Below are 44,645 nucleotides of genomic sequence, written 5' to 3' on the forward strand. Positions count from 1 at the left end.
ATTGGATTCTACGCCACACCATTTCTTGGACCTATTAACCAGACAGTAATCACTGAACAGCGCGCAACCGAGATTGAGCTTCCAGTGAAAATCGAAAAGGTGGATGATGTGGAAGCTGTAGTTGGAGAAGAATAAAGCACACCCTTTGCCTGGGATTAATCCCCAGGCAAAGAAGATTTAATCAAATCCCCCACAAGCTCAGCCTGTTTATAAACCATAAAATGCCCACCACCCTTAATGACGTGGACAGGCTGCTGTATCCGTTTTATGGGGAATGTGCGGTCACCCTCGCCATGTATATGCACGAGCTCCGTCCCCTCCCGCATCGGAGGCGTTTGCCAGCCTGAAAGCTGCGTGAGCGCCCAGCGTAGGTCTGAACTTGAATGCCTGTCTACCATATCCTTAAAGAGCGTTTGCTCCTCTTTGCTCACATAATCATGATATTTTCCCCACAATGGCAAGGAAGCCAGAGTAACGCTCTTGGACATAACATGTTGAATCCCTAATTTCTTGATTATGCTAAAATGAGGCGGAAGCTCCTTTCGGCTTTTGATACTGGAAATGATTAGCACTTTCCTGATCGGCATGATCGCGGCTATTTCCTGACTCATCATCCCACCAAATGAATGCCCAATGCCCACCACAGGACCTTTATTTTCGACATCCATTTTTTTACGAATAGATTCCGCTAAAGCATCTGCCATTTCCAACCAATTAGGTGCTCGATCTTCATTCCACGTCGAACCTCCATGTCCAGGAATATTGCTGATATAGCAATCCCAGGATTCTGGCATAAGGTGCATCAAGGGAATTAAAGTACCTGCCGAAAACCCTGTGCCGTGTAAAAAGTGTACGCGCTGCTCAGGATTTTCAACCTGTCGATGGAAGCCCTGTATGGCATGCCCAAATGAGGTTTGCTGTTGCCAGGATTCTATATTGGTTGACTCTAATAGTGTATTCATACTGTTTTTATATTGTATGTTGTCTTTAATAATAAAAATTTAAGTTCGCCAAATATAATCATTAGCCCTATAAACTTATTATACGTTGCGAATATCAAAACTGATCACTTCAGCAATATCATTTGGCCTTCCCACTCGACCGATAGGATGAAAATCGTTGAAACCACCGGTGAGTGTGTCTTCAATTTGATCTGGCTCGATAAAAGATCCAAAAATCGGGGTCACAACAACAGCTGGTGAAACAGCATTTACCCGGATGTTGAATTCGGCAAGCTCCATGGCCAGATGCTGTGTTAATGAATGTAAGCCAGCTTTTGCCATAGAGTAAGCGGACGAAGGGGTCGCTTTAATGGCTTGCTTTGCCCACATAGATCCGATGTTTACAATTGCGCCCCCTTTATGTTCTTTCATATTGTTTGCAACGGCTTGTGTTATGAAAAATAGGCTTTTGTTTAAGTCGTGATAGCTATCGAAATCGCGATGAGTATGATCCAGAAAAGCGACAGGTTTGAACGTTCCTGCAGCATTGATTAACTTGGAAATATGGCGCTTCTCTGTTTCGATTACTGAAATGAATCGTTCAACTTGCCCCGAGTTTTGAAGATCAACGGCATGTATGTCGATCTGCCCTGATCCATTTTGCTGTAATTCAGATTTGACCGTTTCAAGTTTTGTAGGGTCTCGACCAACAAGAACCAAGTTCTGCCCTTTGTCTCTCAAAATTTGTGCAACTGCTTTGCCCATGCCGCTTGAGCCGCCAATAATTAGTGATGCAGTATTCGTCATTCATTTATCCAATCTATCTATAGGTAGGCAATGTATTTTTATAAAATGGGAGTATTAAAAGGTTTGTCAATTTATTTATCTACTAGTAGATAGATTAGGTGAGGTTTTAAAGGAAACCCGTTCTTAATTATTGCAATTTAAGGGCGTGGGGAATGGTTACTCAAAAAAAGGAATAAGGTGTTCTGTAACTGCTCGGGGGTTTTCTTCTTGGGCAAAATGCCCGCAATCAATAGCATGACCTTGGACATTTTCAGCCCAGCTTTGCCACAAACCAAGCGGATTTCCTGTTTTGGCAGGAAATCCCTTATGTGCCCAAAGAAAGAAGAGAGGGGCTTTTATTTTGTCACCATTTTTTCTGCTCTCTTCGTCGTGCTGCCGGTCAAGGGTAGCCCCTGCGCGGTAATCCTCACAGAGGGCGTGCAGGTGATTGGGATCTCTAAATTGTTCCCTATAGCTCTCTAGGGCTTCCGGGGTGAACACATTGAGTGAATTTTCCTGGGTCCAACTTTTAAGTGTCCACTCGAGATAGGTGATAGGATCTGCTTTTATCATGTTTTCTGGTAGCGGTGCTGGTTGCGCAAGGAAAGTCCAATGATAAGCCTTAAGTGCCATCTCAGCATTGAAACGACCCCACATCTCGGCAGTAGGAACGACTTCAATGATAGCCATTTTTTCTATTTCTTCAGGATGATCCAACGCCATACGATAGGAAACTCTTGCTCCTCTGTCGTGACCAATGACTGAAAAGCGTTTATAACCAAAATGGTTCATAAGCTCGATCATGTCTTGAGCCATGGTACGTTTGGAATAGGGGCTGTGCTCGCTATCCGTTACGGGAATGCTACTTTCCCCATAGCCGCGCAGATCGGGAATAATACACTGGAATTTTTGTGCGAAGACCGGGGCGACTTTTCCCCAGGTTGCATGGGTTTGCGGATAGCCGTGGAGTAAGAGCAAAGGCTTACCAGTACCTGCAGTGTGAACGCTTAACTTCACTCCATTTACTTGTACAAAGGATTGGGTGAACCCGGATAAGGTTTTGGACTGCATTGCTCTCTTACTCTTTGCTCGTTTTAAACGGAAGGTTGTTTAGATAAAGGGTGTTTAGTGCAAAATGCAATGATGTCTTTATTTTACGGTTAGACTTTTGTTGAAGAATTTGATCACTTTTTCATTAAACGCTTCGTGAAATTCTTCTCTGTTTAAGGTGGGGACATCGACACAAACTGTGTTCCAAACTCTTGGGTTATGTTCTTTCAGTAAAGGATTGCAGGGAGAGAGAAACGCAAAGTGCCCGGCATCTTTAACCAGATGATACTCTGGCGTTTTGGGTAAGAATTTAAAGATTAGACCTGCATTGGTCTCTGTTGGAACATTTAAATCTTGTGTCCCCGACCAAAGTTGAAGAGGCAAAGTCACCTTTTCTAATGAAGATTGATCAAAGGCAAAGCCAAGTCCCGGAGCAATCACGACGGCAGCAGATATTCTTGGGTCGTGGTTCCAGTCACCCGCTGATCGCTGTGCAAGGTCAGTGATTGCGGCGGCGTTGTGATCGCCAAGTATACAGGCAACTTCATTTGGACTTTTTTTTGCAATGCGAGAGAAGGTTATGAATATTGGGCACAGCTCCGCTTGAAACCAGGGCTGTGTATTCTCCGGCAGAAAAACCGAAAATGCCAATTCTGGCTGGATCAATATTAGTCTTGCCAATCCAGTTGTTGAGCAAGTGGTCAATCGTCAGCTTTATATGGCGCGGGCGATCCAGCATCCAGCGTTGCGGAGGATAGCTCTCGTTTTCATAGCTATTTCCGGTGTGGGTTGGTGCAGCAGCAATATAGCCTGCTTCAGCAAGAGCTTTGGCCAAATTCGGGGGTGTGTAAAAACGGCAACAGTATGTGTTGCTATTACGCAACTGTCATCTGGTAATTATTTTTGCAAGCTATTTTGAACTTGGCAAAAAAAGCTCGGACGGGTATTTGTTTTTTGTGAACTACTTTAAGCTTTAACAAGGAACGATTTATGACCCGTATTATCACCTCTGCATATATCCGCACGAGCGTGTTCGGGAATCGTTCTCTCCGAGCTTATGTTACTCGTGTTTTTCGATCAGCATTTCGTGGATGCACACAATTATAAATCCACTGAGTGTCACACCTTTTCGGCACTGACTGTCTGAAAAATAGTATTTCACCTATTCACCTATAATTTGTTTAATTCTTAACGTTTGGCCTTCATAGGCATGGGATCTGTGTTTTTACACCCATGAACTATGTGCTGTTTGTCTGACTGCTCTGAAATATCTTCTCCAATATTTGGCGAAGATATGTGGGGGCTGGTCTTACAGTGTCTTTTGCCGACAGAGTCATGTTCAAATTTGGGGTGTTACACGAGTAACTATTAAATACCGACAGTCGTGCTTACAATTATGGAGTAAGTCATGGCTAGAGTTATCAAGCTATTCAATCGTATTCTTTCTCGCCTTAAGGCAAGAGTTACAGCTGTTGATATTGAGGATCTTCCCGCGTCAATTCGTGAAGACATTGGATTACCTGCAGACCCCGATCCACCAAAGTGGCCATTTCGGCAAGAGCACTTTTGGTAGGAGGCTAGGGGTAACAAACTAAAGTATTGGGCGTTTAAAAATGGATAGAAGGCATATTAAATTTGTAATCTGGCTTCTGTCCATTTTGCTTGTGGTGCATTTTTGATGAAAATCTTGGGTAATAAAATTACAAATTCAATAAAGTTTGTGAAGTTGAAAGGGGTAATCTTTGTTGGTTTTAATAGGTTTATACTGAGTTTTTATTCATAAATAAAACTTGTATCTGCTATTTTGCAGATCATGGATGCGAAATTATTCATTTATCTGCAAATAAGCAGATGTCATTATCTTGGTATGGTAACGAGATACTGCCGTTGGGATTAGACATTTTTTTGTATTATCAAGTGTTTATGTTGATTGCGTCGAAGATGATGACGTAAGGATATCTGTTTCGATCTTTGAAAATGCATTTGATAAATAAAAAAATTAATTGACCTTTACGTAAGATGTTACAAAGATGAAGTATGAATGAACAGGGCTTGTATAGCATTACGGAACTTACACATGAGTTTGGGATTACAACCCGAACCTTGAGGTTCTACGAAGGCAAGAATTTACTCAACCCACACCGGGAGGGGCGGAAAAGGTTATACACTTCGCGTGACAGGGCAAGATTAGTACTAATCTTGCGTGGTAAACGCTTAGGGTTTTCCTTGGCCGAAATTCGCGAAATCATCGAAATGTATGATTTGGAACCCGGTGAAAGTGGTCAAATTCAACGTTTGCTCGAGTGTATTGCTAGACATCGTTCCAAGCTTGTTGAGAAGAGAGAAGATATCGATGAGATTCTCTCTGAAATGGCAAGAGTAACCGCTGTGGCATCGCAACGCTTGGATGAAATAAAAAAATAAACCTGTTCAGTAGGATGAGACGTGATCCTTTGTGATCATAGAGAGGGCGCATCAATGAGTTCCCATTCACGGGATGAATGGGTGTCTCGGTTGGTGCCAACAGGATAGTGGCATTTTTTGTCGCGGACAGGGAGAAGTTGTTTGGTTCAATCGGGCGACATGTTGCTCGAGGCGAATGGTATTAACCTTCGCTTTGGCGGAATTCGGGCTTTAACAGATGTGAGTTTTTCTGTCCGCAAGGGAGAGGTCTTCTCAATAATTGGCCCGAATGGAGCTGGTAAAACCTCTATGCTTAACTGCATTTCTGGACGGTATAAGCCCCAGGAAGGTGAGATTATATATAGAGGGAAGAACCTGATTGGCCGGTCAATTAATGATCGTGCCGCTATGGGGATTGGCCGTACCTTTCAGAATTTGGCACTTTTTAGCCATATGTCTGTTCTCGATAATATCATGGTGGGGCGTCATCACCTTCTTAAGAACAACTTCTTTACAGGTATGCTCTATTGGATTGGCGGGGCGCGAAAAGAAGAGCTGAGCCATCGTCGTGATGTTGAAGATATAATTGATTTCCTAGAAATTCAGCATGTGAGAAATGAGCCCGCGGGTACTTTGTCTTATGGCTTGCGAAAGCGCGTAGAGCTTGCGCGGGCGATTGCGATTAATCCAGACCTTATTCTTCTGGATGAACCCATGGCGGGTATGAACCTTGAAGAAAAAGAGGATATGGCCCGCTATATTCTTGATCTTAACGAAGAGCTAGGTGTGACCGTTGTCATGATTGAACATGATATGGGGGTGGTCATGGACATATCAAACCGTGTGATGGTGCTGGATTTCGGCAAGAAGATTGCTGAGGGCTTGCCAGATGAAGTCATGGAAAATGAACATGTTAAGCATGCTTATTTAGGAGAAGAAGATGATTTGCTCCATGATGAAGAGGCAGAGGCGGTCGCATTATGAGTAACAACGAGAAAAAGCCAAACCTAAGTGTTGTCGGCAATGCGCACGTTATTGCCGGAAATGATATTGCCTGGAACACAACGGCTTCTGGTCAGGTTGATGTCGAGCTTTACGACACACTTCCTAAAATTCTTGCCTATAATGCTGCTCATTATCCGAATGAAGTCGCGCAACGAGAAAAAGAATTTGGAATTTGGAACCGTTTCACTTGGAAAGAGTTTAATGATCATGTCGGGCGTATGGCTCTTGGCATGGCCGAATTGGGGGTAGGGCAAGGAGACACCGTTGTCCTGATAGGCGATAACAGGGTCGAGTGGGTCTGGGGTGAAATTTCTGCACATGCTTGTCGTGCGATGAGCATGGGTATTTACCGGGATGCGCTGGAAGATGAAATTGCTTATCTAACTGACTATACTGAGCCCAAGGTTGTTATCGCTGAAGATGAGGAACAGGTTGATAAGTTTCTTAATCTTGAAGACCGCATTCCTTCTATCAAACATATCATCTACACAGATCCGAGAGGAATGCGTAAGTACGATGATCCCCGGTTGATATCATTGGACGACCTTGAAAAACTTGGGCAAGCATCGCTGGATAAAGACAGCAATGCCTATGATCATTTAATTAACGCCACAGACCAAGACGATGTTGCGATACTCTGCACAACATCGGGAACAACATCCAACCCTAAACTGTCAATGTGGCCGCACAAGGCATTTATTGGGCATGCTGCGTCTTATCTGCGCGCAGATCCTAAGACTTCCGAAGATGAATACCTAGCTGTTCTTCCTTTGAGTTGGGTGATGGAGCAAATGTATTCAGTGGCTTGGAATCTAATCTCTCGTATGAAAGTTAACTTCCCGGAAGAGCAATCGACAGTGATGGCGGACTTGCGGGAAGTGGGGCCAAGTTTTGTTCTTTTGGCTCCCCGGGTTTGGGAAACGATTGCGGCGGATGTCCGGGCAAGGATGATGGATTCAAGTCCTTGGAAACAAAAAATGTACGACTGGGGCACGAAAAAAGCTTTGGAAGCATTTGAAAAAGGACAAGAATCTTCTGCTGCGGAATGGTTGTTGATGCGTGCCTTGCGGGATCGTCTCGGCTTTAAAAATCTGAAATCGGCCGCGACAGGTGGCGCAGCGATGGGGCCGGATACTTTCAAGTTCTTCCTCTCGATGGGAATTCCTTTGCGCCAGCTTTACGGGCAGACTGAAGCACTGGGGGCGCACACTATTCATAAGGCCGATGATGTAAATCACGAGTCAGTTGGCTCACCAATGCCTGGGGTGGAGCTCCGGATTGATAATCCGGATAAAGAGGGTCTAGGTGAAATATGTGTTAATCACGGCAATATGATGAGTGGCTATTACAAGAATGAAGCGGCCAGTAAAGAAACATTCGGAGACGATGGTTGGTTCCTAACAGGGGATGCTGGTTACTTTAATGATGACGGGCATTTGGTTGTTATTGACCGAATTAAAGATTTGGCAAGTACAACATCTGGTGTGAAGTTTTCGCCACAATATATTGAAAATAAACTGAAATTTTCAACGTATGTTGCTGAAGCTGTTATTCTTGGTGCGGATAAACCCTATCTGACTGCGATAATTTGTATTCGTTATCCTATCGTTTCAAAATGGGCTGAAAAGCGACGCCTTCGCTTTACGACTTATACAGATCTATCTGCACAATCAGCTGTTTATGAACAGCTGCGTAAAGAAGTTGAGATGGTAAATGCCACTCTGCCGCCTGCGCAACAGATCAAAAAATTCTTGCTGTTGTACAAAGAACTGGATGCGGACGATGGCGAACTCACACGGACAAGAAAAGTACGCCGCGGTGTGATTGCTGATAAATACGGCGATATTATAGACCGTCTCTATTCTGATGATGATCATGTTGATATTGATACGGTTATTCATTTTCAGGATGGAACGAAGCAGCGAATTGTTACCACGCTTAACATTGAAAATTTAGGGTCGGATGATGCAAATCCTCGCCCGGAAAAACAGCTGGCTGGGGGGCGTTAAGATGAACTGGGATCTTTTATTCCAACTGATGATCAATGGTATCATTGTCGGCCTGTTATATGGCGTTGTCGCCATGTGTTTTGTTCTGATTTACAAGTCCACACAGGTTGTTAATTTTGCCCAAGGTGAGTTTCTTGTTCTCGGCGCATGGGTTTGTTGGTTTTTTGTCATGAAATGGCAATTACCCTTTGTTTTGGCCTTCTTATTTGCCATGGCCTTTATGACGGTCTTTGGTATTCTGGTTCAGATGGTAATTCTACGACCATTGATCGGAGAGCCGATTATCTCTGTGATCATGGTAACTATTGGATTGTCCATTTTCATGCAGGCGCTTATGAACTGGGTCTTTGGTAATTCAGCTGAGCGCTTTCCTTCTGTCTTTGGCGATGAAACCATATCGATAGGCGGGCTTCAGGTTGAGACAGCTTATCTCATGTCGCTGGTGCTTTCTCTCGTCGTCATGGGATTATTCTACTACTTCTTCAAGTTCTCTCGCTATGGACTGGCCATGCGCGCAACGGCCTATAATCAGCAGGTTGCCCAATCATTAGGTATATCAGTTAAACAGGTTTTTGCTATGGCTTGGGCTATCTCTGCGCTGGTGTCCTGTATCGCCGGAGTTGTTCTGGGGCTTGTGAATGCTGTTTCAAACTCATTGGCGATTATTGGCATTAAGGTTTTCCCGGCAGTCATCGTTGGCGGGCTTGATTCAATTGTTGGTGCCGTTATTGGTGGTGTCATCATTGGGCTTTTGGAAAACTTGGCAGAGTTTTTTGATGGCCAATTCTTACACATCGGCAACATGTATACCGTTGCTCCGTTTTATGTGCTGATCATTATCTTAATGATAAGGCCCTATGGTCTTTTCGGCACCAAAGATATCGAACGCATCTAAGAAAGGGAGCGGTTAAGTTATGTCACATGTTCCTCATCCGCGCCCTTGTGGTGATTTCAGAACCACATACAGCGACGATACATCGTTATTTCGTACTAAAGTAGAAGGCTATGCCGTTTACCTCGGGATTTTTGCTCTGCTGTTTGCACCGTTGGTGTTTAATGATTTTTATATCAGCCAGATGATTCTAATCGGCATTTATGCAATAGCAGCTCTTGGTTTGAATGTTCTTGTTGGTTTTACCGGGCAAATTTCCCTTGGGCATTCAGCCTTCTTTGGGTTTGGTGCTTTTGCTTCAGCTTGGTTGAATAATACAACAGGGATACCTGTGTTTATTTGTATTCCGCTCGCGGGGTTAATGACGACCGCGATTGGGATGATATTTGGTATCCCTGCTGCTCGTCTCAAGGGGCTTTATCTGGCCATTGCAACCTTGGCATCCCAGTTCATTCTGCAAGATTTCTTTTCTCGTGCAGATTGGTTCTCTGGCGGGGCGTACGGTTCTGCTGCCGAGGTTGTGAATTTTCTGGGTATCGACCTTGATACCGATCAGAAATATTTTTACCTGGTCCTTTTCTGGGTTGTTGTTTCTTTTCTCGCAGTCAGTAACCTTCGTCGTTCCAGAGATGGTCGCGCACTGGTCGCGGTTCGGGATCATTATCTGTCTGCTGAAATTATGGGCATTAACCTGACCCGTTATCGGATTATGTCATTTGGTGTTTCCAGTTTCTTTGCCGGCCTTGGCGGTGCTCTTTACGCGCATTATCTGCAATATGTTTCGGTTGAAGGCTTTACTATTCTGTTATCCATTCAGTTCTTGGCCATGATCATTATCGGTGGCTTGGGATCGGTTTCAGGATCGCTGCTTGGGGCTATTTTCATTCTGCTGCTGCCACAATTTATGGAAGAGATCGCCAGTAGCGCAGCCGTGGTTTTTGAAGGCATTGAGCAAAGCAAAGCCTATATCAAAGAAATGTCCGTTGGCGCAGTGATTATTCTGTTCCTTATCTTTGAACCAGAAGGACTTATTCATCGCTGGCGTCTTATTCGGGCCAGTTGGAAGCTTTATCCATTCTCTCACTAAGAGAGAGGCATTCATTCCGCGGCGGCCGGGGTGGAAATATAATAATGATGCCGCCAAAAGGGAGAAAGACATGAAGCAGCGTATTCTCGCCGCAACACTTGCCCTGGCGGCAGCTAGCAGCCCAGCCTTGGCAGAAGATTCAGTATTTGTTGGTCACCTTGTTGATTACACAGGTCCAACATCGTTTGTAAGTAAGTTCTATGGTCCGGGCGTACGTGATGCCGTTGACTACATCAATTCAACTGGGGGAATTGATGGTACTAAAATCGAAATGGAAACCATTGATTATGCTTACAAAGTTCCGCAAGCGATTGCGAACTACAAGAAGTGGAAATCAAAAGGTATGATCGCATTACAAGGCTGGGGTACGGGTGATACCGAAGCTTTGATCTCGTTTGTAGCAAAAGATCAGGTTCCTGTTTGGTCCGCATCATATTCCGGTCACTTGACTGATCCGACGGGTAAAAACCCGAAGACGAAGAAGCCTGCGCCATACAACTTCTTTTATGGCCCTTCCTATACAGATGCATGTCGTGCTCTAGTTCAGTGGGCGGCAGGTGATGCCAAGGAAAAGGGGATTTCCGATCCAAAATTTGTGCATACAGGGGATAATCATCCCTATCCGAATGCACCAAAAGAAGGTTGTGCAGAGTACGCGACAGAATTAGGACTTGAAGTCCTGCCGCCTGTTGTCGTGCCACTTGGCCCCGGTGATTTTAAAGCACAATGCCTGACCATTAAAGAATCAGGTGCTAACTATGCCTATATTGGTAACCTTGGTGGCTCTGTAATTTCTCTTCTTAAATCCTGTAACACAGTTGGCGCTGATGTGACTTATATGGGGAATGTCTGGGCTGGTGATTATCTGACTATTCAAGCTGCAGAAGCAAAAGACTATGTCTTCCCGACAGCAACACCTTTCTGGGATGCCGCTGCTGATGGTATGGCGCTTGTTTATAAAATTGCAGATGATAGTGGCTTTTCCAAAGACGCCAAGCCAACACATCACTATATCCGTGGCGTTTGCTCGGCTTATTACATGAAAGAAGCAATGGAGTGGGCAAAGGCGAATGGTGGTTTAACGGGTGAAAACATCAAAAAAGGGATGTATGTGAACCAGAACTGGACACCTAAAGGCCTTGAGGGCGTTTGCCTGCCATCAAGCTGGTCCCCTGAAGATCACCGTGGAAGTACTGTTGTATCCATTAATAAAGGATCTTTCGAAGACGGTGCTGTGAACATTGAGCGGATTGCTGAAATGACACTGCCGCGTCGTGACGATTGGGTTGGTTACTAATCGTAAATTAGGTCAGGTCTGTCTTTGGTCAGACCTGACCTTTTCTTTACATGTTATTTTACAAATCTGGATTTGAAATCTGGCCTTAATCTAAGGATCTCCCCTATGAGTTCTGTATCTCAACTTCAAAACCAAACTCAGGATGAAATCATTCTGGCCGTTAATAATGTTGAAGTGGTCTTCAATGACGTTATTCTGGTGCTCAGAGGATTGAACCTGACGGCTGAACGCGGGAAAATTACCGCGCTATTGGGGGCCAACGGGGCAGGGAAATCCACAACACTTAAAGCTATCGCAGGATTGTTAGGATCTGAAGATGGTGAGGTTAGTCGCGGTGATATTGTTTATAATGGCATGAATATTACCCAAACGCCGCCAGAACAGCGTGTTCGTAACGGGACGTTTTTGGTTATGGAAGGCCGTGGTATTGTCCAGGATATGACGGTGATCGAAAACCTTCGCCTTGGTGCCTTTACCCAGCCCCAAAAAAATGTCGCCGAAGACATGGAAAAGGTATTTAATTATTTCCCACGGTTAAAAGAAAGAACAGGGCTAGCCGGGTATCTTTCTGGTGGTGAGCAACAAATGTTGGCGATTGGTCGTGCTCTCATGGCGCGTCCAAATCTTATTATGATGGATGAACCTTCCATGGGGCTTTCACCGCTGCTCGTCAAAGAAGTTTTTGGTATTATCAAGCGTATGAATGAAGAGCTTGGAATTAGTGTTCTCCTTGTCGAGCAGAACGCCAACATGGCGCTTCGGGCTGCGGACTACGGCTATATCATGGAGAACGGTAAAATTGTTCTTGATGGAACCGCAGAAGAATTAATGAACAACGAGGACGTCAAGGAGTTCTATCTTGGCGGCGGCGGTAGCGAACGTAAGTCATTTAAAAATATCAAATCTTTCAAACGACGTAAACGCTGGCTGTAACAGCCTTATTGTCTCTGTGCTTTACTTTTAAACCTGATGAATGCCGTGAATTGGATTGCTTTTAATGACTGATTATTTTGATCATAAGGAAACTCGTAGCCAGAATGAACGGGAAAATGATCAGTTACAAAAGCTGCAAAGGTGCCTTTCTGAGGCAAAAGAAAAGGCTCCATATTATCGTAAGACACTTGCCGATATTGAGCCGGATCAAATAAGTTCTATAACAGATCTGGCAGTGCTGCCTGTTGTCCGCAAATCAGATTTGATAGAGATGCAAAGTGATGCGTCTCCTTTTGGTGGGTTAGGACAAGTTTCTACAGGGGAGATGGCACGACTGTTCCTGTCTCCAGGGCCGATTGTAGAGCCGCAAGGGGTTGACGGCGATATCTGGCGTGTTGCTCGCGCTTTACATGCTGTGGGGCTGCGAAAGGGCGGCGTTGCCCATAATTGCTTTGCGTATCATTTTACGCCTGCCGGGATCATGTTTGATTTTGCTGCCCGTACATTAGGTTGTGCAGTTTTCCCCGGTGGTGTCGGACAAACCGAAAGCCAAGTACAGGCAATCAATCGTTTCCAAGCCGATGCCTATATGGGGACGCCTGATTTTTTAAAAATCATACTTGAAAAAGCTGATGCATTGGAAACGCCGATATCTTCGATAAAACGTGCGCTGGTAACGGGTGGACCGTTATTCCCTGATTTAAGGCGATATTACGAAAGTCGACATATTCATGTAAGGCAGTGTTATGCAACAGCAGACGTCGGCCTTATTGCTTACGAAAGCGAAAGCCTTGAGGGAATGATTCTTGACGAAGATGTAATCGTTGAGATTGTACGTCCGGGTACAGGTAACCTTGTGGCAGGGGGGGAGGTTGGCGAAGTGATTGTAACTTGTTTTAATCCGAACTACCCACTCATACGTTTTGCGACAGGGGACTTGTCAGCGTTAATGCCAGGTCAGAGTCCCTGTGGGCGGACAAATCGTCGAATTAAGGGCTGGATGGGGCGTGCCGATCAGACAACAAAGGTACGAGGCATGTTTATTCACCCCGAACAGATCGCACGGATTGTTGAAAAACATGAAGAAGTTGTAAAAGCACGTTTGGAAGTTAGTGAGAATGCAGGACGTGACAACATGGCTTTACATTGCGAGATCACAAGTGATTGTGATCGTGAAAGTTTACGTGAAAGGTTAGAGGAAAGCATTCGATCTGAATGCCGGCTACGTGGGGAAGTGACCTACACAGAGATTGGAACGTTACCCAACGATGGTAAGGTTATTCATGACGACCGACCGATCACCAGTGCATAAAAATATTTAAGGAAATATTTAGGGTAGAATATTATCCAAGTCGCTTTGTAGCTTTTTGATTTCATCTTCGGCATCTTGGCTAAGTTTGGCTGGTTGTTCGGTCGATTTAGCTGATGATGGACTTGGTTTATCAATATGTGCGGCGCTCACCCATCTTGATATAGCACCAATCAAAGCCTTTCGATCAATTGGTTTTGAGACGTAATCATCCATTCCAGAGGCGAGGTAGAATTCGCGATCACCCTTCATGGCATTTGCAGTCAAAGCAATGATTGGAATGTCTGATGTCGGGGCAGGAAGATTACGAATTCGTTTTGTGGCTGTTGGTCCGTCCATTTGTGGCATCTGGACATCCATTAAAATAATATCGAATTCTTGTTTTTGAACAATCATGTAAGCTTCGATACCGTTATTAACGATATGTAACCTACAATTTAATGATTTGAGTAATGACTGAATTACCTTTTGATTTATTAGATTATCCTCGGCCACTAATATCTTGATGGTTTTTCCTATATATTCAGGAACATGATCTCTAGCTCGTTCGGCTTCATCTTCTTCCCTAACTTTTTGCTCATCTCCTTTTTCCACAAGGATTGTGAACCAGAAGGTTGACCCTATGCCATCGACGCTTTCGACCCCGATCTCGCCGCCCATTAAATGTGTGAGCTGTTTGCAAATAGCTAACCCCAGACCCGTACCGCCAAATCTTCGAGTTGTGGAAGAGTCTGCCTGAGAAAAGACCTTAAAAAGGTTTTCTTGATTTTCCAAAGAAATGCCTTCGCCAGTATCTTCAATTTCAAATCGCAACTTTATTTTGTTACCAATAGTTTCCATTTGCTCAATAATAATAGAGATCTTACCCGTGTGGGTGAATTTAATAGCATTTCCAATAAGGTTATAAATAATTTGTTTTATACGCCCGGGATCACTTTTGATAATATCTGTATTAATGGGTGAGTTTAGTATTTGAAACCTCAGGTTTTTTGCTCTTGCCCTTGATTCCCAAAGTGCTTCGGTTGTGTCCAGTAAACGATTTAACGAGAAATCTATTTTTTCCAATTCAATTTTTTCAGCTCGTTATTTTCTACGTTATCAAGGTCTGCAGAAAGCTTGTTTAGGTTATCTATCAGTTTGGATAGACCAACTCTGATTTCTGCATGATTATGTGTTTTTTTATTATTCACGAGTGTAATCAGGTTAATTAGGTCTTTCTGGATGACTTGTGTATTATCACTGCCGTAATAATTCTCTGAAAACGTGAATAGTATTTTAGGGAAAAAGACTTCAATATCTTTGTATAGTGCATTTTGATTTTTAAATATTTTTATGATTTTTTTTCGTTGAATATGGTTTCGCTTGTATGCCCTGAAGAGGGTTTGGAACTCTGGATTACTGAGCTTTTTTGTATCCAGACTGCTTTCTATGTTTCTAAGGGTCTGGTCGATTGCTTGATCTGCTTGATCATATTTTCCGTAATCTGTTCTTGTTCCCAGACGTTGTTTTAGAATTTCTTCATTGATATGCGTCTCGTTTGTTTTCAAGTCTTGCAGCATCAGGCTCATTTGCTGCATTTGAACTGGGTGGGTTCGCTGTGTTTCTATGTAGGTGAAAATTATTATCGCACAAAGACATAACGTAAATATTATCAGGATACTTTTGGTTATTGCGCTATGCATCATTACCTCCGACTTTCGAAGACGGAGATTTCAGCTGTGCCATAGACTTCCATCAAGCAGATGAAAGCGCAGTCTTTCGTTGGATTGTGACAACAAGCCATATTAACTCATGATGTAATTGTTAGGTCATGATGCTATCTATGGTCGTATATAAGGCTTAATTATTCGTAAAGTGTTTAAGCGTAATGATAAAAGATAATTAACCCGGTGCCACACAATGAAAACACCGGGTTTCTTGAGCTTCTTTATGAGGATCGACTTGTACGAGTTTAAATAAGTTCGACCGCCAAAGCAGTGGCTTCACCGCCACCAATGCACAGACTTGCAATCCCTTTTGAACCGCCTGTGCGTTTTAGGGCATGTAGCAATGTGACAATCAATCTGGTGCCCGACGCACCAATCGGGTGCCCCAAAGCACAGGCCCCACCGTTGATGTTGACCTTTGCTGGATCGAGATTTAAATCTTTAATCGCAGCGAGTGTTACAATGGCAAAAGCTTCGTTAATTTCATAGAGGTCTACGTCATTCGTAGACCAGCCTGCTTTGGCTTGAACCTTTTCAATGGCGCCGACTGGTGCTGTGGTAAACCAGCAAGGCTCTTGAGAATGGGTTGCATGAGCTTTGATCGATGCCAGAGGTTTTAACCCCCGTTTATCAGCTTCGGATTTTCGCATTAGTATCAAGGCTGCTGCGCCATCGGAAATAGAAGATGAAGATGCGGCTGTAACTGTACCATCAGGGCGGAATGCGGGGCGAAGATTTGGAATTTTATTTGTATCAACCTTAAACGGTTGCTCATCACTTTCAACGATGGTCTCGCTTTTGCGATTTTTGACCGTTAGCGGTTCAATTTCGTCTTTGAAGTAACCAGCTTCTGTTGCCTGTTTGGCACGGTTGAGGCTTTCGATGGCAAAATCATCTTGCTCTTGGCGGGTGGCTTTGTATTTGTCTGCGGTTGCTTCGGCAAAGGTGCCCATCAGGCCGCCTTTGTCAAAATAAGCATCTTCCAAGCCATCCATGAACATGTGATCAATAACAGTGCCGTGGCCCATACGCATGCCACCGCGTGCTTTAGGTAAGATGTAGGGTGCATTGGTCATACTTTCCATGCCACCAGCAACGACAATATCAACGCTACCTGATGAAATAGCGTCGTGCGCAAGCATCACGGTCTTCATGCCAGAACCACAGACCTTATTGATTGTTGTACAGCCTGCCGAAAGCGGCAGACCGCCTTTGATGGCTGCTTGCCTCGCCGGGGCTTGCCCTAACCCAGCAGGTAAAACACACCCCATCATAACTTCCTGAATGTCTTCAGCGTTAATTCCGGATCTTGATACGGCAGCTTTAATTGCCTCTGCACCTAAATCAGTCGTTGAAAGCGGAGATAAGGCTCCTTGAAAAGAGCCCATTGGGGTACGGGCAGCAGAAACGATAACGATTGGATCAGACATAAATTTTATTCCCAGTACTGTAATCTGGATTTCATCCAGATAAAGGTGTTGGTGTTCTTGATTTAAGAGAGGCGGACGGCACCATCAAGGCGAATTGTAGAGCCATTGAGAAAAGCATTTTCACAAATGTGTGCAACTAGACTTGCAAATTCTTCTGGCTGTCCTAGTCTTTTTGGGTGAAGGCTTTTTTCGACCAGAGCATCTTTTACCTTGTCGGACATACCTGCAATCATCGGCGTTTCCATGATGCCAGGGGCGATTGCCATGACGCGTATTGAGCTTCGGGCCAGCTCTCTGGAAAGCGGTAGGGTCAAAGAGGCAACCCCACCTTTGGATGCGGCATAGGCCGCCTGACCAATCTGGCCTTCCCAAGCTGCAATAGAAGCCGTGTTTATAATAACACCTCGCTCGCCATCAATCTCATCGTATTGCACCATGCGTTCAGCGGCGAGACGCATAACGTTAAATGCACCAACGAGATTGATGTCGATTGTCTTTTTGAAGAGATCCAGATCATGAGCGCCGTCTCTACCGACAAGTTTTGCCCCAGGAGCAATACCAGCACAGTTTACAACAATGCGTATGGGACCAAGCGTATCTTCAATAATCTTGACCGCTGCTTTAACAGCATCCGGATCAGTGACATCGGCTGTGACAGCTGTGGCATCAATATCCTCAGCGACACGGTTAACCCCTTCGTCGTTGAGATCCATGAGGCCACAATGCACACCTTTTGAAGCTAAATGCCTTGCAACGGCTTCGCCTAATCCGGAACCTGCGCCAGTGATCAGCGCTGTAAGACCAGATAATTTCATAACTTTTTTCCTCTTGTCAAAGGTCAGATTTGATTACGTAATACAAAGAGATGGAATTATTCGTTTCGCATTGCCAAAGAGATTTTAGAATTTGGATTACGGTCTAATTTGTCGGCGATGAACCAAGCCGTTTCTACCAACTTATCTATGTTGATTCCGGTTTCTACGGACATGCCATTGAACATATAAGCCACATCTTCGGTCGCAACATTGCCGGACGCACCACGGGCATAAGGACACCCACCAAGACCTGCGATAGAGGCGTCAAAAACAGAAATACCGCACTGCCAAGCGGCAAAAATATTCGCCAAAGCCTGACCATAGGTGTCATGAAAATGTCCGGCAAGTTTTGCCACGGGAACTGACTTTGAAACTGTTTGGATCATTTGTTGAGTTGCAAGGGGTGTTCCGGTGCCAATGGTATCGCCAAGGCTGATTTCGTAGCAGCCCATCTCAAAAAGAGCTTTGGCAACGCCAGCTACTTTTTGTGGCGCAATCTGACCTTCGTAGGGACACCCCAGTACGCAAGATACATAACCGCGTACTTTGATGTTCTTTTCTTGGGCCGCTTGAACAACGGGTTGAAACCTCTCAAGGCTTTCCTGAATAGAGCAGTTGATGTTTTTCTGAGAGAAGCTTTCTGAAGCAGCACCAAAAATAGCGACCTCTTTTACACCAGCTTCAACTGCCCGCTCAAACCCTTTGAGGTTTGGCGTTAATACAGGGTAGCTAATATCAGGCTTGCGCGTAATTCTAGAGAGGACTTCATTTGCATCAGCCATTTGAGGCACCCATTTGGGCGAAACAAAAGCAGATGCCTCAATTGCTAATAGGCCAGTATCTGACAAACGATTGATAAGCTCAATTTTTGCTTCGGCTGGGATAAGCGTTTTTTCATTCTGCAGTCCATCACGCGGGCCGACTTCGACGAGCTTTACTTTCTGTGGGGGAGTAGGCTGCATTTTATGCCTCACCATCTAGTTCAACCAGCACATCACCTTCGTTGACCTGATCATTTACCTGCCCCAGAAAAGCTTTCACTGTGCCTTTGGTTGGGGCAACAATGGTGTGTTCCATTTTCATGGCTTCGAGAACCATCAAGGGATCACCAGCATTTACTTTGTCGTCAATGGACGCAAATATTTTGATGATTTTTCCTGGCATTGGGGCACGAAGGCCACCAGTATCTTCTTCTAGGTTTTCGGCAGCAATCAATGGATCAAACAGGTGGACCTGATAGTGCTGATTTTCTAAGAAAATATGGCGTTCCAATTCGTGACAGATAACGGAAGCCTTGGTTATTTTACCATCTACCGTGACGGTCACTCTATCATTGTTCACCTGACCGGAAACCATGTATTCCTTTTTGTTGATCAAGAGGCTGTAACCGTCTGCGTGATATGTCGCAACGACGTTATGCTCCAAATCATTTTCGATGAAGAGCAGTCGTTTTTGTGCTCTGCCCCCTAAACGCCATCCGTCTTGGGAACCCCAAGGTGAATGAGGATCTGATTGAGGAATGTTTGGTGTATGTCCTTGTAATTCCACAAGAGATGCGAGGATTAAGGCGAGGTCCGAAGCCGTTGATTTCTCGGGGAACAGGCTTTCCTGTTCTCTTTCTATCAAACCGGTATCCAGTTGGGCTGCTTTAAAAGGAGGCACATTGGCAAGTCGATTAAGGAAAGCGACGTTGGTTTCAAGCCCGACGATATGTGTGTCGTTAAGGGCCGAACTTAGTCTGTCCAGTGCTTTTTCCCGTGTTTCATCCCATGTAATTAGTTTGGCGATCATCGGATCGTAATGTGGCGAGACAACACCACCTTGTTCGACACCAGCATCAATGCGAATGTTTTCAGAGGCGGTTGGAAATGTCAGGCGAACCAGTTTTCCTGTCGCAGGGAGAAATCCATTATCAGGATCTTCGGCATAGATCCGGGCTTCAAATGCATGGCCGGATAGTGAAATTTCATCCTGTTTTGCTGGAAGAGGTTCTCCGGCTGCGATACGAAATTGCCATTCAACAAGATCGAGCCCTGTAATAAGTTCTGTAACAGGGTGTTCTACCTGTAGGCGTGTATTCATTTCCATGAAATAAAATTCGCCATTTGGGGCAAGAAGAAATTCTACGGTACCTGCGCCACGATATCCTACAGCTTCTGCAGCCGCGATCGCAGCTTTGTGCATGGCATCGCGGGTTTCATCACTTAATCCGGGGGCGGGGGCCTCTTCGATAACTTTTTGATGGCGGCGTTGAGACGAACAATCACGTTCGAACAGATGGATTGTGTTGCCATGGTTATCAGCAAAAACCTGTATTTCTACGTGGCGCGGATTTTCGATGAATTTTTCAATGAGAACACGGTCATCGCCAAACGCTGCTTTTGATTCTCGCTGACAAGATGCAAGCGCTTCTTCAAACTGTTCAGCTTTGTGCACGATCCGCATGCCTTTACCCCCACCACCAGCAGAGGCCTTGATCATTACAGGGTAGCCAATTTTCTTTGCTTGCTCGACAAGGTGAGCCGTGTCTTGGTTTTCGTCCTCATACCCCGGCGATAAAGGAACACCGGCTTCTCGCATCAGGCGTTTGGAAGCTGATTTATCCCCCATGTCGATAATTGACGATGCTGGCGGGCCAATAAAGACAATATCATTCTGAGCACAATTGTTGGCAAAGCTGGCATTCTCAGAAAGAAATCCATAGCCGGGGTGAATAGCCTGAGCACCTGTTGCCTTTGCTACATCGAGTATTTTATCTGCGAGGAGATAGCTTTCCGCAGGAGGTGGAGGACCTATATGGACGGCTTCGTCGGCTTCCTGTACAAAGGGCGCATCCCGATCTGCGTCTGAATAGACGGCAACGGTTTTTACGCCCATTAAATGGGCGGTCCTGATTATGCGTCTGGCGATTTCACCACGGTTTGCAATAAGGATTTTATTAAACATTCAATTCTTCCTGATCCAAGTCCGATTTAGGCGACCCAATAAGCTTTGCGTTTTTCGAAGAAAGCGCTGAGACCTTCGCGTCCCTCGGGCTTTAACCGTTGTTGAGCGATGAGTTCAGCTGTTTCATTCATTAAGGTATCGTCGAGTTGTCGATGACTAACCGTTTTAATAAGCTTCTTTGCCACATGAAGGGCGTCAGGTGCCGCAAGACCCAAAGATGACAATAGGTCTTCTATGGTTTGGTCCAGTTTCTCATCAAGACAGCTTTCATGAACAAAGCCGATATCGGCTGCTTTATCCGATTTAAAAATTTCAGCGGTCAGGAAGTACCGTCGGGCTTGTCTTTCTCCCATAGCAGCCACGACATAAGGTGCAATAGTCGCAGGAACCAGCCCGAGCTTTACTTCAGACAAGCAAAATTTGGCGTATTCCCCTGCAATTGCGATGTCTGCCACTGCTGTAAGACCAACGCCGCCTCCAAATGCGGCCCCCTGTACACGTGCGATAACAGGTTTAGGGCATTCAGCTATAGTATTGAGCATGTGGGCGAGCTTGAGCGCGTCGACCCGGTTTTCTTCTTCTGTAAAATTTGCTGCGCGTTTCATCCAGCCGAGATCGGCACCGGCACTGAAGCTCTTACCTCTGCCACCCAGCACAATTGCCCTTATGTCAGGATTTTTACCCAATTCATTAAAGGCCTGGGTTAATTCTGCGATCATTACTTCATCAAGCGCATTGTGGACTTCCGGGCGGTTCATCCAAACCCATGCATTAGATGATTTGATTTCTATTTCAAGTGTTTGATAGGTCATATCATTACATCCTGAAGACACCGAATTTGGTGTCTTCTATTGGTGCATTAAGGGAAGCTGACAAGCCAAGGGCTAGAACCCGACGCGTTCGAGCGGGATCAAATACACCATCGTCCCAAAGACGTGCAGACGCGTAATAAGGCGAACTCTGTTCTTCGAACATGTCGAGCATTGGTTGTTTAAATTCTTTTTCTTCCTCTGCTGACCAACTACCACCTTTTGCTTCGATATTGTCACGGCGAAGTGTGGACATGACTGATGCAGCCTGTTCACCGCCCATAACCGAAATGCGTGAATTCGGCCACATCCATAAGAAGCGCGGCTGATAAGCTCTGCCGCACATGCCATAGTTACCAGCCCCGAAGCTTCCCCCGATCAGAACAGTGAACTTCGGTACATTTGCTGTCGCAACGGCGGTAACCATTTTGGCTCCATCTTTTGCGATACCGCCTGTCTCGTACTTACGGCCAATCATAAAGCCGGAAATGTTCTGTAGGAAAACAAGCGGAATACCCCGTTGCGCACAAAGCTCTATAAAGTGGGCCGCTTTCTGGGCACTTTCTGAAAAGAGAATACCGTTATTGGCAACAATACCGACAGGATAGCCCCATATGCGTGAAAAGCCACAGACAATACTGGTACCGTAACGGGCTTTGAACTCATCGAAACGAGACCCGTCAACAATGCGGGCAATGACTTCGCGCACATCATAGGGTGTTTTTAGGTCACTGGGGACAACACCATAAATTTCCTTGGGATCATAGAGCGGCTCTTCAGGCTTGGACAGATTGAGCTGGTTGGGTTTTTGCCAATTCAAATTGTCAACAACATGTCGGGCGATGGTCAGAGCATGTGCATCATTTTCAGCCATATGGTCCGCGACACCGGACAGACGAGTATGAACATCTGCGCCACCAAGATCCTCGGCCGAGACAATTTCGCCTGTTGCTGCTTTTACGAGGGGAGGACCGCCCAGGAAGATTGTCCCCTGTTCCTTGACGATAATTGTTTCGTCAGACATGGCCGGTACATAAGCACCACCAGCAGTACAAGACCCCATGACAACGGCGATTTGGGGGATACCCATGGAAGACATCTGGGCCTGATTATAGAATATCCGACCAAAGTGATCTCTATCAGGGAAAACTTCGTCTTGGTTGGGAAGGTTTGCGCCACCTGAATCAACCAGATAAATACAAGGGAGCCTGTTTTCCTGTGCAATTTCCTGAGCCCGCAGATGCTTTTTAACGGTCATGGGGTAGTAAGTACCACCTTTGACCGTTGCATCGTTTGCCAAAATCATACATTCGACACCGGATACTAAACCAATGCCCGCAATAACACCTGCGGCGGCAATGTTGGCATCGTACATGTTATGGGCAGCTATCGGTGAGATCTCTAAAAAAGGCGAGCCGGGATCCAGCAAAGCCTCAACGCGTTCTCTTGGAAGCATTTTCCCACGAGAAAGGTGCTTTTCGCGTGCTTTTTCCGGGCCGCCTTTTGCTGTTTCAGCCAAGATGTTGTTCAGATTATCTACCAAGCCCTGCATATGAGCAGCATTGGCCTTGAATTCTTCTGATCTAGGTGAAATTTTAGAACGTATGACAGACATTAGGCTGTCTCCCCAAAGAGTTCCCGACCGATAAGGTATCTACGGATTTCGCTGGTACCTGCGCCAATTTCATAGAGCTTGGCATCGCGCCATAAACGGCCAGTCGGGAATTCGTTGATATAGCCATTGCCGCCCAGAACCTGAATTGATTCGCCGGCCATCCATGTGGCTTTTTCTGCGGAATAGAGGATAGCACCAGCTGCATCTTTTCGGGTTGTCTCGCCACGATCACAGGCTTGCCCAACGGCATATACATAGGATCGACAGGCGTTCCACGTTGCGTAGATATCTGCCATTTTACCTTGCATCAATTGAAACTCGCCGATGGCTTTGCCAAATTGTTTCCGCTCGTGGATGTAGGGGACAATGATATCCAGACAAGACGACATAATACCCAAGGGGCCACCAGATAAAACCGCACGTTCATAGTCCAGACCAGACATGAGTACGCGTACGCCACCGTTTAAGTCACCAAGAATATTTTCTTCCGGGACTTCACAGTCTTGAAAGACAAGTTCACCGGTGTTTGACCCACGCATGCCAAGTTTGTCCAGCTTTTGGGCAACAGAAAAACCGGGGAAATCCTTTTCGATAATAAAAGCGGTGATACCTTTTGGCCCTGCTTCGGGATCAGTTTTGGCATAAACAACCAACGTATCGGCATCAGGGCCGTTTGTGATCCACATTTTGTTCCCGTTCAGAACATAGCGATCACCCTTTTTTTCTGCCTTAAGGCGCATGGAAACAACGTCAGAACCAGCACCGGGCTCTGACATGGCTAAGGCACCCACATGTTCTCCGGTGATTAGTTTTGGCAAGTACTTGGATTTTTGCGCGTCGGTTCCGTTACGTTTGATCTGATTGACACAGAGATTTGAATGGGCGCCATAGGATAGAGCAACAGATGCTGAAGCACGACTGAGCTCTTCCATTGTGACAATATGGGCGAGGTATCCCATACCGCTGCCGCCATAGCTTTCATCGGCAGTGATTCCCAATAGTCCCATGTCACCCATTTTACGCCACAGGTCCATGGGAAATTCGTTGGTTTCATCAATCTCGGCAGCACGGGGGGCGATTTCTGCATCAGCAAAGGCTTTGACGCTATCTCGCAACATGTCGATTTCTTCACCGAGGTTGAAGTTTAGACTTGGGAAGTTATGGCCTGTACTCATGATTTTTATCTCCAGTGAGGAAATTTAGTTTGCTGTACTTGTTTTTTGAATTTTTGCGATAGTCGCGGCGACGTCAGGTTTGTTTTCCATACGCATAAAGGTGCCTTGAGCCGCGGCAACATGGACTTCTGAATTATCGTTTTGCAGGGCGTAAACATCCATGCGGGCGATTGTAACACGTCTGCCTGCTCTGAGGACGGTGCCTTTGCCAATTAATTTTTTTCCTGCGCCGGGTGCCATCATGTTGATTTTGTATTCTACTGTCAGAATTGAGTCATTTTCTTCTATCAATGTGTAGGTGGCATAGCCCCCCACATAATCAGCAAGGGCACCGATAACCCCACCTTGAAAGAAGCCATGGTGTTGGGACAGTTCGGGACGAAATGGCAGCTCCATTTCGACGTAACCAGGTTCAATGACGGTTAACTCTGCACCAAGTGTTTTGCCGAAACCTGTATTGTTGTAGCTATCGCGAATGAGATCAGCGTAGTCCGGGTTTCGAGGTTCAAAGTGTGTTTTGGTCATCGGTTCTTCCCTGTGTTCTTTTATTTTAGCTCGGGTTTTTATTTTAATTCATTGAGCCGTTGTTGAACGGAGCTATTCACCTGATTAAGTTCTTCCAGAGTTTCCAGAATGTCTTTTTGTTTTTGTTCCAGCTCTGCCTGTCGTTCAGCGATGCGCCCCTGTAGTTTCTCGAGTTGTCCGCGCTCCCCTGGGGCATGATCATACATTTCGATGATCTCTCTGACTTCTGCCAAGCTAAACCCCAGACGCTTCCCTCTTAGAATGAGCTTTAATCGTGTTCTGTCCCTTGGTGTATATAGACGCTTCCGAGCTTGCCGTTCGGGGTTGAGAAGTTTCTCATCCTCATAAAACCTGAGAGTACGCGTGGTAATCCCAAATTCTGCGGTGAGTTCCGTAATAGTATAGTAGCGTCTTTTTGTCATTTTGATAGTATTTATGCATTTTACGTAAACGTCAATTAAATTGTTATATATTAATTATAACAAGTAGTTGTGTTTTTGTTTGATGAGGATTTTGTTGTTTAAGTTAGGTGTAGGTTCTTGTTTTTTTTAATAAAAATCCTATTTTGTAATTTCTTGATTGGCATCCCCTTTATTTTGTTCTCAGAGAGTAATAAATGACTTTGTCGCAAAGCATTCCGAGTATTTCGGTTGTTGATATCAATAACCTTGAGATTGAAACCGAGAGATTAATTCTGAGGCGTTTTAAAAGCGATGATCTTGATTCTCTATACAAACTTCGAAATCAGGGGGATGTTGTTCGTTATCTATACGAAGAAGAGCAGACCCTGGACGAAACAAGGAGAACCCTTGATAAGCGGCTAGAGATGAATAGCCTTAACAAAGACAATGACACGTTAATCTTAGCTGTAGAAGAAAAGAGAACAGGTGATTTTGTCGGCGATCTTATTCTCATTTTAACCAGTGCTACTTTTTCTCAAGGCGAGATTGGTTTTGTATTCAATCCAAAATTCCATGGAAAAGGTTACGGGTTTGAGGCATCAAAAGAGATCTTGCGTTATGGTTTTGAGGATCTTGGATTACATCGCATAGTTGGGCGTTGCGATGGGCGAAACAAAGCTTCGGCCGCTTTAATGAAAAAACTTGGGTTAAAGCAAGAAGCCCATCTTATAGAGAATGAGTGGATTAAGGGCTGCTGGACGGATGAACTGGTTTTCGCCATGCGTCATTCTCAATGGGATGACCTGACGGTGTGACCAAGCGTCATAAGCTTTTAATAACTACCAAAATCTCCTAAAACGGTAACTTCCAAAAACTGACATGAATTTGTCATGCCTTTGAAATCAGAACGCGGCATAGCAGGGGAGAATAAATACAATCCATCGGGAGTCCACGTAATGAAAAATCTTGGTAAGTCCGCAAGTCTGGCCGTTGTGGCTATGTGTCTTGCAACATCGGCGTTTGCCGTTGAACCTTTTAGCCGCCTGTCTTCTTTTCCAATTTATGAAAATCTGCCCAAAGGCAAAGATAAAGCGACAGAAACGGTTGCTGAGATTGTTGCACCGGCGATGAAGGGAACGATGCTTGTTTACACGGACTCCGAATTGGAGGCGATTGGTAAAGTTGATATATTTGATCCTGCCAACCCTAAACCCGCTGGCGTAGTAAATGTTGGTGGTGAGCCGACATCTGTGACTGTCAAAGGTAACTACGCTTATGTCGGGGTTAATACCTCTAAGAGTTATGTAAAGCCTTCCGGCTATATGGCGATTGTTGATCTCAAAGCCAATAAGGTCGTCGCAAAATGTGATGTGTCCGGACAGCCTGACAGTGTTGCACTTAGCCCGAACGGAAAATACCTTGCGGTTGCCATTGAGAACGAGCGGGATGAAGACTTGAACGATGGTGTCATTCCGCAAAATCCGGCGGGCCATCTTGCGACATTCCGTTTGAATGATACGGGGCTGCTTTCAAATTGTGATAATGCTGCTGTCACTGACTTAAAAGGTCTGACGGACATTGCGCCAACTGATCCTGAGCCTGAGTTCGTTTCTATCAACGGGCTTAATCAGGCTGTTGTGACACTTCAGGAAAACAACCATATCGTTATTGTTGATCTGGAAAATAACAAAGTTATAAATCATTACTCTGCTGGTACATCGTCAATCACTGGCGTTGATAACACAAAAGATAAATCCATTTCCCTAACGGAAAGTCTTTCTGATCTTAAGCGCGAGCCAGATGCTGTTTCTTGGATTGATGATGATCGTTTTGTAACGGCAAACGAAGGTGATTACGAAGGCGGATCACGTGGTTTTACCGTGTTTTCCAAATCAGGTTCGGTGTTGTTCGACAGTGGTTCTCAGACAGAACGTTTGGCTGTATCTATGGGGCACTATCCGGAAAAGCGGTCTCACAAAAAGGGAACAGAGCCCGAAGGTGTAACTGTTGGAACTTACGGTAAGGATCGCCTTGTTTTTGTCGGGCTGGAACGTGCCAATCTTATTGGTGTTTATCAGGATGTGAAAACGGCTGGTGGATTGAATAATCGTTTTGATTTTGTTCAGGCATTGCCATCTGGCGGTGTTGGCCCCGAGGGAATTGTTACTATCCCATCGCGTGGACTTGTTGTTATCGCAAATGAAAAAGATGCTGTTAAAGACGGCTATCGCTCAAACCTGACGATTTATAAACAGGGTAATGAGGGCGTAAGTTTGCCGCAGATTGTGTCTGTCGATGGGCCGAATGGTACACCGATCGGTTGGGGTGCCCTATCAGGCCTGACCGCTAATGCGACCGATCCATCAATCCTCTATGCTGTGAATGACAGCTTCTATTCCACAGCTGATATTTTCACAATTGATGTGGCGTCTCGTCCGGCCCGTATTGTTTCGTCTCGTCGTATTACCAAAGCCGGGAAGCCTGTCGAGAACCTTGATCTTGAGGGTATCGTTGCCGCACCGGATGGTAGTTTCTGGGTTGTTTCCGAAGGAAAGCCGGAAAAGCGTGAAAGCAAGCTTTTACATGTATTACCAACGGGACAGGTTGCCCGTGAAGTTGCTTTGCCAACTGAGCTTGAAAGCCAGATGAAAAAGCATGGACTTGAAGGAGTGACACTATACAATGATACGCTTTACATTGCCGTTCAACGGGCGTGGAAAGATGATAAAAAGGGCTATACGAAAATCATTTCTCACGATCTGAAAGCAGGAACCTGGGGTGTAAATGCCTATCGTTTGGATGAACCTGAAAGTCCAGCTGGTGGTTGGGTTGGCCTGAGTGAAATCACAAGCCTTGGCAATGGTGAGCTTGCGATTGTAGAGCGTGATAACAAGGGCGGTCCAGATGCGGCGATCAAACGCGTTTATCGTGTATCTGTTAAGCACACTGCCGCTGCTGAACTTGGCGCAAAGGAAGTTCCGGTTTTACGTAAAACGCTGATCAGAGATGTTCTTGCTGATTTGAACCGGGCGAATGGCTGGACGCCTGACAAGCTTGAAGGCTTGACGGTTGCTGCCGACGGAACCTTATATGCAGTCACGGATAATGACGGCGTCGATGATTCAACTGGCGAAACTTTGTTCTTGAACTTGGGGCCAATTGATAAGGTTCTTGCCAGTCAGTAAGACTGAAGGTGATCAACGCAGAAAGGCTCTAACTGTTTGCGGTTAGGGCCTTTTTTGTGAGTTTTCTGCCTAACTATGATGTTGACGTTCGTAACTGTCCCACAAAATTCATAACTTGTTGTTCCAGTTGTCCAGCTTCTTCAGCGAGGCTTGAAGCTGAATTTTGTACTTGCTGAGCAGCAGAACCTGTTGCGCTTGCTGTTTCTCTGACCTGTATAATATTAGATGTTACCTGTTCTGTTCCGTTTGCAGCTTGCTGGACAGACATTGTTATCTCAGATGTCGCAGCGCCTTGCTCTTCAACAGCTGATGCAATTGCCGTCGCAACCTCATGAATTGACTTAATCGTTCCAGATATACTCTGTATGGCTGACACGGCGTCTTTCGTTTCAGTTTGGATAGAGTTGATCTGTGAAGAAATATCTTCTGTTGCTTTTGCTGTTTGATTTGCCAGAGATTTCACTTCGGATGCAACAACAGCAAAGCCTTTTCCAGCTTCGCCAGCTCTCGCTGCTTCGATTGTAGCGTTAAGTGCTAGCAGGTTTGTCTGTTCTGCGATGTCGTTAATAAGTTTGACGACTTCACCAATTTTATCCGCGGCGAGGGCCAGACCTTCAATCTTGTCATTTGTAAGTGATGCTTCTTCTACCGCATTGTTTGCTATGTCGGCTGATCGCTGTACTTGTGAAGATATTTCATTAATGGATGCTGATAACTCTTCTGTAGCTGCCGCGACCGATTGAACATTTGTTGATGCTTCTTCTGCGGCGCTTGCAACGACGGATGTTTGGCTGGATGATTGTGTTGCAGCGCTCGACATATCTTGGGCAACCGTTCTCATGCCGTTTGCTGATCCGGATAGAGTAGAAATAATGCGCCCAATAGATGCTTCAAAGTCATTTGCCATCTGTACCCGAGCTTCGTTATTTTTCTCTTTTGCTGTTTGTTCTATCAATAATTGTTCTTCGCGCGCTTTTTCAATTTCTTTTTGAGCAAAGGTCGCTTCGGATAATGCCGCAGCCGCTTGGCTGAACGCAGCTTCTAATTTAATAGCCAACCATAAAAGAACAACGGTTTCGGCGATAACAATTACGGCATGCAATACTACCCGGAAAAAATCAGCCCCTGAAGGGAAGATAGCTACTGGTAGTAAGAAATTTAATACTAAATGGTGAACCGCGACAGTCGCTGCGGCGATGATTATTGCTCTCCAGTTGCAAAGTGCAGTTACCATAGCCAGGCTTGCAAAAAAGTACATATGGATGTCAATTTGCCAAGGATGTCCCTTGAAAAGATAGGTTATGATGGCTGGCATCAAACTTAACCCGACAGCGATGATATAGTGCGTTGCTGCGGCGTTAATACCGGCAAATTTCCACGTAAGCCCAACCGCAAGAGATACCGCAATCGCCATAATCGTAACGTCTAAAAACGGGACATCGAGAATGATGGCTATTATTGGTGTCAAAACGATGTGCGCAAAAATGAATAGAATAAACATCTTTGCAGCACGGGTTCTAATCGTTTGTAAGTCGTTCATGGCTTTAGACTCTTATGGTTATTTATACGTGAACTTATGTTTCTGTGAAGAAACAGCTACCTGTCGCGATGGCATCAAGTAATAAAAACGCTGAAGGAAGCTGTATATCCGTTGTTAGGATTTCTTTGCCAAAATCGACAATGAGTAAATTATCCCAATAACCTATTCTGACTAATCTGGCGTCCATGGTGTCGAGTGCTTCTATGTTTTCTTGAAAAGTTTGCTCTGGTGAAAACAGTACCGCAACTTGTTGAACGCTTTCTGCTGGGCGAAAATACATATACCCCAGATAGACACTACTGAATAGTATCAGCAATAACGCCGGGGTTAGATTTTTAAGAGAAAATTTATTCTCTGCTTCCATCAAGTGTTCCCATGGATATGGTTGTTTTTAAATAACAACCATACTTTCCCTTTAAAACGATCCCATTCGTAGGGTGCGCTTTTTGTTTTTGATACAGATATTTAAAGGGCGACAGGTTAATATCTTGCTAATTGTAATTGATTTTTGGGGCGGGTAAATCGCTACAAGCATTGATTTGCAACTATTTAGCGAAAAGGCGCCGTAAGTTACATCTGGATACCGGGGATTGGTATCTGGTGGCTATTTGTAATTTTTAAGCCTAGGTTTCTGGTAAAAATACTTTTCTCTCTCTAGTTACTTTTTCAACGATGAAGTCGACGGCTGCTCTTATTCGGGCAAAGCCTTGCAAGTCAGCATGGTAGATAAGCCAGAAGGTCCGCATGAAGTTGACTTCTTCGCGAAGTACAGGGACGAGGTTTTCCTGATTATCAGCCATAAAGCAGGGCAGGATACAGATACCAGCCCCTGTTGAGGTTGCGTGCATCTGGGCAATCAGGTTTGTACTGCGTAGTTGGGGACGCAGTTCTTTTCCTATTTGAGGGACGTAGTTCAGTTCTGGAGAGAAGATCAAGTCTTCAATATAACCTACCAGACGATGCTCTTTTAATTGATCTTTGTGAGTGATTGGTCCCCGACGTTCCAAATACTCTGGTGATGCATAAAGGCCCAGGCGATAGTCGGTGAGTTTACGGGATCGCAAACGTCCTTCTGTCGGGCGGCTGAGGCCAATGGCGATGTCTGCTTCGCGTTTTGAAAGGCTAAACATGCGTGGCATTGCGACGAGATCAATTTCCAACCCCGGGTGTGATCGACAAAGATCACAAATTCTCGGAGCCAGAAAATAACTGCCAAAACCATCGGGTGCCCCAATCCTGACGGCCCCGGTTAGATCTAGATCAGCCCCGGCAATTTCATTTTGAACACCCATTGCCATGGTTTCCATGGACTCCGCCGCACCAAGTAATCGTTGCCCTATTTCTGTGAGCGCATAGCCTTGGGGCCCGCGTTCGAACAAGGTTGCGTTCAACGCGGTTTCGAGGGCCTGAATACGGCGGCTGACTGTGGTATGATCCACTTTCAGGCGTTTTGCCGCAATTGTCAGTTTTCCTGTTCGCGCAACGGCGAGGAATGGGCGGAGGTCATTCCAGTCAAAAGTAGGGTTCATAATGTATTTTCGCACACTGGTTTGTCACTATTACCTATAGCTGTGCAAAAAAAACAATGCAAGTCTATGTGACAAGATCGAGAAGCTGGCATCTTTTGTTCAGATGATCCGATTTGGATTTTTGAATTTACAGGCAGATGCTCTTTTAAACAATTTGCCGCGTCCTGTGTCCTGTGTTTTTCGACATATGATCAGACGCGATCACTATTTGAAGGAGATGCGGTATGACCGCTGAACTCTATCACCTGATTGGTGGCGAAAAAGTAAATGGTACTTCCGGACGTTTTAGCGATGTTTTCTGGCCAATGACCGGAGAGATTGCCGCGAAGGTGCCTCTGGCTTCTGAAGACGAATTAAGAGCTGCTGTGGAAAATGCCAAAGCAGCACAACCGGCTTGGGCGGCAACTAACCCGCAAAAGCGTGCGCGTGTGATGCTCAAGTTCTTACATCTTTGCCAGGAAAACTACGACGAACTTGCCGAAATGCTGTCCCGTGAGCATGGTAAAACAATTCCTGATGCCAAAGGTGATATTCAGCGTGGCCTAGAAGTTGTTGAATTTGCGTGTGGTATCCCGCATTTACAAAAAGGTGAGTTTACCGAAGGTGCTGGCCCGGGCATTGACATGTTCTCTATGCGCCAACCTTTGGGCGTTGTCGCAGGCATTACGCCTTTTAACTTCCCGGCTATGATCCCGATGTGGAAATTTGCACCTGCAATCGTTTCTGGAAATGCTTTTATCCTTAAGCCTTCCGAACGTGATCCTTCATTGCCACTTCGTCTGGGTGAACTGATGCTGGAAGCTGGTCTTCCGGCTGGCATTTTGAATGTTGTGAATGGCGATAAAGTATCTGTGGATGCTATTCTGGATGACCCGGATATTAAAGCCGTTGGTTTTGTTGGTTCGACACCGATTGCTGAGTATGTCTATACACGGGCAACCGCGCAGGGTAAGCGAGCTCAGTGTTTTGGCGGTGCGAAGAACCACATGATTATTATGCCTGACGCAGATTTGGATCAGGTCGCGGATGCGTTGATCGGCGCTGGTTATGGATCTGCCGGGGAACGCTGTATGGCTATTTCTGTGGCTGTTCCTGTGGGTGAAGAAACAGCTGACCGTCTCATCGAAAAGCTAACGCCACGTGTTGAAGCATTGAGAATTGGCCTGTCGACTGATCCCGATGCTGATTTTGGCCCTATGGTTACAGCCGAAGCAGTTGAACGTACCAAGGGCTATGTTGGTATTGGCCTTGAAGAAGGCGCAAAGCTGGTCGTTGATGGTCGTGACTTTGTCATGCAGGGCTATGAAGAAGGTTTTTACATGGGCGGGTGCCTGTTTGATAACGTGACCCCTGATATGCGTATTTACAAAGAAGAGATTTTTGGCCCGGTTCTCTCTGTTGTACGTGCCAAGGACTATGAAGAAGCACTTCGTCTGCCAAGTGAGCATGAGTATGGTAATGGCGTTGCGATTTATACCCGTGACGGGGATACAGCGCGCGACTTCATGACCAAGGTGAACGTTGGCATGGTTGGCGTGAATGTGCCAATTCCTGTGCCGCTTGCCTATTACACATTTGGTGGCTGGAAGCGTTCTGGTTTTGGTGATTTGAACCAGCACGGGCCAGATGCAATTCGTTTCTACACCAAGACCAAGACGGTAACTCAACGTTGGCCTTCTGGTGTGAAAGAAGGTGCCGAGTTCTCAATTCCAACAATGGATTGAGTCTAAAAATACGGGATGTTTCCTGATTGCTGTCATGGCAGTTGGGGCATCCCGTTCTCTTTATTTCTGAATAAAAGATAAACTGATGAGCCAATTTGAACTGAATGAAGAACAGTGTGCTATTCAAGAAATGGCACAGGATTTTGCCCGTGACAAAATTGCACCTTTTGCGTTGGAATGGGATGAAAAAGAACATTTCCCTGTTGATGTAATGCGTGAAGCGGCTGCTCTTGGTATGGGGGGGATCTATGTTCGGGATGATGTCGGTGGCTCTGGCTTGGGACGTTTGGATGCTGCGTTGATTTTTGAAGCGCTTTCTGCTGGATGTCCGGCTGTATCGGCCTTTATTTCTATTCACAATATGGCATCGTGGATGATTGACCGCTTTGGCACAGAAGAACAGCGCCAAAAGTGGTTGCCGCAAATGATGACCATGGATCTTATCGCCAGCTATTGTCTGACGGAACCATCAGCAGGATCTGACGCTGCAGCTTTGAAAACCAAAGCGGTTCGTGATGGTGATGACTTTGTCCTTAATGGTGCGAAACAGTTTATTTCTGGCGCGGGGACATCTGATCTTTACTTGGTTATGGCTCGTACGGGCGGTGATGGGGCAAGTGGTGTTTCTTGCTTTCTGATACCAAAAGATGCAGAGGGTGTTTCTTTTGGGGCCAACGAAAAGAAAATGGGATGGAAAGCGCAACCGACAAGAACCGTCGTCATGGAAGACGTGCGCATTCCTGCTGCCAATATGATTGGTGAAGAAGGGCAGGGCTTTAAAATTGCCATGATGGGACTTGATGGTGGTCGTTTAAATATTGGTGCCTGCTCTCTTGGTGGTGCACAATCTGCCTTGGATAAAGCCATTGGCTATATGGGCGAACGTAAAGCCTTCGGGAAGTCACTTGCTCAGTTTCAAGGACTACAGTTCAAAGTTGCCGACATGGAAACTGAACTGACCGCGGCCCGCACGCTTTTATATACAGCGGCAACCAAGTTGGATGCGAAAACACACGACGCCACGCGCTGGTGCGCAATGGCGAAACGTTTTGCAACAGATACCGGTTTTACTGTGGCAAACGAGGCCCTTCAAATTCATGGTGGTTATGGATACCTGGCGGATTACGGTATCGAAAAAATTGTTCGAGACTTAAGAGTTCATCAAATTCTGGAAGGGACCAACGAGATTATGCGACTGATTATATCTCGTGATCTGTTGAAAGGAGACAGAGCATGACAGATGAGTTGATCGTTCGGCAAGAAGGTAGTGCAGGACGCATTACGCTTAATCGCCCCAAGGCTTTGAATGCTCTTTCTTTGGATATGGTTCACGGAATGTTGGCTGCTTTGGAAAGCTGGCAAACAGATGAAACAGTTCGGGTTGTTATTGTTGATGGCGCTGGTGAGCGCGGCTTGTGTGCAGGGGGGGATATTCGCGCCCTTTATAAATCTGGACAGGAACGCGATGGTGTTGCCCAAAAATTCTGGGCCGATGAGTATAAGCTCAATGCGCTTATAGCCAATTACCCAAAACCCTATGTTGCTATTATGGATGGCATTGTCATGGGTGGTGGTGTTGGCATTTCTGCACATGGCAGTAATCGCTTGGTGACAGAACGGTCCATGATTGCGATGCCTGAAACCGCCATCGGCCTTTTCCCGGACGTCGGTGGTACGTGGCTTTTGGCGAATGCGCCGGGTGAAGTTGGCACATTCCTGGGATTAACCGGGCATCGTATCGGGGCGCAAGATGCTATTTATGCCGGATTGGCAGATGTTGAAATCCAAAGCGACAAGCTGCCGAACTTGATTGAAGTACTATCTCAGGCCGATTACGGTACTGATGCGCGGGCAGATGTTGATAGTTTGCTCAGAAGTTTCACCGTGAGTTCCGGTCAATCTCAACTTGCTGAAATCAGAGGGCAAATTGATCAGATATTCTCTTCTAACTCTGTCGAGGAAATTGTGACTGCTGCTGAAAAAGCAGATAGTGATTTGGGACAGAAAATAGTCAAAGATCTTGCTGGTCGCGCACCGCATTCGATGAAGGTAACGCTGGCTGCTATTCGTAAGGCCAGCACGCTGGGCGGGATCGAAGAAGATCTGGATATGGAATACCGTCTTGCGTGTCGCATGTTCGAACAGAAAGATTTTTTCGAAGGTGTACGTGCGGTTGTTATCGATAAAACCGGAAATCCCCAGTGGTCCCCCGCGACATTGGAAGCTGTGTCTGAGGCAATGGTGAGCGATTGTTTTGCAAGTCTCGGATCAAATGAACTTGGTCTGTCATCTGGGATAATCCGGTAAATCGGAAGAGGAAAAGAACATGAAAACTATAGCATTTATCGGACTGGGTAACATGGGCGGCCCAATGGCGGCCAACCTGGTAAAAGCCAACTATACGGTTAAAGGCTTTGATCTGTCCGAAGAAGCAAAAGATCACGCCAGAAAAGATGGTATTGAAATTGTGGATAATGTTGACGAAGCCGTTGCTGCTTCGGATGCGATTATTACGATGCTTCCGGCGGGAAAGCACCTCCTCAGTGTCTATGAAGTCACATTGAAAGCCGCGAAGACGGGATCACTTTTCATTGACTGTTCAACCGTTGATGTTGATAGCTCACGCACGGCCCATGACGCGGCTGAAAAAGCGGGTATGTTATCCCTCGATGCGCCGGTTTCCGGTGGTGTTGGTGGCGCAACAGCTGGTACCTTGACCTTTATGGCTGGTGGTACCAGAGAAGCTTTTGATAAAGCGCATGAGCTTCTAGATATCATGGGTGGAAAGGTTGTGCATTGTGGCGGTGCAGGCAATGGACAGGCTGCAAAAATTTGCAACAACATGATCCTCGGTATTTCCATGATTGCTTCTTCAGAAGCTTTTAATCTCGCGGAAAAACTGGGACTAGACCACCAAGCCCTGTTTGATGTTGCTTCCACGTCTTCTGGTCAGTGCTGGTCAATCAACACCTATTGTCCTGTTCCCGGGCCAGTGCCAACCAGCCCTGCAAATAATGACTATACACCGGGATTTGCGGCGGCCTTGATGCTGAAAGATTTAAAACTCTCACAAGACGCTGCCAAATCTGCTGGTGTGCCAACGCCGCTTGGGTCTCATGCAGAAGAGCTTTATCAAAGCTTTAATGATGCAGGTGGTAGCGGGATTGATTTTTCAGGTATCATCAACCATTTAAAGAGCGATAAATAACATTCTGTTTCGTTGGTTTTCCTTTCGGCGATAACGTAAATTTGGGGTGATCATGTTAAGTCACGGGTCTGATTATCATGCGGTTAAAGAGGCCTTTGAGTGGGATATCCCAGATAGTTATAATATCGGTGTTGATGTCTGTGATAAATGGGCCAAACGCGCCCCGGATCGCTTGGCGCTGAGTTTTGTGGATATTGATGGCAATGTCGCAGACTATAGCTTTGGTGATCTGAGAGATTATTCAAATCGTATGGCTAACCTTTTGTCGTCATCGGGGATCAACCGGGGCGACAGGGTTGCCATTTTACTACCTCAGTCTTTAGAAACAGCATTTTCGCACATTGCGGCCTACAAAATGGGCTGCATTGCGGTACCCTTGTTCATGCTCTTCGGTGTCGAGGCGTTGGAATATCGACTGTCAAATTCAGGTGCACGGGTTGTTATTACCAATCAGTCTGGTGTCGAGAAAATTAATGAAATCAAAGACCGATTGCCAGATTTGAAACACGTCTATTCCATTGATGGGGCTTCTGCAGGTGGCGGGACTTCTGCTGGGGCAAAGGATCTGCATCGGGATTTATTGACCCATTCCACAGATTTTACCCCTGTCGAGACGAAACCGGACGATCCGGCCTTGATTATCTATACCTCTGGAACGACAGGGCAACCAAAGGGTGCTCTCCATGCGCATCGTGTCTTACTCGGACATCTACCGGGTGTTGAGATGTCACATGATTTCTTTCCTCAACCTGGCGATAAAATCTGGACACCTGCAGATTGGGCTTGGATCGGAGGGCTTCTCGATGTGTTGCTACCTGCACTACACCACGGCGTAACAGTTGTTGCCCGACGTTTTGAAAAGTTCACGGCCGAAGCAGCATTTGATCTGCTCGCGGAACAGGGGATCAGGAATGCTTTTATTCCACCGACGGCACTTAAGATGATGCGGTCAGTTTCTGATCCTGAAATTCGCTGGGATCTAAATATGCGCTCTATTGCGTCAGGCGGAGAGTCTCTGGGGACAGAGCTTCTGGAATGGGGTCAAAAAACATTCGGACTAACAATCAATGAATTCTATGGGCAAACAGAATGTAATATGATTGTGTCGTCCTGCGCCAAAATTATGGATGCAAGACCGGGCGTAATGGGCCGTGCCGTTCCTGGGCACAATCTGGCGATTGTTAATGATGAGGGCGAGATCCTTCAGCAAGGTACGCTGGGCAATATTGCTGTTAAGTCTCCTGATCCCGTAATGTTCCTCAAATATTGGAACAACCCGGATGCAACAAAGGCAAAATTTGCAGGTGAATGGCTCTTAACAGGGGATACGGGTATTCTTGATGATCAGGGTTGGATACAGTTTGTTGGCCGGGATGATGACGTCATTACGTCATCGGGTTATCGCATTGGCCCCGGTGAAATTGAAGACTGCCTGATGGGACACCCCGCCGTTCGTATGGCGGGTGTAGTTGGTAAACCGGACCCGCAACGAACTGAAATTGTTAAGGCCTTTATCGTACTCAATGATAATTTTCTTGGGGATGATAAGCTGGCATCAGAAATTCAGACCTTTGTTAAGAAGCAACTTGCTGCGCATGAATATCCGCGCGAAGTCGCTTTTGTCGATGCCCTGCCTATGACAACAACTGGTAAAATCATTCGACGAGAACTCAGAGATTTGGGGTAAAGATTTTGTTGAAGTGAGAGTAATCAAAAGGATTACTCTCACCCGTACTGATTATAACCAAACCTGATCTTTTAGGTTATGAGTAATCAACTTTTGATAGAGGCGGTCTCTGACCTCCGTGTTTTTAGGGTCGGCCCAGTCTCGTTCTATAAGATCCCAATCCGGATCTTTGGGGGCCAGTCCCAAGGTTTCGATATAATCTTGTTCTGTCACCAAAAACTGGGTGCCATAGGTCAACAGGTATCCGTTGGTCTGGTCCCTGTTTTCTTTGGCTTCGGGGTAGAACACGGTCCAGAAGTTTGTATAGGCCATACATCTGGATGGACAGAGAAGTTTGCCATAATCGAGTTCTGATCTTTCGCCCGTGGGGACTGGGGTCGTTTTCATTTGGATAATTTGGGATAGATGTGACCACCCTTTAAACCCAAGCGCTTTTGCGATTTGAGATAAACAATGTTTGCGCTTTACGGTCTCGATAATCTCGAGATCAGAAAGCTTTTTTAAATCCGGGTTCTTTTTAATGAAAGCAAGGCTCGCTTGTTTCCCCGTTGTGATATTACGGTGAAGAATGCGGGCGTTGTGTTTTAGCTCATGGATAATATCAGCCATAGAGTTTCTCCTTGTACCGGATCTATCCGCTCCTCGCGATCCAGAGAATTCTTTGGGTGATTACTCATCGTCTACGTCGATAATAACAGGGTGTTATGACTTTTGGCGGCGAGGCACCCCTGTGTACCTTGCGCCGGACACTAAAATAAAAATAATCAGATGACAATAGGATTGTATTTAGGAATCTTTGGTTTCAACTAAATCAAGGGGAAGTCCTGTGGTATATTTGACCTGAGAAACGGCAAATCTGGAATGAACCTCGGCAATGTTAGGGAGCTGTAACAGATGGTCTCGCAGGAAACGCTCGTAAGCACGCATGTCCGTTGTGACAATGCGTAGAATATAATCCATACCCCCGCTGACAGTATAACACTCAGTGATCTCGTCAAAGCGGCTTACCCGGCGTTCAAAATCCTCAAGTCCATGCTGCGCCTGTGCAGAGATTTTCACCGTGGTAAAGACGACGATTTCTAAACCAAGACTGTCAGAGTCAATAATAGCAACACGGCGTTTTATAATCCCTTTTTCTTCCAAACGTTTTATCCGGCGCCAACAGGGTGCTGGGGAAAGACCGACTTTGTCCGCAAGTTCTGCATTGCTGATATCAGAATCCGTTTGCAGAATCTTGAGGATTTTTTTATCCGTATTATCAATCTTTGGCAGCATAAATATTTCTCATATTTTTAAATAATTGAAACCAGATTGCTATTATAGCGAATTGATTGTGAAAATAGAAAGAACATTTCTTTCAGCTTGAAGCAAAATAATAGAAGCCAAAAAACAAAAATAATTGGCAGAAATAAACAGAGCTTGAGAAACATGCTTAAGCATATGTTCAAGCATGTGTTTTCTGGGAGAGAGCTGCACATTAGTTTGTGTTTTTGATCACTTTGATACCCCAAGACTGGCTACGGGAAGCTGGCTAATTGGATTTCAGGTGGTAATTGGCACTGATTAATGATTTGGTCTTCAATCGTCATTGTGTTGGCTTTGATCCAATAAAATGACGTGATTACCTCATATGCATTTACCGCCCCATTTACCTTGAGCTTATAGATTTAAAGGCGTCACCAAACAAATTGGTTAAGACGAACTGGGGAATAAATTATGTCTGATACATCGAACATGGATGTCTTTAATCACGAGGCCTTTTCCGGCCATGAGCAGGTGGTATTCTGTCAGGATGAAACCACAGGTCTCAAGGCTATCATTGCAATCCATTCGACAGCACTTGGTCCTGCTGCTGGTGGATGTCGCATGTGGCATTATCGGGATAATAGCTCTGCTTTAAACGATGCTCTCAGGCTTTCAAAAGGTATGAGCTATAAAAACGCCATGGCCGGGTTAAGTCTGGGTGGCGGCAAAGCCGTAATTATCGGTGACGCCAAGACCGATAAATCCGAAGAGCTTTTCCGTTCCTTTGGGCGTTTTGTAAATGGACTTGGTGGTCAATACATTACCGCAGAAGACGTTGGAATATCTGTTTCAGACATGGAAGTTGTCTCCCAGGAAACCCCTCATGTGGCGGGGTTGAATTCTGGACTTGCCGCGAGTGGTGATCCTTCTCCCTTCACCGCTCGCGGTACTTTTAATGGTATCAGAGCTGCGGTTAAGCACCAGCTGGGCAAAGACAGCGTCGCTGGTTTAACCGTCGCTGTGCAAGGGCTTGGACATGTCGGCTGGCATTTGTGTAAGGAGCTACACGCCGCTGGAGCCAAGTTAATGGTAGCAGACATCAACGAAGATGCTGTTCAACATGCGGTTAAAGAATTCGGCGCTTCAGCAGTTTCCTGTGATGAAATACTCTTTGTTGAGTCTGATGTCGTTGCCCCTTGCGCGTTGGGCGCAGTGTTGAACGAAACATCTATTCCCAAGCTGAAAACGAAAATCGTTGCAGGTGCCGCGAACAATCAACTTGCCAAAGATACAGATGGTATGTTGTTACGAGATCATAATATTCTTTATGCACCGGATTACGTGATTAACGCTGGCGGTATCATCAACGTGGCGGCAGAAATTCATGGAAAGTATGATCGTCAGTGGGTCGATGAAAAGGTAGCCGCTATTTACGACGTTTTGCTGGATATCTTTAAACGCGCGGACCAGGAGCAGGGCGCAACAAGCGCGATCTCTGATCTTATTGCCCAAGAGAAAATTGCAAAGGCGTCTGAATCTGGAAGGCCTGAGTTAAAAAAAGATATCGTTGCTTAAATAAATTAAGTCTGAGCATCTGAACCCAAGTAATTAAACAATCAGCCCTGGATCTCTGATGCGATCCAGGGCTGATGTGTTCTAAACCTTCTCTGCACCGTAATAGAGGCTTACAGTATGTTTTGCTTCTGCAAAAAAGAGCCATCTTTCGGTGACAATCCCCAGTCCTCCAGATAATATTGAGAGTATGATTGTAAGGTTGCTTAGGGTGGCATTTGAAATCATGCCTGAAAGTGAAATCAGAAAGATTGGGAAAATAAAGCCAAAGATAAAGGTGATATTTCTCAGTTTTTGTCTGTGCTTTCTGGCAATTTTAAACCCCATTTCTTTCATCAAGTAGTTTGCTTCGGTATGGGCAGCTTCCAAAAGGCTAACTTTACCCATTGATCCAAGGCCCGTTGCACTTCCAACAGTGCTTTGGGCTGTATTTTCATTGATGTATTGCCAGTAATAAAACTTGTGTACGACTGCGATGATAATCAATGCGATGGTTAACATGTCAAACAGTTGGTCGTTTTTACCCTGTAAATGCAAAATGGCATTCAATAACAAGGCACCCGTCGAGAGGGATAATACTAGGTAGCCAGCAGGTACAAACTTGTTGTGCCATGCTGCAACAGGTTTCAGGCAGGCATATATCATTGATGTGCAATAGACAGTTGCACAGCACAGCAATAACGCAGCGCTGCCGATAAGCGGGAGAAGGGCAAATTCGCTACTTGAGAAAAATATCCACCAGAGACCATAGATTCCTGTGGGCAGGAAGGTGACGATTGCCAAAATACCTTCGCGACTTAACCATGATGACCGCCACTGTGTCAGTGCACGCCAAGCTCGTTCTGGTCGACCGAGGTGAAATGTTGAAGACAGAAGCCCCAAAACAATCAGAATGAAGGCTGTGCCAAACCCGCTGAGAGCTAAAGTTTGATCGGTTGGGATTACGCCAAGCATATGCCCAAGGATAAGAAGAAAAAGAAGTCCGTAACCTGCGCCTGAAGCGGTTGTGAAGAGAATAACTGACTTTGCTGGATGCATGTGAAAACTCCTTTCTTTTTAGAGCGATAAGACTTTGTCAGCCCATCGCGCTAACAGGCCAGCTTTTTCAGTTTCAACAGGGGAGAGACTAACGGGTTTATCCGAAACCGTATTCTCGTTCTGTTTAGGGCGAGGCGGCAAATATTTATTTGTCGGCTTGTAATCAAGCTCTGCCATCAAATCAAAACCTTCACGTTCTGCGACAAGCTTGCTGACATCAGAGTTTGGATCGCCCAGATCACCAAAGGATCTTGCGCCAACTGGACATGTTGAAACACAGGCTGGTACTCTGGATGCCTCGGGCAAATTTTCGTTGTAAATCCGATCAACGCAGAGGGTACATTTTTTCATGATGCCGACATCTTCGTCGTATTCTCTGGCTCCATAGGCGCAGGCCCATGAACATAGTTTACAGCCTATGCATTTATCGGCATCAACCAGAACTATACCATCTTCTTCACGTTTGTAGGATGCACCTGTCGGACAAACCGTGACACAGGGCGCATCATCACAATGAAGGCAGCTTTTGGGAAAGTGAACAGTACGGCTGTCGTTATCATCATCAACGACTTCGAAGCTATGGATACGGTTAAACCACACACCATTTGGATCGGCACCGTAGGGATCGATATCGGTTAGGGGGGCAGAGTGACCGCCGGTGTTCCATTCTTTACAATTTACAGCACAGGCGTGACAGCCGACACAGATATCAAGGTCGATAACCAGACCGAGTTTCTTTTTACTACCGTTTTGTGGAAGACAGGTCATGGTTTTTCTCCTGCCAGCGTATCATCTGATGTGGGTACTTTTGTCTCTTTAGGCGTTGAGCCTTCTGATTTTGGGATGTTGTCCCCAAAGTCGGCGCCATAACGTAAAACAGCCATTTGTTCCGGCGCATTGGGCAGCGGGGCAAAAGCCTCAAACATTGGTTCCGTTTCGCCTTCTTCCTGTGCGTTACACTTTTCAATGCGCACCCTGAGATCATACCAAGCTGCCTGTCCGGTGACGGGGTCAGAGTTCGAATAACGGTAACCGTCTTTTCTTGGTGGAAGCAGCTCTGAGATGATATGGTTTAGCAAGAAGCCACGGTTAGATTCCGGTGCTTTATCATTCAGGCCCCAGGCGCCTTTACGTTTACCGATAGCATTCCAGGTCCAAATCGTGTGGGGATTAACGCCGCTCATCAATTTTACCTGCGTTTTCACGCGACCATGTGGTGAGATAACCCAGATCCAATCTTCGTTGACAATGCCATGTTGCCCTGCAGTTTCTTCATTGATGAACAGGCGGTTTTGGGCAGTGATTTGTCTTAACCATGCATTCTGAGACCCCCAACTGTGATACATATGCATTGGGCGTTGGGTCACAGCATGCAGAGGATATTCTTTGCCATCCACTGCCTTTTCTTCCAAGGGCATGTACCAGATTGGTAAGGGATCAAATGTCTCGTCTATTCGACTGCGTAGATCATCGGGCGGTTGGATGTCACCATGCCCCTGTGCCGCGAGGCGGAACTTTTGCATGTGTTCCGAATAGATGTGCATCACAATACGTTCTGCATTGGGGATCCATCCCATTTCATGAGATCGATCAAGATAGGAACGATTGGCAAATTTAAAATAGGACTGTTCCGGGGTGAATTCATCAGACCAAAAGCAGCCGTTATCAATGTATTTCTGTAATTGATCCGGATTGGGGTCACCTTTGCCGTGACTGTCACCGTCTTTTCCGCGCCTGTCAGCAAGTGGTCCAACCCCCGGTGTGCGTTCGTGATTTGTGATGTAATCAGAATAACCACCGGGGTACATGGCGCTGCCGTCTTCTTTGGCCATGCCGGGTAAGCCAAGCCGTGCACCTAGATCCAATAAAACATCCTGAAACGGGCGTACATCTCTATCAGGCTTTATAACTGGCTGCCTGATAGAATCAGCCGGGCCATGTGCGCTACAGATTGGACGATCTAGTAGGGAAATCGCATCCCACCGTTCAAGATAAGTTGTATCGGGTAGAACAAGGTCGGCATAAGGCACCATCTCGGAATGATAGGCATCTGAATAGATGATCTTGGGGATTTTGTAACTGCCGTCTTCGTTTTTATCTGTGAGATATTTGATCGTTCCGGGCACATTCATAGAGCTGTTCCAGCTCATATTCGCCATATACATGAAAAGCAAATCCACAGGATAGGGATCACCTTTCCAAGCATTATGAATGACCATGTGCATCATGCCGTGAGAGGCCAGTGGATATTCCCAGCTGTAGGCTTTGTCTATGCGTTTTGGTGTGCCATCAGGTTCAACCAGCAAGTCTTCCGGACCCGTCGGGAAACCAAGAGGCATACCGGGTAACGGTGTGTTGGCGATGGATTCATGTCCGGCAGGTTTTGGTCCAGGAGGACAGGGGCGCGGGAAGGGGGGCTTGTGTCTGAAACCACCGGGAACATCAATAGAGCCCAATAGCATTTGCAAGACGTGAATGGCACGGCAGGTATGAAAACCGTTTGAATGGGCAGAGATCCCGCGCATTGCATGCATGGAAACCGGTCGCCCGATCATTTTATCCTGTTTACGTCCAGCCCAGTCTGTCCAGGCTACATCAAGCTCGATTGTCTCTTCGAAAGCGACATGCGCGATTTCTGCTGCAATACGGCGAATATTTGCTGCACTATAGCCAATCTGATCGGCAATAGCTTCTGGTGCATATTGAGGATCAAGATAACGATCAGCCATCAAGTGAAACGCCGGAACAGCCTTGCGACCATCTGGCAAAGTGAACTCTCCAGC

40 protein-coding genes are annotated in these 44,645 nt (G+C 45.8%); 17 read left to right on the plus strand and 23 right to left on the minus strand.

Translation table 11 applies throughout. The features are described 5' to 3' along the window. Nucleotides 1–155 precede the first annotated feature (155 nt). From Q0241_RS05930 to Q0241_RS05945, 4 genes are all read right to left on the minus strand, one after another. Complete coding sequence (locus Q0241_RS05930) at nucleotides 156–962, minus strand: alpha/beta hydrolase (RefSeq protein WP_299374591.1); 807 nt, start codon at nucleotides 960–962, stop codon at nucleotides 156–158. A 78-nt stretch (nucleotides 963–1,040) separates the two neighbouring features. Next, nucleotides 1,041–1,748 carry an SDR family oxidoreductase gene (locus Q0241_RS05935; protein WP_299374594.1) on the minus strand — a complete coding sequence of 236 codons (708 nt, stop codon included), beginning with the start codon at nucleotides 1,746–1,748 and terminating at the stop codon, nucleotides 1,041–1,043. A gap of 156 nt (nucleotides 1,749–1,904) precedes the next feature. After that, entirely contained in the window at nucleotides 1,905–2,798 is an 894-nt protein-coding gene (locus tag Q0241_RS05940; RefSeq protein WP_299374597.1) for an alpha/beta hydrolase, read from the minus strand. Between the two features lie 78 nt (nucleotides 2,799–2,876). Further along, nucleotides 2,877–3,443: a hypothetical protein gene (locus Q0241_RS05945; RefSeq protein ID WP_299374600.1), complete on the minus strand. Its 567-nt coding sequence runs from the start codon at nucleotides 3,441–3,443 to the stop codon at nucleotides 2,877–2,879. Between the two features lie 742 nt (nucleotides 3,444–4,185). On the opposite strand from Q0241_RS05945, the gene Q0241_RS05950 reads away from it, so the two are divergent. From Q0241_RS05950 to Q0241_RS05990, 9 genes are all read left to right on the plus strand, one after another. Continuing rightward, nucleotides 4,186–4,350, plus strand: a complete 165-nt coding sequence (locus Q0241_RS05950; protein WP_299374604.1) for a hypothetical protein — start codon at nucleotides 4,186–4,188, stop codon at nucleotides 4,348–4,350. A 464-nt stretch (nucleotides 4,351–4,814) separates the two neighbouring features. Then, complete coding sequence (locus Q0241_RS05955; RefSeq protein ID WP_299374607.1) at nucleotides 4,815–5,201, plus strand: MerR family DNA-binding transcriptional regulator; 387 nt, start codon at nucleotides 4,815–4,817, stop codon at nucleotides 5,199–5,201. A gap of 159 nt (nucleotides 5,202–5,360) precedes the next feature. Further along, nucleotides 5,361–6,164 carry an ABC transporter ATP-binding protein gene (locus tag Q0241_RS05960; protein WP_299374710.1) on the plus strand — a complete coding sequence of 268 codons (804 nt, stop codon included), beginning with the start codon at nucleotides 5,361–5,363 and terminating at the stop codon, nucleotides 6,162–6,164. Then, the gene (locus tag Q0241_RS05965; RefSeq protein WP_299374610.1) at nucleotides 6,161–8,194 is read left to right on the plus strand and encodes a long-chain fatty acid--CoA ligase; all 2,034 of its coding nucleotides are present in this window, start codon (nucleotides 6,161–6,163) and stop codon (nucleotides 8,192–8,194) included. Before Q0241_RS05960 ends, Q0241_RS05965 begins: the two co-directional genes overlap by 4 nt. Nucleotide 8,195: 1 nt before the next feature. Further along, nucleotides 8,196–9,089, plus strand: a complete 894-nt coding sequence (locus Q0241_RS05970; protein ID WP_299374613.1) for a branched-chain amino acid ABC transporter permease — start codon at nucleotides 8,196–8,198, stop codon at nucleotides 9,087–9,089. 19 nt (nucleotides 9,090–9,108) lie between these two features. Beyond that, on the plus strand, nucleotides 9,109–10,173 hold the full coding sequence (locus Q0241_RS05975) for a branched-chain amino acid ABC transporter permease (RefSeq protein ID WP_299374616.1): 1,065 nt from the start codon (nucleotides 9,109–9,111) through the stop codon (nucleotides 10,171–10,173). Nucleotides 10,174–10,243: 70 nt separating this feature from the next. Beyond that, a complete protein-coding gene (locus Q0241_RS05980) occupies nucleotides 10,244–11,470 on the plus strand; it encodes an ABC transporter substrate-binding protein (protein WP_299374619.1) in 1,227 nt (408 codons plus the stop codon). A 105-nt stretch (nucleotides 11,471–11,575) separates the two neighbouring features. Further along, the gene (locus Q0241_RS05985; protein ID WP_299374622.1) at nucleotides 11,576–12,403 is read left to right on the plus strand and encodes an ABC transporter ATP-binding protein; all 828 of its coding nucleotides are present in this window, start codon (nucleotides 11,576–11,578) and stop codon (nucleotides 12,401–12,403) included. A gap of 64 nt (nucleotides 12,404–12,467) precedes the next feature. Further along, the gene (locus tag Q0241_RS05990; protein ID WP_299374625.1) at nucleotides 12,468–13,715 is read left to right on the plus strand and encodes a phenylacetate--CoA ligase family protein; all 1,248 of its coding nucleotides are present in this window, start codon (nucleotides 12,468–12,470) and stop codon (nucleotides 13,713–13,715) included. Between the two features lie 18 nt (nucleotides 13,716–13,733). Here Q0241_RS05990 and Q0241_RS05995 read toward each other — a convergent pair whose 3' ends face one another. From Q0241_RS05995 to Q0241_RS06045, 11 genes are all read right to left on the minus strand, one after another. Then, complete coding sequence (locus Q0241_RS05995; RefSeq protein ID WP_299374628.1) at nucleotides 13,734–14,777, minus strand: ATP-binding protein; 1,044 nt, start codon at nucleotides 14,775–14,777, stop codon at nucleotides 13,734–13,736. After that, the gene (locus tag Q0241_RS06000; RefSeq protein WP_366941151.1) at nucleotides 14,765–15,397 is read right to left on the minus strand and encodes a DAHL domain-containing protein; all 633 of its coding nucleotides are present in this window, start codon (nucleotides 15,395–15,397) and stop codon (nucleotides 14,765–14,767) included. Before Q0241_RS06000 ends, Q0241_RS05995 begins: the two co-directional genes overlap by 13 nt. 266 nt (nucleotides 15,398–15,663) lie before the next feature. Beyond that, nucleotides 15,664–16,848 carry an acetyl-CoA C-acyltransferase gene (locus tag Q0241_RS06005; RefSeq protein ID WP_299374634.1) on the minus strand — a complete coding sequence of 395 codons (1,185 nt, stop codon included), beginning with the start codon at nucleotides 16,846–16,848 and terminating at the stop codon, nucleotides 15,664–15,666. 62 nt (nucleotides 16,849–16,910) lie between these two features. Continuing rightward, entirely contained in the window at nucleotides 16,911–17,663 is a 753-nt protein-coding gene (locus Q0241_RS06010) for an SDR family NAD(P)-dependent oxidoreductase (RefSeq protein WP_299374637.1), read from the minus strand. 56 nt (nucleotides 17,664–17,719) lie between these two features. After that, nucleotides 17,720–18,625 (minus strand): hydroxymethylglutaryl-CoA lyase, encoded by a 906-nt coding sequence (locus Q0241_RS06015; RefSeq protein WP_299374642.1) that lies wholly within the window; start codon nucleotides 18,623–18,625, stop codon nucleotides 17,720–17,722. A 1-nt stretch (nucleotide 18,626) separates the two neighbouring features. Then, the gene (locus Q0241_RS06020; RefSeq protein ID WP_299374645.1) at nucleotides 18,627–20,609 is read right to left on the minus strand and encodes an acetyl/propionyl/methylcrotonyl-CoA carboxylase subunit alpha; all 1,983 of its coding nucleotides are present in this window, start codon (nucleotides 20,607–20,609) and stop codon (nucleotides 18,627–18,629) included. A gap of 26 nt (nucleotides 20,610–20,635) precedes the next feature. Continuing rightward, nucleotides 20,636–21,421 (minus strand): enoyl-CoA hydratase/isomerase family protein, encoded by a 786-nt coding sequence (locus Q0241_RS06025; RefSeq protein ID WP_299374648.1) that lies wholly within the window; start codon nucleotides 21,419–21,421, stop codon nucleotides 20,636–20,638. Nucleotides 21,422–21,425: 4 nt separating this feature from the next. Then, complete coding sequence (locus Q0241_RS06030) at nucleotides 21,426–23,033, minus strand: carboxyl transferase domain-containing protein (protein ID WP_299374651.1); 1,608 nt, start codon at nucleotides 23,031–23,033, stop codon at nucleotides 21,426–21,428. Further along, a complete protein-coding gene (locus Q0241_RS06035) occupies nucleotides 23,033–24,208 on the minus strand; it encodes an isovaleryl-CoA dehydrogenase (RefSeq protein ID WP_299374654.1) in 1,176 nt (391 codons plus the stop codon). Before Q0241_RS06035 ends, Q0241_RS06030 begins: the two co-directional genes overlap by 1 nt. Nucleotides 24,209–24,232: 24 nt before the next feature. Continuing rightward, nucleotides 24,233–24,733, minus strand: a complete 501-nt coding sequence (locus Q0241_RS06040; RefSeq protein WP_299374657.1) for a PaaI family thioesterase — start codon at nucleotides 24,731–24,733, stop codon at nucleotides 24,233–24,235. Between the two features lie 38 nt (nucleotides 24,734–24,771). Continuing rightward, entirely contained in the window at nucleotides 24,772–25,155 is a 384-nt protein-coding gene (locus Q0241_RS06045) for a MerR family DNA-binding transcriptional regulator (RefSeq protein WP_085904625.1), read from the minus strand. 194 nt (nucleotides 25,156–25,349) lie between these two features. Between Q0241_RS06045 and Q0241_RS06050 the strand changes: the two genes are divergently transcribed. Both Q0241_RS06050 and Q0241_RS06055 read left to right on the plus strand, forming a co-directional pair. Then, nucleotides 25,350–25,949 carry a GNAT family N-acetyltransferase gene (locus Q0241_RS06050; protein WP_299374663.1) on the plus strand — a complete coding sequence of 200 codons (600 nt, stop codon included), beginning with the start codon at nucleotides 25,350–25,352 and terminating at the stop codon, nucleotides 25,947–25,949. 75 nt (nucleotides 25,950–26,024) lie between these two features. Beyond that, nucleotides 26,025–28,319, plus strand: coding sequence for an esterase-like activity of phytase family protein (locus tag Q0241_RS06055; RefSeq protein ID WP_299374666.1), 2,295 nt, complete (start codon nucleotides 26,025–26,027; stop codon nucleotides 28,317–28,319). Nucleotides 28,320–28,392: 73 nt separating this feature from the next. Here Q0241_RS06055 and Q0241_RS06060 read toward each other — a convergent pair whose 3' ends face one another. From Q0241_RS06060 to Q0241_RS06070, 3 genes are all read right to left on the minus strand, one after another. After that, the gene (locus tag Q0241_RS06060; protein WP_299374669.1) at nucleotides 28,393–29,859 is read right to left on the minus strand and encodes a methyl-accepting chemotaxis protein; all 1,467 of its coding nucleotides are present in this window, start codon (nucleotides 29,857–29,859) and stop codon (nucleotides 28,393–28,395) included. Between the two features lie 34 nt (nucleotides 29,860–29,893). Further along, the gene (locus tag Q0241_RS06065) at nucleotides 29,894–30,223 is read right to left on the minus strand and encodes a hypothetical protein (protein WP_299374672.1); all 330 of its coding nucleotides are present in this window, start codon (nucleotides 30,221–30,223) and stop codon (nucleotides 29,894–29,896) included. 259 nt (nucleotides 30,224–30,482) lie between these two features. Beyond that, nucleotides 30,483–31,388, minus strand: coding sequence for a LysR family transcriptional regulator (locus Q0241_RS06070; protein ID WP_085900417.1), 906 nt, complete (start codon nucleotides 31,386–31,388; stop codon nucleotides 30,483–30,485). 224 nt (nucleotides 31,389–31,612) lie between these two features. Here Q0241_RS06070 and Q0241_RS06075 point away from each other — a divergent pair, with 224 nt between their 5' ends. From Q0241_RS06075 to Q0241_RS06095, 5 genes are all read left to right on the plus strand, one after another. Then, nucleotides 31,613–33,112 carry a CoA-acylating methylmalonate-semialdehyde dehydrogenase gene (locus Q0241_RS06075; RefSeq protein WP_299374679.1) on the plus strand — a complete coding sequence of 500 codons (1,500 nt, stop codon included), beginning with the start codon at nucleotides 31,613–31,615 and terminating at the stop codon, nucleotides 33,110–33,112. Between the two features lie 85 nt (nucleotides 33,113–33,197). Beyond that, entirely contained in the window at nucleotides 33,198–34,349 is a 1,152-nt protein-coding gene (locus Q0241_RS06080; protein WP_299374682.1) for an isobutyryl-CoA dehydrogenase, read from the plus strand. Further along, nucleotides 34,346–35,419, plus strand: coding sequence for an enoyl-CoA hydratase/isomerase family protein (locus Q0241_RS06085; RefSeq protein WP_299374685.1), 1,074 nt, complete (start codon nucleotides 34,346–34,348; stop codon nucleotides 35,417–35,419). The genes Q0241_RS06080 and Q0241_RS06085 overlap by 4 nt, the downstream gene beginning before the upstream one ends. Before the next feature lie 19 nt (nucleotides 35,420–35,438). Beyond that, a complete protein-coding gene (mmsB, locus tag Q0241_RS06090; RefSeq protein ID WP_299374689.1) occupies nucleotides 35,439–36,320 on the plus strand; it encodes a 3-hydroxyisobutyrate dehydrogenase in 882 nt (293 codons plus the stop codon). A 52-nt stretch (nucleotides 36,321–36,372) separates the two neighbouring features. Beyond that, nucleotides 36,373–38,007, plus strand: a complete 1,635-nt coding sequence (locus tag Q0241_RS06095) for an acyl-CoA synthetase (RefSeq protein WP_299374692.1) — start codon at nucleotides 36,373–36,375, stop codon at nucleotides 38,005–38,007. A 51-nt stretch (nucleotides 38,008–38,058) separates the two neighbouring features. Here Q0241_RS06095 and Q0241_RS06100 read toward each other — a convergent pair whose 3' ends face one another. After that, the gene (locus Q0241_RS06100) at nucleotides 38,059–38,616 is read right to left on the minus strand and encodes a hypothetical protein (protein ID WP_299374695.1); all 558 of its coding nucleotides are present in this window, start codon (nucleotides 38,614–38,616) and stop codon (nucleotides 38,059–38,061) included. Nucleotides 38,617–38,793: 177 nt separating this feature from the next. Continuing rightward, the gene (locus Q0241_RS06105; protein ID WP_299374698.1) at nucleotides 38,794–39,282 is read right to left on the minus strand and encodes an Lrp/AsnC family transcriptional regulator; all 489 of its coding nucleotides are present in this window, start codon (nucleotides 39,280–39,282) and stop codon (nucleotides 38,794–38,796) included. A gap of 441 nt (nucleotides 39,283–39,723) precedes the next feature. Between Q0241_RS06105 and Q0241_RS06110 the strand changes: the two genes are divergently transcribed. Then, the gene (locus Q0241_RS06110) at nucleotides 39,724–40,827 is read left to right on the plus strand and encodes a Glu/Leu/Phe/Val dehydrogenase (RefSeq protein ID WP_366941152.1); all 1,104 of its coding nucleotides are present in this window, start codon (nucleotides 39,724–39,726) and stop codon (nucleotides 40,825–40,827) included. An 81-nt stretch (nucleotides 40,828–40,908) separates the two neighbouring features. Here the strand turns inward: Q0241_RS06110 and Q0241_RS06115 are convergent, their stop codons facing one another. The 3 genes from Q0241_RS06115 to Q0241_RS06125 form a co-directional block, all read right to left on the minus strand. After that, complete coding sequence (locus Q0241_RS06115; RefSeq protein WP_299374701.1) at nucleotides 40,909–41,862, minus strand: DmsC/YnfH family molybdoenzyme membrane anchor subunit; 954 nt, start codon at nucleotides 41,860–41,862, stop codon at nucleotides 40,909–40,911. Nucleotides 41,863–41,880: 18 nt separating this feature from the next. Then, nucleotides 41,881–42,630: a 4Fe-4S dicluster domain-containing protein gene (locus Q0241_RS06120; protein ID WP_299374704.1), complete on the minus strand. Its 750-nt coding sequence runs from the start codon at nucleotides 42,628–42,630 to the stop codon at nucleotides 41,881–41,883. After that, the coding region (locus Q0241_RS06125) for a molybdopterin oxidoreductase family protein (RefSeq protein WP_299374707.1) at nucleotides 42,627–44,645 on the minus strand (2,019 nt) is incomplete at its 5' end. The genes Q0241_RS06125 and Q0241_RS06120, both read right to left, overlap by 4 nt.

Origin of the sequence: uncultured Kiloniella sp., assembly GCF_937128705.1 — a bacterium.
GTDB lineage: Bacteria > Pseudomonadota > Alphaproteobacteria > Kiloniellales > Kiloniellaceae > Kiloniella.

Coding starts and splice junctions, on each gene's coding strand:
- Q0241_RS06065 (WP_299374672.1), bottom strand. CDS start 30,223: ATGGAAGCAGAGAATAAATTTTCTCTTAAAAATCTAACCCCGGCGTTA.
- Q0241_RS06080 (WP_299374682.1), top strand. CDS start 33,198: ATGAGCCAATTTGAACTGAATGAAGAACAGTGTGCTATTCAAGAAATG.
- Q0241_RS06010 (WP_299374637.1), bottom strand. CDS start 17,663: ATGAAATTATCTGGTCTTACAGCGCTGATCACTGGCGCAGGTTCCGGA.
- Q0241_RS06105 (WP_299374698.1), bottom strand. CDS start 39,282: ATGCTGCCAAAGATTGATAATACGGATAAAAAAATCCTCAAGATTCTG.
- Q0241_RS06035 (WP_299374654.1), bottom strand. CDS start 24,208: ATGAGTACAGGCCATAACTTCCCAAGTCTAAACTTCAACCTCGGTGAA.
- Q0241_RS06005 (WP_299374634.1), bottom strand. CDS start 16,848: ATGTCTGATCCAATCGTTATCGTTTCTGCTGCCCGTACCCCAATGGGC.
- Q0241_RS06085 (WP_299374685.1), top strand. CDS start 34,346: ATGACAGATGAGTTGATCGTTCGGCAAGAAGGTAGTGCAGGACGCATT.
- Q0241_RS06050 (WP_299374663.1), top strand. CDS start 25,350: ATGACTTTGTCGCAAAGCATTCCGAGTATTTCGGTTGTTGATATCAAT.
- Q0241_RS05970 (WP_299374613.1), top strand. CDS start 8,196: ATGAACTGGGATCTTTTATTCCAACTGATGATCAATGGTATCATTGTC.
- Q0241_RS06000 (WP_366941151.1), bottom strand. CDS start 15,397: ATGATGCATAGCGCAATAACCAAAAGTATCCTGATAATATTTACGTTA.
- Q0241_RS05975 (WP_299374616.1), top strand. CDS start 9,109: ATGTCACATGTTCCTCATCCGCGCCCTTGTGGTGATTTCAGAACCACA.
- Q0241_RS06040 (WP_299374657.1), bottom strand. CDS start 24,733: ATGACCAAAACACACTTTGAACCTCGAAACCCGGACTACGCTGATCTC.
- Q0241_RS06020 (WP_299374645.1), bottom strand. CDS start 20,609: ATGTTTAATAAAATCCTTATTGCAAACCGTGGTGAAATCGCCAGACGC.
- Q0241_RS06110 (WP_366941152.1), top strand. CDS start 39,724: ATGTCTGATACATCGAACATGGATGTCTTTAATCACGAGGCCTTTTCC.
- Q0241_RS06025 (WP_299374648.1), bottom strand. CDS start 21,421: ATGACCTATCAAACACTTGAAATAGAAATCAAATCATCTAATGCATGG.
- Q0241_RS05965 (WP_299374610.1), top strand. CDS start 6,161: ATGAGTAACAACGAGAAAAAGCCAAACCTAAGTGTTGTCGGCAATGCG.
- Q0241_RS05985 (WP_299374622.1), top strand. CDS start 11,576: ATGAGTTCTGTATCTCAACTTCAAAACCAAACTCAGGATGAAATCATT.
- Q0241_RS06015 (WP_299374642.1), bottom strand. CDS start 18,625: ATGCAGCCTACTCCCCCACAGAAAGTAAAGCTCGTCGAAGTCGGCCCG.
- Q0241_RS06100 (WP_299374695.1), bottom strand. CDS start 38,616: ATGGCTGATATTATCCATGAGCTAAAACACAACGCCCGCATTCTTCAC.
- Q0241_RS06095 (WP_299374692.1), top strand. CDS start 36,373: ATGTTAAGTCACGGGTCTGATTATCATGCGGTTAAAGAGGCCTTTGAG.
- mmsB (WP_299374689.1), top strand. CDS start 35,439: ATGAAAACTATAGCATTTATCGGACTGGGTAACATGGGCGGCCCAATG.
- Q0241_RS05930 (WP_299374591.1), bottom strand. CDS start 962: ATGAATACACTATTAGAGTCAACCAATATAGAATCCTGGCAACAGCAA.
- Q0241_RS05955 (WP_299374607.1), top strand. CDS start 4,815: ATGAATGAACAGGGCTTGTATAGCATTACGGAACTTACACATGAGTTT.
- Q0241_RS06030 (WP_299374651.1), bottom strand. CDS start 23,033: ATGTCTGTCATACGTTCTAAAATTTCACCTAGATCAGAAGAATTCAAG.
- Q0241_RS05950 (WP_299374604.1), top strand. CDS start 4,186: ATGGCTAGAGTTATCAAGCTATTCAATCGTATTCTTTCTCGCCTTAAG.
- Q0241_RS05940 (WP_299374597.1), bottom strand. CDS start 2,798: ATGCAGTCCAAAACCTTATCCGGGTTCACCCAATCCTTTGTACAAGTA.
- Q0241_RS06060 (WP_299374669.1), bottom strand. CDS start 29,859: ATGAACGACTTACAAACGATTAGAACCCGTGCTGCAAAGATGTTTATT.
- Q0241_RS06070 (WP_085900417.1), bottom strand. CDS start 31,388: ATGAACCCTACTTTTGACTGGAATGACCTCCGCCCATTCCTCGCCGTT.
- Q0241_RS05960 (WP_299374710.1), top strand. CDS start 5,361: ATGTTGCTCGAGGCGAATGGTATTAACCTTCGCTTTGGCGGAATTCGG.
- Q0241_RS06120 (WP_299374704.1), bottom strand. CDS start 42,630: ATGACCTGTCTTCCACAAAACGGTAGTAAAAAGAAACTCGGTCTGGTT.
- Q0241_RS05990 (WP_299374625.1), top strand. CDS start 12,468: ATGACTGATTATTTTGATCATAAGGAAACTCGTAGCCAGAATGAACGG.
- Q0241_RS06075 (WP_299374679.1), top strand. CDS start 31,613: ATGACCGCTGAACTCTATCACCTGATTGGTGGCGAAAAAGTAAATGGT.
- Q0241_RS05980 (WP_299374619.1), top strand. CDS start 10,244: ATGAAGCAGCGTATTCTCGCCGCAACACTTGCCCTGGCGGCAGCTAGC.
- Q0241_RS06115 (WP_299374701.1), bottom strand. CDS start 41,862: ATGCATCCAGCAAAGTCAGTTATTCTCTTCACAACCGCTTCAGGCGCA.
- Q0241_RS06055 (WP_299374666.1), top strand. CDS start 26,025: ATGCCTTTGAAATCAGAACGCGGCATAGCAGGGGAGAATAAATACAAT.
- Q0241_RS05935 (WP_299374594.1), bottom strand. CDS start 1,748: ATGACGAATACTGCATCACTAATTATTGGCGGCTCAAGCGGCATGGGC.
- Q0241_RS06045 (WP_085904625.1), bottom strand. CDS start 25,155: ATGACAAAAAGACGCTACTATACTATTACGGAACTCACCGCAGAATTT.